Consider the following 57503-nt stretch of genomic DNA (forward strand, 5'->3'; position numbering starts at 1 on the left):
ACGGCCGCCAGCTATGGTTTGCCTATAATAAGTTGCTCTATCAAATAGATCTCCTAACAGGCAAGATAAAAAAAAATGAAATACCTAAAGATATTTATCAACAATTGGATGATATTTTCATCCTAAGAGATGGTTTGTTGCTACGGAATTATGGACTGGGCTATGTAACTTTCGATGGGAAAAAATTCAAAAAGGCAAATCCAAAAGCCTTGTCGTTAGGTGATATGTGTGATTGGGCACATTGGTCATTTACCGAAGATAATAAAGTTATTTTTCTTTTTCAGGATGGTCGATATTTTGAATATGATGCTAATTTGCAGTTGACACCGTTGTTTGCGGGGCAGCACTATATCAGCAAAGATCTGCTGAAAAGTAAATTGAATCAGCTTAGTTTTAAAAATGGAGAGGTACTGTGTGCTACCGAAAGAGGTTTATATAGTGTCCTCAAAACAAATTTTGCTATCGAATACTGGAATACGGGGACAGCAAGGGCTATTCTGAAACAAAAGGACATCTATTATATTGGCGGATATACTCCATTAAAATCTTTCCGGCTAAATTCTCCCCTTATTGAAGAAAAAGCTCCTCTGAATAATTACTATGCATTCTTGCCAGTGAATCAAGATACTACATTAATAGGCTTGGAAGGAGAATTTCTCGGCTTGCTGATAAAGGGCAGATTTAAGCGTGCTCCTTACAAAAAGAAAATTGAGGTTAAAGAAGAACTATCGACCTTGGTATTCAGCTTATGTCATTATAAAGACAGGCAGTATCTAGTAGGCACGTATAGCGGAATCTGGATATATGATCTGAAAACACATGATGTATTCCCTTTGAAAGATAATGGTGGACATATTGTCGGAGCAGGACAAAAAATAAACGCCTTAAAAATGAGAAATAAGGTGGCTACCTTTTCTTCTGAAAATGGTTATTATGAATTTGAAGCCGGAGCGGTCAAGAAAGTATATCCTTATAGCGCCGAGAAACTCAATGTCTTTACACACAATTTCCACCAAGGGAAAATTTTTCTGGCAACTAAAGGGAAGGGATTAATAGTGATTGATCTCGAGAGAAAGAAAGCGGTATCTTATACAACCAAGAATGGATTAGCAAGCAACGTCATCTTTACCATGGAGTGGGTCGATGACAACTTGTTCCTAGGTACTTTTAGTGGACTGACAGTCTGGGACACTAAAAACTTTTATAATGCTTATAGCTCCAATGGCCTTCCATTTGAAGAATTCAATCAGGCTTCTGTATATTATGATGTACAGTATGGGAAGATATTTTTAGGAGGAATACTGGGCTGTATTGCTATTGATCCAAAAAAAATTTTACAACGTCTTAAGGAGCAACATGTCCCGGCTCCGATAGTGGCTTCCATTGCTGTTGCAAATAGTGCTGGAAATGTACTCCGATACTACACTCCCTCCATTGATGCGGATACAATTTTGCTTAGCAAGCAAGCCTTTTCAATCAATCTTGACATTGCAAAAATTGACGCATATAAGTATAATTATAACACCTACTACCGGATATATCCATTATTCAAGGAATTTCAGGAACTTAAAACATCCGGAAAAATCAATCTGTCGAATTTAAAAACTGGGGAATATGAGATCGAAATAAAAACAGTCAGCAGCAATGGGTTGTCCGAAATGTCCAAAAAATGGCTGTTCTACAAAAGTCCTAGATTCTATGAAACCCAGCTTTTTTATGTCCTTTTGACGTTAGCTGTCGGCATACTTATTTACGTGATCACTATTTTGAAATCTTCACAGCGCAAGCGGGATAAGATTTTGCGGCAGGAACTGTCACGTGATCTACATGATGAGGTGGGTGGGTTATTGACGGGCATCAGTATGCAGGCAGAATTATTTCCCATGCAGGCGAAAAATAGTTTGATGACTGTGTCTCTCGATAAAATCACAGCATATAGCCGTGAGGCTGTGCAGACCATGGACGATATCATTTGGGCAATAGATTCCCGAAATAACAAACAGGGGAACTTGGAGGATCGGATGAAGTTTTTGGCCGCACAGATTTTTGCTGAACAGCAGATAAAAGTAAATTTCGAAATCGATATACCTGTTCCCCGAGATTTGCCGCAATATATCCGTCATAATGTTTACCTTATTTTCAAGGAGGCTTTGCATAATGTCTGTAAACATAACCGTTTCGCGGCTGTCAATATTGGACTAAAAATATACCATCATGTACTTGAACTCGAAATTGCAAATACCATGGACAGGATGAACGAAGTTGAGGTTGACTGGAAGAAGCTCAGAAAGGGGCAGGGCATCGGAAATATGGAGCGTCGCGCTGAAGCAATTGGGGCTAAACTGACAGTTGGGCAGGTTTTGAATGTCTATAAAGTTCACTTGGTTATAAAGTTTAGCTTTAAAGAGCGTATACTTAAATTTTTCTAATCAATATATGTACCTGAGTATACAATTTTGGATAAGCATTGGCTTTGCGATGATGGGAATGTTGCTATGCCTGTCGGGAATATTTATGCATGTATTTCTGTATGGAAAAAATAAAAATATCAGTCATCTTTTGCTAGGTATTGGCGTTGCGCCACTGATTTGGCATGTGCTTATATACAGTATGATCTACACGCGAGAAATCCAATATTATCCACAGATGTATAATAAAGGAATCCCTTTTTATTATCTAGTAGCGCCTTGTTTTTACTTTTACGTCAGGTTGAAAATAGACCCAGCCAGGCCAATTGGTAAGTACTGGATGGTGCATATAATACCTTTTTGTTTAGGTATGATTGATATTGTCCCTTATGCACTAGCTTCTTCAGAGGAAAAAAATAAATTGCTGCAACTGTTGGTGAAAGATATCCCCACCGGATTTAAGCATCGTTATGGTTATGTTGATCAGCAGTTTCACTATATTTTGCGTTTCTTACTGGCCGTATTTTACGTGATAGGGCAATGGCGTATACTTTATCTCGCTGAAGGGATCGGAAACAAGCTTAAAAATAGGGTTTTATTGTTTAATGTGATTTATACGACCTATCTGCTCTTGCAATGCAGTATGGTAGTGGCTATTGTTTTTAATAACCAACAGGAAGCTTATATACTTAAAAGTCTCGATAAATTAATCTGGGTTAGTTTTAGCTTTTTGTTATTTAGTGTATGGTTTTTTGCTGATGCCGTGAATAAAGTTAGATCAGCATGGAGGCATAACCTGTAAATTAATCTTTTGTTCTATATGCAGACTACAAAATATAAACTTGTTATTGTTGAAGATCGAGCTCCTGTCTTGGATTCATTGAAAAGCTACTTTGAGCAAGCTGCTGATTTTGAGCTTGTTGCTGTAGCTCAGGACTGGGCTGAACTGACCTCCTCGTCATGGTCGCCAGAATCTCTGGATTTATTACTCTGTGATATTGGTCTCCCCCAAAAAAATGGCATTGAGGTTACTTGGTATGTGAAACGCAAATTCCCCCAGATCCAGATTGTCATGTTTACGGTATTTGATGATAAAGAGCATGTTTTTCAGGCACTATGTGCCGGAGCATCCGGGTATTTACTTAAAAACACTCCTTTGTCGCAAATGGGTCAGCTACTTATTGATGTGATGAGCGGCGGCTCAGTCATGAGCCCGCAGGTGGCTAGACTGGTAATCGCGCATTTCAATCCGGTTATTAATGCTAAGCATGAACATCGTCTGATGGAAACGCTAACTCCCCGTGAAATTGAAGTTTTATCGCTTCTACAGCAAGGTTATAGTTATAAAAAAGTGGCAGAAAGTGCATTTATCAGTGTTGATACTGTCAAATTTCACATACGGAATATTTATGGTAAGCTACAGGTCAATAGCAGATCGGAACTGATCCTGAAATATAAGAATCCACTATAAACTCTCTTAAGTAGTACGTTCATTGAGCGCTGATCCGTCTGGCTAAGTTTTCAGCTTTACATGCAATCTCTGCATATTTTTATCAAAACCACCCTTTTGGGTGGGGGATACCTCTGTCCGTATTTTTAGCTTTGTTAAAGCTGTTTTTAAATCTATTTATCTATTCAATTAATAATATGCAGACGCACAGTCCTAAATCTGAGCATTCACAGGTATTTTCAATATTACATGCAGATGGTGATCTGCTTATGCGCAAAATAATAAAAAACCTCTTTTCCAATGCTGCCTTTCAGCTCGATTCTGCTGCGGATGGAAGGGAAGCCCTGGCTTTGTTGGAAGCGAAAGGGGAGCAATATGATTTTGTCATAACGGAAATGCATATGAAGTATGCAAATGGATACGAAATTGTCAGTAAGATCATCAGGGATTCACCCTGGACTAAAATGATCATCACTTCAAATATGAGCTATGCGCATATTCGCGAAGGGCTCGATATCCGTCATTTCGCCGATGGCATTAGTGTGAATCTGGATATGAGAAAATTTCTCTACGCGCGTGCAGCTCACTATGTGAACAAATACCTCTCTAGAGGATCCAGCAACAATTTGGCTGACGCTATATATCAGACAAATGCGTTGAAGGATTCTGCCCGAAAGACGGAATTGCTACAGCTGTTAAGATAACTGGTCTATTGATTGAAGAACCATCTTTAACAGATGTTTTGCATTCATTAATATTTTTTGTGGCTGATGCGCTACAATCTTTAATTTTTTGCTAAAAATAGGTGTTTTTTTTCTTACTTGAGTGTAATATATTCTATATTTGTTTTTAGCGCTGTTGTAACTTATTATCTTTGATAAAGAGCCTGTTATGAAGTTTGTATTTTACACCGATGTGTATAGCTGTATAAGTTGGTCTATTAATTTTTAATGATGTATAAAAGAAAAAGTTTTCACCTATTTTTAGTATCTATGGTAGGGGTCGCATTGCTTGATGCAAGTTGTGCAAAAAAAGACTTATATAATCCAGGCAATGTCGACAGTTCGTCCGTTTTGCTAACAGATGGAGGTGTGGTGCCTGAAGGGTTTAACTGGAATTCCGTGCGCACCGTCGATGTTCGTGTCGCTGTGGACGATAAATTTGATGGAAAGTATTTCTATCGTATAGAAATATTTGATCAAGATCCTTCGCTCTCTGCTGCGAAATTATTGGCTGCTGGTCAGGCAAAGCAAGGTCAGGATTTTGTAAATAGCTTGTCGGTGCCGACCTCGGTGAAATATTTATACCTGCGCGAAACATCTCCTTTAGGTACTCCGGCTTTGTCGATGATTGAAGTTGGTGAATCTTCCATCATCACGGTGGGAAGTGCAACCGCTTCTTCTACAGCTAAAGCTAGTATAATGCGTACTACTGCTGGCTCAGCTGCACTTGCAAGTGGTGCTCTGAAAGCTGAGGTTGTAACGAGTACCGTTGTCGCTGTTCCTAGTGATGCTGTGGAGATAAGCGGCAACGGCTCTGTATCTGTCGCTTCCGATAAGTCTTATGTCATTAAATCAGGAGTAATATTTACGGGGACAATTGATGCCAATAACGGGACAAGTAATGCGAAGATCTATGTGCAAGGTACATGGAAAAATGCAAACTATGAATTAAATATCGGAAGCAATAATGGGTTAACAGTTGTTCAAGGGGGGGCGATTGAGTTACGAAATGTTACCCAGAACACCACTGGTGGTTTTACTAATTACGGTACAGCATCTCTGTCAAATATGACAACAACAACTAATTCGCTTTATGCCAATCATGGCGTTATAAACGTTGATGTTGCTGATATCACCAATGGTAGTTTTGTCAATTTTGGGGTTGCAACTATTCGAAGTCTGACAAGTACAACAGGATCTACAACCATTCGAAACGAAGGAACTTTAGTAGTGACAACGGCTAAATTAACGAATGCGACATTAGAAGCTGTATGCCATACGACATTTGGATCATTGACAACAGGTGGGGCGAAAGTATCTGTAGCAAATGGGGCTTTATTGAGTGTTGATAATCTCGAATCGGGAGGTACTAGCTTTAATCTAGCCGCTTCGGCCATATTGAATGTGAGTACTTTGGCTAAATTCGGCAGCTGGGCAAATACAATGGCAGGTCCTGCCTCCGGTCAATCATTAGCACGCTTGAAAAAAGTGGATGTCAAAGATCAAAATATGGCAATTACCTATTCTGGTAATTTGGAAATAGCATGTTCGAATCACACAGCAAATGAGCAATATAATACATTCTATGTGGTAACAAGTCCAGCCAGGCTAGTCCCTTACGATAAATCGACCGTCGCTATTGCTTCGACAAATTGTAATGCAGGAGGTAATAGCAACGCAGGTGGTACCCCTGTTGATCAGACGGTTGCAGAAGTGATTCTCGGTACTTACTCTTATGCTTTTGAGGATGCTTGGCCTGCAAAAGCAGATTATGATATGAATGACTTTGTGGTTGATGTAGCTATCAGCAAATATCAAAACTCGGCAAATAAAGTAACAAAAGTTAAGTTAGCGGCTAAAATACGTTCGGTGGGTGCACTTGCGCGTTTGGCGGCGGCAATTCAGCTGGATGGTATATTGGCTAGTAATGTGAAGTCGGTGTCTTATTCTAAATCGGATTTAACGGGTGTAAATATTCCATTGGCTAGCAATAACGTTGAATCGGGGCAGCGGTACGCTGTAGTGCCAATTTGCGATGATGCTCATAAAGCATTCGGCTTATCGGACATCAAGTTTATATCAACGCAGGACGGATCATTCCAGCCGGTGGATGTCTTAATTACAGTCGAGTTTACTACGCCGTTAGATAATTTTACCTATACGAATTTGAATACTTTTATTATCCCAGGTGGCTCTAATAAAAACATGCGAAGTGAGGTGCATATGGCTGGATATAAGGCAACGGACAAAATTAACAAGGAGTTGATCAACTATCAGACGAATCAGATTAGCAACTTGTCACCAAATGATCCATTTAAAACGATTAATGGTGATCCTTGGGCACTGTGTGTACCAGTTTCTTTTAAATATCCAAATGAATGGAAAAATATCAATGGTGTATATCCGCTATTCCAGAGCTGGGCTGTAAGTGGCGGGACACAAAATACCAATTGGTATGTTAAATAAAAAACTGACTAAACACCCTCATCTACCTGGGTACCCCTAAAAAGGGGTGCTCATTTTGTTCAGGTATTTTGACCGTGTGAGATTCTAATGCTAATGTCGTTAAATTCTAAGAACTTCATGAAAAAAAAGATTATAATAATTGATGATAAACCCGCAATAGGGAAGTTAATTACGCTTTATTTAAATGCAGATTATGATTTTCGCTTCTTTAGCAATGCGATGGAAGCATATAACTGGCTTAAGGAGGGAAATGAGGTCGATTTAATTTTATCAGATTACAGCATGCCGGAAATGAACGGCTACGATTTGCTTATGATGATCAAACAAAATGAATTTTTTAAAGATATTCCTGTTATTATTCTCTCTGGTGAAGATAATATGAATACGAGAATTAGCCTTTTGGAAGCTGGTGCAGAAGATTTTATATTGAAACCATTTAACCCTCTTGAATTAAAATTACGCATAAAAAAGGCATTGAAATAGTGCAACGATACAGTGATTATATATACTTTGGCGGAAACCTCCAAACCTTTGATTACTTTCATCAGCAGGCCCAGGAAAAAATGGGAGTTGACCTGAAGTATTTTGATTCCTTTGAGTCCATGGATACATTTTTTCAGAGTCAGGCGGGACATTTCTTTTCCGTGATATTCTTCGAAAAAAGCAAAAGCCTAGGTAAAGACCTTGCACGGCTAACCAAGCTGGTTGGGTATGGAAAAGATACATTGTTGATCTTAGTTGGAAATGATCTTTCTCGTTTTGAAAAGCAGTCTTATTTTGAGGCTGGCATCACAAATACCATCAGCTCGCGCGCAAATGCTGAAGTCTTTCAATCGGTTCGAAAGTATATCGGTTTATATTTCGAGGCAACAGCGCAGACCGAAAAATTTGAAACGGCGAGCTCGACCTTTCGCAAAATTGATATTCCTATCGGGAAAAGGATGTTTGATATTGTCGTTTCATTCTTGCTGATTTTGCTATTATTGCCGCTGCTGGCTGTAGCATATTTTGCTATCAAGTTAGAAAGCAAAGGATCTGCTGTGTATAAGTCTAAACGTATCGGTGCAGGTTATTATATGTTCGATTTTTATAAATTTAGATCCATGTACCCTGATGCGGATAAGCGGTTAAAGGATTATATGATGCTCAATCAGTATGGGGGTTCTAAACAGGCCGAATCGAAAAAGCCGATCTCGGTAACTGCTCTCGATGAGAAAAATGTGCATTTTACGGATGATGAATTACGCGATTTGTTGATTGATGATGATCTTGTTATGAAAGGTGCTGATCTACTGCAAAAGCAAAAAAAAACTGCCTTTTTTAAACTTGTAAAAGACCCTCGCGTAACGAAAGTCGGCCGTATTATTCGAAAATATAGTATTGATGAGCTTCCTCAATTGTTTAATGTGCTCAAAGGTGATATGTCAATTGTCGGCAATAGGCCACTTCCTTTATATGAAGCCGAAGTATTAACAACGGATGATAGCGCTGAGCGCTTTATGGCACCGGCAGGAATTACTGGCCTGTGGCAGGTGGAAAAAAGAGGTGATAATGGAAGTATGTCCGATCAGGAACGAATTATGCTGGATATCGATTATGCAAAGAATTATTCTATATGGATGGATGTCAAAATATTATTTAAAACTCTCTTTGCGTTTATCCAAAGAGCGGATGTTTAGCGTAAAAATTTATACAATATCAAAATAAAATACTTATTTTAAGAATAATATATCATTGCTCTATGGTGCAAGTTGATTATTGGGAAATGAGCAAATGAATAAATATAATAGGGTAGCACCCCTAAAATTTTGTTGTCTGAAGATGAAGAGATTAATCATACTATTTTTATTCTTAACCTCAGCGGTGGCGTACAGCTATGCGCAAAAAGTATTACAGATTGCTGAGGGACTGGATTATTCTAAACTTTTGCTGCCGCCGCTGGAGGAGCTTTTTGAGAATGCAAAAAGAAGTCCGAGCGTGGAGATGTTTGAATCTAAGATGATGGAACAAGATAATCTCTTAAAATCTGAGAAGAGAAGCTGGATGAAATATTTTAAGGTTGGGGGATCATGGCAATATGGTAATATTGGTGTTAATTCCATGTTTACGGATCAATATACGCCATTATTTTACCAATATTCTGGAGCAAAGCAAAATGCGCTGTTTGCGAGTGCGACGGTAACTGTACCGATTGATGATGTGTTTGATCGATCCAACAGAGTCAAACGACAAAAGATGCAACGTCGCTCTACTGAACTGGAAATGGAAAAATGGTTTGATGAACAAAAGGTACGTATTATCGATTCTTACGTTAAATTAACCAATGCGATATCTATTCTGAAGAAGAAGACCGAGAACCTTACCTTAACAGAGGCGCAACTGAAATCAGTTGAAGAGGATTTTGCGAATGGGCATGCGGCGATCTCGGAACTGAATGCGGCGAAAAAGATGGAAGTCGAAGCTTATGAGGCTTTTAAGTTGACAGAAAGCACAATTACTGCTGAACTTTTGCATCTGGAAATTCTGAGTAGAACTAAAATAATCAGTAAGTAACGATGGGGATAATAGTTTACATTATAAAATCTTTATACAGATTTAAATGGTGGTTGATCATATTGCCGTTGATTGTGATGGGTATTGTTATCTATTTTACAAGAAATATGAATAGGCAATATGAGGCAGATATGACTATTTATACGGGTATTATTTCCGCCAATGGAACTGATCTAAGCCAAGATGGCAAACAGGATTGGAATATTCTAAAAAATTCTTTACAAAATGTGATCAATACTATAGGTTCGAAAGAAACAATGCGCGTGGTTTCTTTCAAGCTGTTTGCTAGGACGATGATAAATGGCGATTTGAAGGCGGATAATATTTATATCTCCAGCAAACATTTTCGTCAATTGTTGGATATTACCCCAGTCGCTGTCAGAAAGTTAATCGATAAAACATCTGAAGATCGTACAGTGGAAAATCTAAAACGGTATGAAAAGATGGATGCTAAAAATTTTGTCTACGGCCTATTTAATTGGAACCATCCTTATTTTAGTTATGGAGCATTGAGCAAAATTGACGTCAAGCAGGTTGATAATAGTGATATCCTGCATGTTTATTATGAAAATAATGATGCCGGTATTACCTATCAAACCCTCAATGTACTCAGTGAAGTCTTTGCGGATGAATACAAAAACCTGCAATATGGAAATACCAATAATGTGATCAGATATTTTGAAGCGGAACTTGCTCGTATTGGTAAGGATTTATTTATGAAGGAGGATTCTCTGACAAAGTTCAATGTGGCAAATCGCATTATTCACTATGATAAGCAAACCGAAGCCGTTACCATTATGGATAAAGATTATGAAACGAGGAAACAAGAAGCTTTAGCGGCTCGGGATAGAGCACAAGCAAGTATCAGTCAGCTAGAAGCAGGAATTGATGCTAATATAAAAAACATAAAAAATAATGCACAATTTCTGGCCAAATTGAGGCAGATTTCTGATTTAAATTATTCAATATCGCAAGTTGAATCTTATCAGGCGGATTCTCTAGGTACCCGTTCTATAAATTCTGACAAGACGCTACTGGATATGAAATCCAAACTGAAAACGCAAGAAAAAGATTTTCGAGATTTCATCAGTGATTATTCATCTCAAAAGTATACCAAAAATGGTTACCCGAATGCAAATTATGTTGCGCAATGGGTCGACGAACTACTTAAATTGGACCAAGCGCAGGCAGATATCAAAGTGGTCAATGATTTTAAGGGGGAGCTGGATAAAATGTATTCTCATTATTCGCCGATAGGTTCCTTACTTAAGCGTCAGGAACGTGGTATCAACTTTACTGAACAGAGCTACCTTTCTGTTTTGGGCGCCTTGAATGCTGCTCGTCTTCGTCTCAAAAGTTTGGAAATGAATTCGGCTACCCTAAAAGTTATTAATCCGGCTACTTATCCGCTTAACTCAAAGCCGACAAAACGCAGAACTTTGATTATCGGTTCTTATTTTGCTACAATGGCTTTTTTATTGGGCTGTATATTGCTAGTGGAGCTTCTTGACCGTACATTACGGGATAAACGTAGAGCAGACCGGGTTACGAAAGGTAACGTTGTGGGCGCGTTTCCGGATGAAAATATAGGTCGATATAAAGCGGATATCAAAAGGCTTGCTTCAAAAGCTTTGGCAAATCAATTGTTTGGATACCATAATAGCGAACAAAGCTATAATTTTGTCAATGTCTTGAAATTCGATGGTGTCATCGATATCGGGAATCTTATGCAACACGTAAAGCAGGAATGGGAATCCATGGGACTGCAGGTGGGCATATTAGAAGAAGGTGTAGATTTTCATGCCAAATCTAGGGGCTTTTTAATTGAAGGCGAGCTTTTGGACAGGATGAAAGATAAAGGTGAGGATTTTTGCCTTGTAGGTCATACAAATGCTTATAATATCCCTGTTCCGTCATTGTATCTCTCTAAGGCTGTAGTGAACTTGTTACTTTTAGACGCTAAATCTACCTGGAAGGAAGAAGATGAAGAATTGTTTAAGGAACTTGTGCAGCGAAGCGGGAAGGTACCTGTGTTAATAGGTTTGGTCAATGCCGATCGATTTGCTATCCAAACGTTTACAGGTATGTTGCCCCCTTATAATTTTTTCAGAAGATTGGAATATAGGTTTTCTCAATTGGGAATCACGGCTACAAAAGCTTAGCGGATCTTGGGCGTAAAAATGACGGAGGATATTTTAGTTCGAAACTTAGGCTTAAAGGTGCTGGCGGTAATCGGATGTGCACTGATCACTTTTTTGTCCGTATCTGGGGGCTTGCTACCAGGTGTTGGATTCGCGCTCCTTCCTTTTTTGATCTGTTTTTTAATCGTTTGTATCCGGAATCCGTTTATCAGTTTTCTTTTCTTATTTACAGTATGCTTCTTTGTCATGGGCATACTGCGATACACACGTATTCCTGTGCCGCCAAGTATTGTAGTCGATCTTGTTATTCTGTTCAATTTTATTGTCATTGGATTGAACCATCTGTATGGCAATTATAATTCTAAATTTAAAATTCCATTGTACTTCTTTGTTTCTTTAGCATGGGCAGTTTATTGTACGGTGGAAGTCTTCAATCCTCAGAATGTATTAAGTAACTGGTTTGCGGCTATTCGAAGTACGGCGCTTTACTTGTGCCTATTTCAATTTTTGGTTTATTATATTTTTAAAGATAAGGCCAAAGTCCGGTATTTTTTTATTTTTTGGGCCATTTTGGTCTTATTGGGGGCAATAAAGGCCATTGGACAAAAATTTATTGGGTTCGATACAGATGAAAGAATCTGGCTTTACACGCTTGGGGCACATACGCACCTGATCTATAGCGGTGTCCGCTACTTTTCTTTTTTTACCGATGCTGCAAATTTTGGTTGCCATATGGGGTTGGGAATGGTGGTGTTCTCGATATTATTTCTTTATGAAAAAAATAATGCGGTACGCATATTTTATATCTTTGTCGCTTTGCTGGCCATGTATGGCATGCTGATTTCTGGAACGAGGTCTGCCATGGCAATTCCCTTGGCCGGATATGCCTTTTATATTGTATTATTAAAACAATGGCGTTTGACACTTATGGGATCGACTCTGTTTGTCATTATTTTTTGTTTTTTATCGCTAACGAATATTGGCAATAATAATGCTGACATCAGAAGGATGCGTACTGCTTTTCAATTTAAGGATGATGCTTCTTTTAATTTGCGCAAAGAGAACCAAGCAAAAATGCAAACATTTATGCGCAACTATCCGATAGGGCTGGGGCTTGGAGCTGCAAAAAATGCTGGAGAGGGTGATTTGTTGAATGGGCTACCGACAGATACTTCTTTCGTTTTCGTTTGGGTAGAAACTGGGATAGTGGGTTTAATCGTATATTTGTTTGTTTGGCTCTCTTGCCTGGCGATTTGTTTTTATTTTGTATGGTTCAGGTTAAGGGATACTTGGCTTCGCGGGATATGCAGTGCCGCAGGTGCAGGTATTGCGGGAATGATGGCCGCTGGTTATGGAAATGAAGTGTTGCACCAGTTTCCAACAGGAGAAACAATTTACATTCTGATGGCGACCGCCATGTTATGTCCATATCTTCAACAAAATGAACAAAATAGAAAGCAGATCTTATCCTAAAGTTTCATTTATTACAGTTAATTATAATGGTGTTCAAGATACCATGAACCTTCTGGAAACGCTCTTTGCTAATATCAGGAGTTTTCGTTTTGAAGTTATTGTGATTGACAACGCTTCTGATACGGATGAATTTTTGTTGATTAAGAAGTACTATTCAGAAGTGATAGGGATACATTTGCCGAAGAATCTGGGTTTTGCAGGAGGAAATAATTTCGGTGTAGACATGGCGTCTGGTGAATATCTATATTTTATTAACAATGATACCCTGCTGCCCCAAGATGCAGATTCACAGATTCGGGCTATGATTTCTTTTTGTGAAGCCAATTCAAGTGTAGGTGGACTCTCTCCTAAAATACTTTATGATAAACCTAAAGATCTGATTCAGTTTGCTGGAAGTACGCCATTGTCATTGATAACTATTCGAAATAAGCAGATAGGATATAAGGAGCTGGATAAAGGTCAGTATAATAAGATCGTACGTATCCCTTATTTCCATGGTGCGGCTATGTTTGTTCCAAAAAGGGTAATTGATCTGGTTGGCAAAATGCCTACTTGCTACTTCTTGTATTATGAAGAATTGGATTGGTCGAATAGTATCACGGAATTTTTTGAAATTTTTTATTTTCCTTCAGCAGAGATTATTCATTTAGAAAGCGCATCGACAGGAATCAATAGTCCTCTAAAGACTTATTATATTACACGAAACAGAGTGATATTTGCGTATAGGCAAAGGAAGTATATTTGGCGATTATTTGCAGTTGGTTATTTGGTTTTGCTGGCATTTCCTGTGCATTTGTGCCTGCTTTTAATTAAATTGAAGTTTAGTCAAGCAGCTGCAATGATTAAAGGAATTTGGTCGGCTAGCTACTGGATAATGTTGTGGCACCGATAATATAAATATGTAAATATGAGATTGTTAATAACTATATTTTGGTACGTAGACCTTTTATTTTTTATCCTATGTACGCTTTGGGTAGCCTATGTGGCCTTGTTCGCTTTAGCATCCCGTTTGAAGGGAAACTTAATGGTCAAAGATGCGGAAACTCAGCGCAAATTTGCAGTATTATTTCCGGCCTACAAAGAAGATAACGTTATCAGGGAAAGCGTGCTGCGTTTCAAGGAGCAGGATTATCCCGCTGAGTGCTATGATATTGTGGTCATTTCGGATGAAATGGAAGTTAGGACGAATAATGATCTCCGGGAATGGGGTATTTTAGTCTTGCATCCCAATGAAATAGAGCGGTCTAAGGCCGAATCACTTAAAGTGGCCATGGCGCAGCTGGATGATAAATTGTATGATGTGGTTGTGATTATGGATGCAGACAATATTGTTTTTCCTGATTTTCTTTGCAAGCTGAACAATGCTTTCGCGGTTGGGGCTCAGGCTATTCAAGCCCATCGTACGGCCAAAAATAAATCAACAACAACCGCAATTCTAGACGGAGTAAGTGAGGAAATCAACAATTCTATTTTCCGTTTGGGGCATGTTCGTCTGGGTTTCCCCGCAGCTCTTATTGGTTCGGGAATGGCTTTTGACTTTAAGTGGTTTAAAAGGAGGATCGCAGAGATCACATCCATGGGCGAAGATAAATTTTTAGAGTATTACCTCCTATTAGATCGTATGCACACATTATATTTAGAAGATGTTTTCGTTTTGGATGAAAAAATCCAAAATAGTGGTGATTTTTCCAAACAACGTCGTCGCTGGATTGCCTCTCAGGTCGATATCTTTTTCATTGCTATTAAACAGACAGGAAAAGCTCTAGTTTCAAAAAATTGGGCTTTAGTTGATAAAATTTTTCAATGGTCTATGCCGCCGCGGATTATTATGCTCGGTGCCATTCCACTGTTTTTTCTGGGATCACTTTTTGTGGAAGGCAGTTCTTCACTAAAATGGTTTTTTTTATTTACATTGTATATAATTAGCTTATTGTTGGCGATTCCGAAAAAATTGTATACAAAGCAATTGCTTTTAGCGATATTTACTCTGCCAAGCATATTTTTTGCCATGTTGAGCAGCATGATAAATTTTCGCTCGGGTAGATCTTCGTTTATCCATACCAAGCATGGTGAAGTTGCTGATAAAGAGGATAAAAAATGAGACAATATTGTATTAGAACATTTACATTGAACTTCCTATGGGGCTAAAAGAAAAAGTCATGCACAGTCCTGGTCTGAAGAAGTGGCTACATGGTGTACTCATGCATCCTGTGCGAACGCGTCCAAGATGGTATGTGCGGCTGTTCCAATTTTTGTTTGTTAGCAAGGGATCTGGTGCAGTCATTTATCGAAGTGTTCGCAGAGATCTCGTGCCTTTCAGAAAGTGTCATATTGGCGCCCGAAGTGTGGTGGAATCTTTTTCGTTGATCAATAATGCTGTTGGAGATCTTATTGTGGGCAATAACTCCCGCATCGGTGTGGGGAATACGGTAATTGGACCGGTTCGGATTGGAGACAATGTGCAGGTAGGGCAACATGTGTTGATATCAGGGCTTAACCATCGTTATGAGGATGTCAGTACAGCAATTGCACAACAAGGGGTAGAAGTGGCGGAGGTACGAATCGATAATAATGTCTGGATAGGTGCCAATGCAGTGATTTTGGCGGGAGTTTCTATTGGGGAGCATTGTGTTGTCGGAGCTGGGGCGGTGGTGACAAAGAGTATACCCCCATTTTCGGTTTCCGTAGGGAATCCAGCTAAAGTAGTTAAAAAGTGGGATGCTAGGCAGAATAAATGGATCAGAAATCATGAATAATCACCCTGAAATAACTGTGGTGATGCCAGTTTTCAACACCGAACTTTATCTTGACCAGGCGATTGAAAGTGTACTGTGCCAGACGTTTGATCATTTTGAACTATTGGCAATAAATGATGGATCTACGGACGGTAGCCTTTCACGCTTGGAGTATTGGGCGTCAAAAGACCAAAGATTACGCGTTGTTTCACAACGGAACCTTGGTTTATCCGGTGCAAGGAATACAGGTATCAAACTTGCAAAAGGTGATTTTATTTACTTTATGGACAGTGATGACATGATTGCGAAAGATACATTAAGCTTATGTTATGCGTATTGTAAAAGAGACCAACTGGATTTCGCTTTTTTTGATGCAGAAACTTTCGGCCATGGTATCCAAAATACCGTATTAGTAAATAATTTCAATTATAAAAGAACTCATATTGGAAGTGAGATTATGTCGGGGAGCGTTACCTTAGAAAAACTATTGAAATTTGGGGAATTCTTTTCATCGGTCTGTCTCCTTTTTATTGATGGTAATTTTTTAAGGGAAAAAAGGTTGCTATTTGAAATGAATATTGTGCATGAAGATGAGCTTTTTACATCAATTTTATTTCTGGAAGCGAAAAGGATCCGCCATGTCCCAGTGTCCTTTTTTATGCGTCGCTTGCGGTCGGACTCTATAATGACAGTTACTTATTCCATGAAGAACATAAATAGTTATTTCGCTGTGGGAACTAAATTGCTGGAATATGCCGTACAAAATCCAATGCGAAAAAAAATCGTTGACTGTTACCTGGAAGGAATGTTGAATGCCGCTGTATGGAAGGCCCATGCTATGCCTTTAAAAAATCGGGTTTATATTTTTAATGTATGTATCAGGCGCTGGTGGAAGTATGTTAAAGTGAAAACGCTATTCGCTTTATTGTTGAAGAAATATAAACTTAGCTAATGGAAAGTGCTAAAAAACAGGTTATATCCGGAGTCTTTTTTACCGCAATAGCAAAATACGCCAACTTGATAATTTCTCTTGCGGTGACGGCAGTCCTCGCCAGGATGTTAGCTCCTGATCAATTTGGTGTTGTCGCCATTGCGATGGTTATTATCGCTTTTCTAAATCTAATTGCAGATATCGGCCTTTTTCCAGCGGTGATTCAGTATAAAAATCTGACGAAAAACGATTTGGGAAATTTATTCTCCATCTCTTGTTATTTAGGCTTCTCATTAGCCCTATTTCTTGTTTTAATAGCACCGTTGATAGCAGATTATTATCAACAATCCCTCCTTAGAAATATCATCAGGCTGTTGGCGATAGGTCTGTTTTTTACAGCAAGTTCAGTGGTGCCCAATGCTTTGTTCTACCGGGAGAGAATGTTTAGATTTATCGCAGTGCGCAGTTTTTTGATACAGATTATCTTAGGGGGGGTATCGATAACAGCTGCTTTCTATGGAGCAGGTATTTATGCGTTAATCATCAACCCTATCCTTTATAGCATATTGCTCTTTGTAGTCTCAATTATGCACTTTCCGTTGCCTTTTAAATTTAAAATCTCTATCAACGACCTCAGGCCCGTTTTGAGATATTCTTCTTTTCAATTTTTATTCAATATCGTTAATTACTTTGGAAAAAATTTAGATACATTGCTCATAGGACGTTTCCTAGGTATCCATACCTTGGGCTATTACGACAAAGCTTATCAATTAATGTCTTTGCCACTACAGAATATTACACAGGTTATTACACCTGTCATACACCCTATTCTGAGTCTAAAAAAAGAGGATAAAATGGAGCTAATTGCTGCAACGGAACAACTTATCACTGTGCTGGCTTTAATAGGATTTCCACTTGTTGCTTTCTTGTATTTTGCAGCGGAAGATCTCATCTATCTTTTTTTTGGATCGCAATGGGGGCCTGCAGTTCATGTATTTCAGCTATTGAGCCTTACTGTTGGGATTCAGCTGATCTTGTCTTCTTCAGGATCAATTTTTCAAACGACTGGCGATACGAAGTACATGTTTTTTTCGGGACTATTCTCGGCGATCTTGAATATATGCGGTATACTGTTGGGGGTGTTTCATTTTCAAGCTATTTCTGTTATAGCTGGATGCTTGGTGATAACAACCTGTATGACATTTTTTTTTACTTACATGCTATTGTATAGAAAGGTATTCAAAAGAAATATATTGATTTTTTTTGAGATTTTGCTTAGACCTGCTTTGGCGGGTGTATTATTGGCATTGCTGCTCAAGCTATGCAGTCAATTCCTTAATACGGATATTGTTTGGTATAAACTAGCTGTGAAAGCTTTCGTATTTGGCCTTTTTTTTATTGCTTTCGTTTGGTTTGGTGGTTATAGGTCATATTTAGAAATATATTTAAAGAAGAAAAATTAATTCATATCGTGAAACTTCACGCTATTTAATCGTTATCCTATGGAATTAAAAGTGTTATTTCTGGTCTTTCATGGATTTAGTGCTTACAACGGTATTAGTAAAAAGATATTTGGACAGGTAAAAGGCTTGCAAAACTGTGGTGCAAATGTCAAACTATGTTACTATGATGTATTGGCGGATGGTCAACGTGCGTGGCTCGTGAATGGGGAAATAATTGCTGCCTTAGGAAAGGGGATCTGGGCAAAATTTAGGAAAAGATGGAATTTTTCCGGATTAACGAAATATGTAGCAGAAGAAGATTTTGATTTAATCTATATACGTTCTTACCATAATGCAAGTCCATTTTTAACTGAGGCCATTAAGAAATTTAGAAAGGCTGGGGTGAAAGTTGTGATGGAAGTGCCTACTTACCCTTATGATCAAGAATACATCCGGTTGATAGATAAAATAGCACAGCTTCCTGACCGTGTATTCAGAAAAGGGATGGCTGCTGTATTGGATGGTATAGTAACGTTTACCGACGAAGATCAGATCTTTGGGGGAAGAACGATAAAGATCTCTAATGGTATTGATTTTGATGAATTACCGTTAAGGGTGGTGGAACCGAGGCGTGAAAATGAAATTCATTTGCTAGGTGTTGCAGAGATTCATTATTGGCATGGATTTGACCGTATTATCAAGGGACTAGGCGTATATTACAAGAGATTGCCCAAGTGTAAATTATTCTTCCATATTGTCGGAAACCTCAGCGGTGAAAGGGAACAAAGGGAAATAACGACGGCTATTGAAGAAGGGAAAGTTAAAGATTATGTATTTATGCATGGTGCATTATGGGGAAAGAAGCTAGATGCCATGTTTGATCTTGCGGATTTTGCGATTGGCAGTCTTGCAAGGCACCGCAGCGGAATAACATATATACGGACTTTGAAAACCAGAGAATATGCAGCTAGAGGGATTCCTTTTATGTATTCGGAAATAGATTCTGATTTTGAGAATAAACCGTATGTATTAAAAGCAATACCAGACGAATCCCCCATTGATATCGAGCAAATTGTTAATTTTTGTTCATCTACACAATGGGAGCCAAAAGATATTAGAAATGATATTTATACATTATCTTGGACCAATCAAATGAAAATTATTATAGATTGTTTAAATTTAAGCTGATGTCATCATTTCTAACTAAATTAAAAAGAAAGTTTCGTTATAATCTGATTACAGAATGGTATAATCTGCTAACGCTATTAAAATGGAGGAGACAAGAGCTGAAGCCTGAAGTGATGTCGATCGAAGAAACCATTGAGCAGATCATCTCCAGCAAGTGTTCGGTTAGCCGGTTCGGTGACGGTGAAATGCTCCTGATGGGAGGGAAAGGAATTCGTTTTCAGCATGATCACATAGCATTGACTCAAAGATTGATAGAAGTATTCGCTAGTGACCTTCCGAACCATCTAGTATGTATTTCGGATTCATTCGTCGATTTAAATAGATATAATAGAAGGGCGCGTAGGTTTTGGCGAACACACTTTTATTTATACGGTTATTTATGGGGTGCATACCTTCAGACAGATAAGAAGTATGGCAATACCTTCATAACTAGGCCGTATATCGATTTTCTAGATCAGCGGAAATCAATGGATTGGTTTAAAATGTTAAAAAGGATTTGGGAAATGCGTGATATAGTATTCATAGAAGGGGAAAAAAGCCGGCTGGGGATGGGGAATGATCTGTTTGATAATGTTGCAAGTGTAGGACGTATCGTATGCAAATCAAAAGATGCATTTGGGCAGTATGACGAAATTCTCGATGAGGCAATGAAAGTAGATAAAAATGCGCTGATCTTAATTGCTTTGGGACCAACGGCGACTGTGCTGGCTTATGATCTTTGTAAGTTGGGCTATCAGGCGATAGATGTAGGGCATATTGATATCGAATATGAATGGCTAATGATGGGAGCTAAGCATAAGGTTAACATAAAGTCTAAATATGTGAATGAGGTGATTGGGGGCGATCAGATCGTGGTTCAGTATGAAGATCTTTATCAACGTCAGATTTTAAAGAAGCTGGTTTAAAAAGATGAAAATTTTATTTTATTTGCCATCGCTGTATGCTTCTGGCGGATTGGAACGGATTATAGTTTTTAAGGCAAATTATTTTGCTGATAATCTGCCCGATGCGGATGTTGTTTTATTGACATCCGAACAGCGAGGTAAGTCTCCTTTTTTTTCGATTTCGGAAAATGTAAAACATATCGATATCGGTGTTTGTATGGATTATCCTTTTGATCAATCGGTTTTCCTCAAATTTATCCGTTTTCCATTTCTTTATCGCCGATTTAAAAGCAGATTTCTGGCTATTCTTAAACAAGAGAAGCCAGACATTGTCATCTCGACGATTCGGCGTGAAATTAATTTTTTGCCACATTTGGATGATGGAAGTGTCAAGCTTGCAGAATTGCACGTCACAAAAGGGTTTTATCATTTTGGTGGAGCAAAAGGACTGAATAGATTGTTGCGACAGAGTAAAGATAGAATCCGTACCGAGAAACTGAAGTTAATGAATGCGGTGGTTTTTCTAACAAAACAGGAGCAAAGCTTTTGGCCGGAGCTTTCCAATACATATGTGATTCCCAATCCGCTTGTTTTTAAACCTAGAGGTCGCTCAGATTGTGAAGCCAAGCAGGTCATTGCCGTGGGTAGATATGTGCCGCAGAAAGGTTTCGATTTACTAATTCAAGCGTGGAGTTTTGTGCACGCAGATCATCCCGATTGGGTCTTAAAAATCTATGGTGACGGTAATCCCGTTGAACTACAAGATCAGATAGATCGTCTTAACTTAACCGAGAGTTGCAAATTAAAGCCCAGTACCACGGTGATTGAAGAGAAATATTGTGATAGCTCTATTTTTGTGCTATCTTCACGGTATGAGGGCTTTGGTATGGTATTGGTTGAGGCTATGGCATGTGGATTACCTAGTATTGCATTTGATTGCCCATCAGGACCAAGTGAAATAATTCGGGATGGTATAGACGGATTTTTAGTGGAAAATGGAAATGTTAAGGAAATGGCCAAAAGAATATGTAGCTTGATAAAAGACGATCTGCTGAGAAAGGAAATGGGAGAAAGAGCACAGCTAAATAGTGCTCGATTTCATATGGAAAATATCGCAGCGCAATGGAAAGACCTATTTGAATCTTTTGGGAAAAATACTAAAGGTGATTAAACAATATGAAAAGGAAACTTAAGCTTGCTTACATTATTCCAGGCCTGTTTTACCCTAGTGGCATGGAAAGGGTGCTCACAGCGAAGGTAAACTATTTCGTCAAAAAATTTGATTATGAAATTCATATTTTTGTCACTGACGGAAAAGGATCAGAGCCCTATTATCCTTTAGATGAGAAAATAAAATTGCATCACCTCGATATCAACTTTGACGGTATATTTTCTCTACCCTTATTGAAGCGAACCTTAAGCTATTGGAAAAAGCAACGACTGTTTAAAGCGAGACTTGAAGAACAATTATGTCTTATTAAGCCTGATATTACCGTATCGTTATTGAGGCGGGACGTCAATTTTATCAATGATTTAAAAGACGGCAGTTTGAAAGTTGGCGAATTACATTTTAATAGGTTAGTCTATCGTCAGTTTACAGATAAAAGATTTCCGGGCTTTATGCAGAGAGGAATATCAAAATTGTGGCAGGGACAACTCATCAAGAATCTGCGAAAGCTATCGGCTTTTGTCGTGCTAACGAATGAGGATGCAGGTTATTGGCATGAACTTAACAATATTTCGGTTATTTCCAATCCCTTATCTTTCTATCCTGATAAAGCTGCTCTACTCTATAATAAACAAGTAATTGCAGTTGGAAGAATGACTTATCAAAAGGGATTTGATTTACTGATTAGTGCTTGGGAAATGGTGGCGAAAAAGCATCCGGAATGGATATTAAAAATCTATGGGGGAGGTGATAAGGCGATGTATTTATCGATGGTAAAAGAGTTGGGGTTGTCAGGAAGTTGCTTTTTGGAAAATGGAACTGCTTCAATAGCTGAAAAATATGATGATAGTTCAATCTTTGTTTTATCATCAAGATATGAGGGATTCCCACTGGTTTTGGGAGAAACAATGGCTTATGGTGTTCCGCCTGTGTCTTTTATGTGTCCATGTGGTCCCCGTGATATTATCGTTGATGGGCAGAATGGATTACTGGTAGAAAATGGTAATATTAATCAGTTGGCAGACGGAATTTGTCTACTTATTGAAGACGATGCACGGAGAAAAGAAATGGGAAAAAATGCTAGAAATGATGTTAGAAAGTTTGATTTGGAAAATATAGCAAAACAGTGGCAGCAACTTTTCGAATCTATACGACCAGTAGAATGATTAGCTATGAATAACGAATGGTATAGGAAGTATTTATCAGCTTATCAGGTGCAGCCGGATCAAGTATCTCAGTCTACAATCAATACGATTGTGGAACAGCTCAAAAGATTTGAAACGAATGAGCCTTTAGTAACTGTAGCTGTTATCGCTTATAATGAAGATAAGAACTTATGGGCTTGCTTATGGTCATTAAGTGATCTTAAATCACGGTATCCTATTGAAATTATCGGTATAAATAATAATTCAATTGATAAAACCGAGGAAATTTTTAAGAAAGCAGGAATTCGATATTATAATGAGAAACAAAGCGGTTGTGGGTTTGCGAGGCAATGTGGATTGAATCATGCCAAAGGGAAGTATCATCTTAATATCGATGCCGACACACTTTATCCAAGCGGATATGTGGATGTAATGGTAAGCGCATTAGAACGACAAGGTGTAGTGGCAGCAAGCGCTTCCTGGGGTTATATTCCAGATAAGGCTCATAGCCGATTTTCACTATGGATTTATGAGCGCGCACGAGACATTTTTCTGTTCATCCAATCGATAAATAGGCCAGAACTTAGTGTTCGGGGTTTGGTGTTTGCTTATCATACAGCATTAGCTAAAAAGGTTGGAATACGGACTGATATCATACGGGGAGAAGACGGATCCCTAGCCTTGGGACTAAAAAAATTTGGTCGGATTGTTTTTGTCCATAATAGAAAAGCGAAAGCAATAACGGGCTATGGAACACTTGCGGCAGACGGGTCTTTATTCAAAAGTTTTAAAGTTCGTTGTAAAAAAGCATTTAAGAATTTAATGTTAGTTTTTTCCAAGTCGGATAGCTATAGGGATGAAGATTCGAATTTGATTAACAAGGATAAAAGAAAATAGGTTATCTATTTAGTACAAATGAGTTTGCATATTATCTTTTGGAGCGCCCTCTTGTTGGTGCTATATACGTATATCGGTTATGCTATCGTAATTTTTATATTGGCAAGGTTATTTCCATACCGTATTAGAATGAAGGAAGCGTATCAACATAGTGACGAAAATAATCTTCCCTCATTGACTTTGTTTATTACAGCTTACAATGAGTCTGCAGTCATCCCAGAGAAAATGCTGAATTGCCTCGAACTCGATTATCCTGCAGATAAATTAAAAATTCTGTGGGTTATTGATGGAAGTACCGACCATAGTCATGAGTTGTTAAAACAGTATCCCATGGTCGAAATTATTAATTCGCCCTTAAGGAAAGGTAAGACAGCCGCCGTTAATCATGGTATGGAATATGTGAAAACTCCAATTGTGGTCTTTAGTGATGCGAATTGTTTACTTAATGCAGAGGCGTTGAAGATCATTGCAGGCCAATTTTATGAACCGTCGATCGGTTGTGTTTCTGGAGAGAAAAGGGTTGCTTTTAATGATGATGATACAGTTTCGTCGAAAGGGGAGGGAGCGTATTGGAAATATGAATCGCTACTAAAGAAATTAGACTACAAATTTTATTCTGCTGTAGGTGCTGCTGGAGAATTATTTGCTTTACGTACGGATTTATTTGCTCCGATGGAAGCGGATACCCTATTGGATGATTTTATGCTGTCAATGCGCATTGCGCAAAAGGGATATCGCATTGCCTATACGCCAGATGCTTTTGCTGTCGAGTATGGTTCGCTGAATATGGAGGAGGAAGGAAAAAGAAAAAGACGTATTGCTGCAGGGGGGTGGCAGTCGATTGGAAGACTGTTGCCTTTACTAAACGGATTTAAATTTGGGAAGCTGAGTTTTCAATACATATCACATCGCGTGTTACGATGGTCCATTACACCTTTTGCCCTATTCGCACTTTTACCTTTGTCAGCAGTTCTTGGATATTGGAGTTCATCATTGCTAAATGTGTTTAATGTCATTTTCTGGCTTCAATGCCTTTTCTATATTTGTGCTGTTTTGGGTTATGCAACGAAGGATGATCCGAATAGTTATAAAGTATTTTATATCCCATACTACTTTCTGTTTATGAATATGAATGTGATTCGGGGTATCTACTACTTATTTAATAGAGGCTTTATCGGTGGATGGGAGAAATCTCAAAGGAAATAGTTTTAAAAATATGACGGAGAAAAAAATATTACATGATTTAGGATACTTGGAGAAAGTATTGAATATAACCTGCGATACATTGTTATTGATCAATAATGATAATATCTGTGTGGACGCGATTATGAAAACAAATAATCCAATTCTAAATCCTAATATTGATGTAATCGGTCAACATATTTTGTCGCTATTTCCCCAGCCAACATCTACTCTTATTAAGCGGGAACTTGCCTTTTGCCGTCATACAGGAGAGACTTCGAATCTAAACTATGACCTACCCACAGATGAACAAATGTACTATTTTAAGTTCGTCATTCATAAATTTGACGAGGAACATCTGCTTTGCCAATATCGGGATATTACGCAACGCAGTAACATGAAGTACCGCCTTAAATCGGCATTGACTGCTCAACTTGAGGTAGGAAAGGTTGCTAGGATCGGGCATTGGAGTTATGATTTACAACAGCAGGAATTTACGCACAATGGCTATTCGAATCTACGAAAAAGGAATCTGGAAGATCCTGAGAGGATATCTTTGCAAGAGCTACTCGCACATGTTCACCCAGATGATAGAAAGAAGATGGAGGCTTTTCTGCATAACGACGCTATTGAGTATAGCACATTTGAGTACCGAATAAAACAACCCGATACACCCATCACGTATGTACGGGCAACAAAATATGCCAAACGCCTTGAAAACAATATTCGTATCATAGATGGCTTTTCACAGAATGTAAGCGACTTCATTAAGAATCGAAATGAACTTGAAATGGTGCTTGCTGTTGTTGATAATGCACCATACAGTATTTTCGCATGTCATAAAAATGGGACGATGGCTTTTGCGAATAAGGCATGCCGACAACAAAATGGTCTGAAAGAAGAAGAGGTCATTGCAGACTTAAAAGTTTTTGAATGCCTGCGGGAGTTCACAACAGAAAAAGCTTGGGACTTATCTGTGCAAAAAATAATTTCTGCTTCGGGTTATTATCAATATCGTTGCGATACGGTGTATCCAGAACTGGATATTATTGGCTCAGAATGCAGTTCGCTGATGATCAAAAATGGTAACGGTGAAGATATCATCTGGACTATCAAGCGGGATATCTCGGATCAGCTTCGTTATGAGGAGCAGCTATTGCGCTCAAAAGAAGCTGCTGAGGAATCTGAGCGTTTAAAATCTGCATTTATCTCCAATATGAATCATGAAATCCGGACGCCGCTTAGCGCCATTATGGGTTTTGGAAGTATTATTGCCGATACGCCGGATCCTGAGCTGCGCAAAGAGTATGGTGAACTCCTCAATGCAAATAGCAGCCAGCTACTACGGCTGATAACGGATGTGTTGGAAATGTCGCAGATGGATGCAGGGAAAGTGAGGCTAAAGAATTCAGATGTTTCTCTCAAAGGAATACTGAATGAATTATCATTGAGTTTTCTACCAAATGATGAGCAGCCAGCGATAATTTTTGACATTCCCGAAAGGGATTTAGTGGCTTGGCTGGATCGTGGGCGGGTTATTCAGGTTCTTGTCAATTTAATTAATAATAGCTTAAAATTTACACCACCTGATGGTGTTATACATGTTGGTTATAGGCTAAAAGAAGATCATATAGAGTTTTATGTGAAAGACAACGGCATCGGTATTGCTAAAGAAAAGCAGGATTCTATTTTTAAGCGGTTTTATAAGATCAATGCCCTCGATAAGGGCACGGGCCTAGGGTTGGCCATTTGTAAAGGAATTATGGAGCAGATGAATGGAGAGATAACTGTAGAGTCGGAATTAGGACAAGGCACTACTTTTATTATAATTTTGCCTATTGGCAAGCAAGTTTAAATTTTGCTATATGGCAGAAGAACTAGCGTATAAACCAATCAAGATCTCGGTATTATTGATGAGATGCATTGTTGTATTGGTCGCACTCGTCACTTCATTTTCGTTTTTGGCCTTGTATATCCCGCCACAGACGACCGTTTTCTTTCAATGGGTCGGTGTGTTATTGCCTGCCCTTCTATGCTGTAATCTCATATTTTTAATTATTGGATTGTATAAACATAGTTGGTATAGTATTTGCCCGTTAATAGCAATATTGGCCAACTTTCATTATTTTACAAAAATCGTTCAAAACAATCCGGAGCAATGGGAGGAAACAACAGATATACGTGTAGCGACTTATAATGTTCGTGAGTTTAAAATGATTTATAATCTATCATCTATGGAGCAGATCGCAGCTTATATCGATTCACAACATATAAATACACTCTGTTTACAAGAAGTTCCAGCTAGTTGTACCATGTCGGAATTGAAGCATACGTTTGGTCAGTTTCAGTATTTCATCATGACAGGAAATAAGTCAGGGCAGAATCAACTTGCTATTTTAAGTAGATTTCCGTTAGACTCGGTACAGACCATTTCATTTGATGAACGCCCTAACTGTGCGATCTTTGCAGATCTATCTTATAAGAAACATAAAATTCGGATCGGCAACTGCCACCTGCAGACAACAAACTGGAATCAGGTAAAAGGAGATCTAATTCCAGCTGAAAACAGAAGTGCAAATTGGCTGGGTGCTCTCAATACCTTATCGAGAAATTTTAGATTAAGAGGCCCTCAGGCGGATCATCTAAAAAGCGTGATGGATAAATCCCCTTTTCCGATGCTTATGTGCGGAGATTTCAACAATAGCCCCAATTCATATAGTTATCATAAGATTAAAGGAAATTTGAAGGATGCGTTTCGCGAAGCAGGTAATGGGTATGGATATACTTACAGTAATTTAATGAAGCTCTTTCGCATTGATTTCGTATTCTTTTCTGGAGACGAATTTCGGGCTATAAATTACAGAACAGGAAATGTTGACTATAGTGATCATCTTCCTGTATTGGTTAATTTTAAAATAAATTGATGTTAGATAACATTTTTGCTACACAAATTATCGAAGCAATTATTCCTGTAATATTGATTTATAAATTTTATAAAAGGTTAGTATCTACACAAGCTAATAATGATCTATGGAAATCGATTTTTCAATGTATAATATTCTCATAGTAGAGGATTCTGAGCTTAATCTTTTTGTATTAAAAGAGATCTTAGAACGCGAGGATTTCAACGTATTCTCAGCTTCCGGAGCCGGAGGGGCTTTTGAAAATTTACAAGAGCAGAGAGTAGATCTTATTTTAATGGACGTGATGATGGGCGAGACGAACGGGTTTGATCTAACTAAGGAATTAAAAGCCATGGATTTATATAAGCATATTCCTGTGCTGTTTATTACCAACTTAAAATCTCCAGACGATGTGGTACGTGGTTTTGATAGTGGTGGTGTAGATTATATTTCAAAACCTTTCAATAAAAAGGAATTGCTTCAACGCATCAAACATCAGATCAAGCTTATTGAATCGGGGAATACAATTGCCAAACAGACGGCGCAACTGCAGGAAGCAATATTAAATCGAGATAGAATGTATGCTATTCTGGCACACGATCTACGAAGTCCGATTTCTTCACTAAAAATGATCTTAAATATATTGACCATGACTGCTGAAGAAAGTAATACCGGATATGGAAATATGGTCAATACAGGTAATGATATCGCCGAACAGCTTTTTAGTGTCTTGGACAATTTGCTCAAATGGACTAAAAATAGCCTGGGCGTGTTAAGCTATATGCCACAGGAAATTGAGTTTGATGAAATGATTAAAGGTGTGGTGGAGACACTTCAACCAACAGCTAAATTGAAAAATATCGAAATACAATTAACATTACAACCAGGTTTGCAGATCTTTTTTGATGCAGATATCATGAAAAGTATATTAAGAAATCTTTTGATCAATGCTGTGAAGTTTAGTCACGAAGATTCCCTGATTAAGCTCAATTTATCTCGCGATGGGGATGATGCTATTGTCGAATTTATCGATACGGGGGTAGGAATGAGTGTGGATGCACAGCGTCAGCTATTGGATCAAATGAAGGAGGAGGGTAAGATTACCCCAATGCGTGAGAAAGGTAAAGGCTTAGGTTTGTGGGTAGTTTATCATTTTATCCAGCGCGGTGGTGGAACATTCTTTTTTGAGTCGGAAGAACATCGCGGATCCCGTTTTGGCTTTCGTGTACCGCTCGGGGATACCATAGATAATCACTAAAAATTCGATATTATAGATTGTAAATTTATGTATAACCTAAAAAAAAGAATACTAGTCTCAGGTGGAGCTGGATTTATAGGTTCTCATCTATGTGAACGTTTACTTAAAGATGGGAATGAAGTCATCTGTATGGACAATTTCTTTACAGGGGATAAATCGAATATTGTTCATCTGTTGCAGAATCCCTATTTCGAGCTTGTACGGCATGACGTAACGGAACCTTTTTTGGCTGAGATTGACGAAATATATAATTTGGCCTGTCCAGCAAGTCCCGTTCATTATCAATATAATCCGATTAAAACCATCAAAACATCGGTTATGGGGGCTATAAACATGTTGGGCTTAGCGAAACGTGTTAATGCACGAATTCTTCAAGCTTCCACAAGTGAAGTCTACGGCGATCCAAAGCAGCATCCACAAAATGAGTTCTATTGGGGGAATGTTAATCCTATTGGTGTCCGTTCATGTTATGATGAAGGAAAACGATGTGCAGAGACTCTTTTCATGGATTATCACCGACAACATCATGTGGCGATAAAGATCGTTCGGATATTTAACACCTATGGCCCACGCATGCATCCCCAGGATGGACGGGTAGTATCTAACTTTATTATGCAAGCTTTACAAAATAAAGATATTACTATTTATGGTGAAGGAAATCAGACCCGCAGTTTCCAGTACGTAGATGACTTGGTGGAAGGAATGATTCGAATGATGGGATCTGATCCTTCTTTAATAGGACCAGTCAATATTGGGAATCCGCAGGAATTCACGATAGTCCAGTTAGCGAAACAGGTGATTGCACAAACGGAATCAAAATCACAAATTAAATTTCTGCCCTTACCTCAAGACGATCCTCGACAAAGAAAACCTGACATTTCCCTAGCGGAACAAAAACTTGATTGGAGTCCGGAAGTACCTTTGCAAGATGGTCTCTCTAAAACAATAGCCTATTTTAGATCTATTTTATAGCTTTAGCAAAATCTGAATGTTTATAACACCTTAATAATTTATTGATTTTTTAAATTTTAAATGTCTGAGTTCAAAAGAATCTATCAAATCGATCTTTTTCGCTTTATCGCGGCAACCGCAGTCGTATTATATCATTATCTGTATCGAGGGTATACAGCTGGGAATATGTCCCTGCTAAGTTTTGATGGAATTGGTGAATACTTTAAGTATGGCTATCTGGGGGTTGATCTATTTTTTATCATCAGTGGTTTTGTGATCGCATTTTCCATCAAGCATCTTTCGCTGCGCAAGTTCTGTTACTCCCGCTTCAAGCGTCTGTACCCGATGTATTGGATCTGTCTGATGTTGACTTTTATCGTTTCTTATTTTTGGGGAGCTCCACGTTATCATGTTACATTTACACAGCTATTGGCCAATCTGACTATGGTGCAAAAGCTATGGGGACAAGGGGATATTGATGGCGCCTATTGGTCGCTCTATGTGGAGCTGAAATTCTATCTGATCATTGCTTTGTTCTTGATTCTGAACCGATTTAAAAAAATCAGCTTGGATTATCTTGTTTATTTTTGGATAGCCTTGCCGACGATAAAACTATTGCTTGGTCGATCTGTAATATATGCCGTAATATATGAGTTTTTTTTACTTGATTGGAGTGCCTACTTTATTGCGGGAATTATATTTTGCCAGATTTTTTTGAATGGCCCGCACATCAAATATTTCCTGCTCTTGCCCCTATGTTTATATCGCTCTATCAATGGTGCCGTAGGCCGTATTCATTGGCTGGAGCGTACTTTTCACAGTGACTTTTCTCCTTATATTATTGGGGCTGCCATCGTGGTATTTTACTTGCTTATCTTGCTGGTTTCCTGTAAAAAACTCCAGGCGATCAATTCACCTAGATTTGTAAAAATTGGTATGCTGACCTATCCACTGTATTTAGTCCACCAGCATATAGGTTTTATTATTTTTAATCACCTGCAACCATATCTAAACAAATACCTGTTGCTTTCGGCTGTTATTGGTCTTATGCTCGCGATAGCTTATATCCTGAGCGATCGGATTGAACCACGGATCATGAAGTTGTTTAAATCATAAAAGGCCCGAGGGTAATGATTACCCCGAACCTTTTCGTTTTTCATAGGAGATGTTTTTTGCTTAACTGGGTTGTTTTTGACAACCAGGATGAAATCCTGAAAGAAGCCTGTTTTTGTTGCGGTTACATTGCCATCTCCATCGTACTCAAAACCCGTTTCTAGTAGCACATTTTTCAAGGTGTAGCTCTTCTTCCCTTGATAACCGCTTAAAAGTTCTTGATGAACCGTTCCCCATGAAGTTCGTTAAATAGGAGTTCTTCGCGTCCTGCAGTCTATTCTTTGCGGAATCCATCCAGACCAATAACTGGCGCCCAAATTTTTGAATTTCGTTTATTCATAGTAGCTCATATCAATTCGAAAATACGAAATACCCCTGAGTATTCGGTAACAAGCAGCCAAGTTCACCGGTATCCCCAAAGGTTGATCAACACGAAGGGTTAGATCTCCTGAGATTGTAGCAAAAAGGGCCATGAGTTAAAATCTGGAGAATATAGGCTAAAATAAACCTATGTATAATGCGCTATTGTCATTAATTTTATAAATGTCAATTTAACAAGAATAAGAATGCGCTTGCCATTTTTGAATGTGGATTAGAGATGGAAAAACCCTCGGGGAGAGATGATGGGGACACAACATTTTGGCAAACTAAAAGATCGTGATATGAAAAGATACAAAATATATGTTGCAGCACTTTTTACACTTTTTATCAAAACGATAGATGTGGCTGTGGCTCAGGGGGGAGACCAAATATTGGATGGTATTGGAGAAACAGGTATGGTGGCACGTTATCTCTTTAATGGTGATTTAAAGGACTGGTCGAGGAATGGACTGCATGGCAAGTTTCAGGGCGAAAAAGTTTCGTTTGTTGCAGATAAGCAATTCACCAAGGTACTGTCTCTTGCTGGCGGAAAGGATGATTTTATCGTATTGCCAGCGCAGGCGCTCTCCGATTTAGAATCGATCAGCATAACGGGCTGGCTCTACTTACGTGCAGCTCAGCCGGAGCAGTATCTCTTCGATTTCGGACAGGATATAGCCCGGCATTTTGCTGCGACAGCAACAGGAATGGATCTGAAAAAGGGATACCAGGGGATCATCTCCCAGAAGAAGGGCGAATCGAAAAATGCAGTTTCGCCGGCTGTCCCGTTAAACAGGTGGGTGCATCTGGCTATTGTGGTTGATATAGCTGCGGGCTCTATGCAAACGTATTTAGATGCGGTGCCAGTTGGAGAAACTACGGGTATTCCGCAGGAACTGAGCGCAGTTTTCGGACAGACGGGGAACAAAAGGAGGTTGTATATCGGAAAATCTTTGGTAGGTGGCAATTCGAGTTTAAATGCATTGCTTCATGATTTTCGGATCTATCGTGTGCCGCTGAACCGGAGCCAGATCAGCACGGTATACGGAAATGCGCTGAAAGGTGTGCATGAAGATCGTAGTGCCAAAGGTAAAGCCGAGGACGATCTGCCTAGATTTCCAATGAGTAAAGCGCAGCTTTATAATGCCTATCTGACCAGTGTCGGTGATGTCAACGTAGAAACTGAAGTGGGAGAATTGCCCCGATTGCCTAGCTATGTCGTAGGGACTTATAAAGATGGCATGGTAGGCCCCAAAGTACGTGTGCTATGGCCCGCACCTACAGACAATAGTACTGTCTTGCAGCAAACAGCCTACACCATTACCGGACGCGTTCCAGGGACTGATCTGAAACCCAAAGCAATCATCACTGTAAAAGGAAAGACCAAAGCTAAGCTGCCTAGCCTGCAGCTGGAACCCTTTCACCTGGATCAAGTTGCTCTGAATACGGACGTAAAACATCAGCAGACCAAATTTATTGAAAACCGCAATAAATTCATCGATACATTGGCCAAATCGGATCCCAATTCATTTCTCTATATGTTCCGTCATGCTTTTGGACAGCGGCAGCCGCAGGGGGCGCAGCCTCTGGAAGTGTGGGATAGCCAGGATATCAAGCTGAGAGGCCATGCGACGGGACATTATTTGACCGCCATCGCACAAGCTTATGCCAGCACAGGATACGACAAAGCTCTTCAGGCAAAATTTTTGGGAAAAATGGACACCATGGTCAACGTTCTTTATACCTTGTCGAAGTTATCAGGTAGTCCGAAACAGGCAGGGGAAGCGTCTATTGCCGATCCTGCTGCCGTACCTTTTGGTCCCGGAAAATCAGCTTACGATTCTGACCTGAGCGATGAAGGAATCCGGACAGATTATTGGAACTGGGGGACCGGATTTATCAGTGCCTACCCGCCGGATCAATTTATCATGCTTGAAAATGGCGCAAAGTATGGCGGCCAGAAAAATCAGATCTGGGCTCCTTATTATACCCTGCACAAGATATTGGCTGGCTTGATGGATGTTTATGAAGTGAGTGGTAATAAAAAGGCATTGGAGATCGCACAGGGAATGGGCAATTGGGTATACGCACGTTTGGATAAAGTTCCGACAGAGACACTGATTAAAATGTGGAATACGTATATCGCCGGTGAATTTGGCGGGATGAACGAAGTGATGGCGAGGTTATATCGGGTGACCGGTAAGCAGAACTATTTAAAAACAGCCCGTTTATTTGACAATATCGATATGTTCTACGGTAATGCTGCGCATGCACATGGGCTGGCCAAAAATGTGGATACTTTTAGAGGACTGCATGCCAATCAGCATATCCCTCAAATTGTGGGAAGCATGGAGCTATATCGCGTGTCCAATGAACCGCAATATTATAAAGTAGCGGACAACTTTTGGTATAAGGCCACCAACGACTACATGTATAGCATTGGCGGTGTTGCCGGAGCGAGAAATCCCGCCAATGCTGAATGTTTTATTAGTCAGCCGGCAACCTTATATGAAAATGGATTTTCTGCAGGTGGGCAGAATGAAACCTGTGCGACTTATAACATGCTGAAACTGACGAGTGACTTATTTATGTTCGATCAGCGTGCGGAGCTGATGGATTACTATGAACGTGGATTATACAATCATATCTTAGCTTCGGTTGCAGAAAATAGTCCAGCAAATACCTATCATGTGCCTTTGCGGGCTGGATCCCTGAAGCAGTTTGGAAATGCGGATATGAAAGGTTTTACCTGTTGTAACGGTACGGCGATCGAAAGCAGTACGAAATTGCAGAATACCATCTACTTTAAAAGTAAGGACAATCAGTCGCTGTATGTCAATTTATATATTCCTTCAACCTTGCACTGGACGGAGCGGGGAATCAGCGTCGAGCAAAAAACAAGTTTTCCCAAAGCGGATCATACATCGCTCACAATACAAGGGAATGGCAAATTTGATCTCCATGTTCGGGTACCAAGCTGGGCAACAAAAGGTTTTTTTGTGACGATAAATGGCATAGCGCAAAAAATTATGGCTAAGCCGGGAACTTACCTGACTTTAAGCCGCGACTGGAAAAACGGTGACGTGATCAACTTAAAAATGCCCTTCCAATTTCATCTAGATCCGGTCATGGACCAGCCTAATATTGCAAGTCTATTTTACGGACCGATTTTATTGGCTGCCCAGGAGCCTGCAGCAAGAAAAGACTGGCGTAAAGTCACTTTAGATGCAAAGGATCTTGGTAAGTCGATTAAGGGGAATCCTCAAACTTTGGAGTTTTATATCGATGATGTGCTTTTTAAACCCTTTTATGATACCTATGGACGGCATTCTGTCTATCTGGATGTCAGCTTAAAATAGGATGTCGACATGCATTCCTAATTCTTTCTTAAATTCAGATTACCTTTGTTATAAACAATTGTATGTATGGATTGGCTAAATTTAAAATTGATCGCAAAGGATGTGGACAAATTCTTATGAATAAGAAATAAGATGAAGGTAGTGGTAATTGATGATGCAAAAAAGATTACCGCTGAACAAAAAGTGAGTTACGTGTTTGAAGTGAAAAGCCCAAAAGAGGAATGGAAGCTGGTACTTGATCAACGGGGAAATGTGCTGTCGAAAGTAAGGGATTAAGCTGAATTGCCTGAATATTGATAAACCTTCATGATTTCATCGCTACTGGAGCCTGTGAAATCACGAAGGTTTTTTCTTGCCGATATACTCAGCAAAGTGCGCTAATTAGTCTTCGCCCACTTCGGCGTGAAGTTCGAAAGATAGTTTAATCTGATCCTGACCAGCGAACTTAGTCGCGTAATCCGACAGGTTCCAGTCTGCACGTGTAACTTTAGCTTTAGTTGTGGCATCATTAAATTTACGAAGGATATAGCTGACATTCTTCTCCCCCTCGTTGTCTTTTCCAACGGTAAAATAAGTGATGATTCCTGTGGTCTCTATTGCTCCATTGACAGCAGAACCATCCCCGTAGGTAGTTTCTTTCGTTTGAAAGATGGCACCAGTTCCTGTACTGCTATTGGTATTTAAAACAAACGAACCTCCTGTAAGGAATGCTTTGTAATAATCCGCTGTTGCTTTATTGCTGATGTACTGGCCCTGTACCTCATTCGAAGAAGTATCAAATTGTTTGAATTCAATTTTATAGATACTTTCTGGGTTGATATGGGCATGGCCGCCGGCCAAAGCTGTTCCCTTTTCGTCAAAGCTGATCGAGATGGGCTCGACCTTGTCTTTATCAGTCAGATCATGGAAATGGTCTCCATGGGCTTCTCCGGCCACTTCCGTAAACACAAGTTTGTAAGCAACTTTGGCATCTGAACCTTCTATGGTCAATGGTGATTCAACGGTCGTTGCATTTCCTGTTTTATCGGTGACTGTAAAATGAAAATGATATGCTCCAGCTGGAGCATCCGCAGGAACATCAAGGTGTTCATGGAATGTCGCATTTTTTACGCCGATATATTTCCCCTCGGTATAGGCTTTTGTAAACTTGTACTGACCGCCACCTTCTTGATGAATCTCAATTTCAATTTTAGCAATCAGTGCTTCGGCGACAATGTCTCCTTCGAGATGAAGATCTGCCCCCGCTTTGACCGTTTTGTTGTTGCCGCTGCCGATTTCAAGTGTGCCTATCTGGGGTTTTGCAAGTGCTGGGATTTCTTCGTTATCTTTCTTACAGGAGGATAGGAAGCCTAAAAGAATAGTAGTTAACAGGAAGAGGAAGCGAATATTTCTAGTTTTCATGTAAAATGGATTTAAAAATTTAGTTGATAAATATGTATGGTATTACTCGAGTATACGGATGCTGATTCCTTTTTGAGTGCTCCAGCCAGCTAGATCGGTAACCTGGATCATAAAATGATAATTGCCGGGATCGATGTCTGCCGGTACATCGATCTTTAATTCGGCATTATACTGCTGTGGCTGACCGGGAATATTGACTGTTTTGACCAAAACAAATGGTTTGACGGGCTTTTTGATCGGCTCGGTCGTGCACTCGCCAATTTCCGTGCTATGCGAATGATGGTCAAAATTGTGGTGTACATCGATGCTATAGCTCCCTAGGGTTACGTTGTCGGCTAATGTGCTGCGGAAAGTAAAGCTTGTGCCCCGCTTAATCGTGCTGCATTGTTTGGGAAAAGCAGTGTCGGAATCAATGGAAATGGTCGGTTTTTCAGTATCAATGCTTTCCTTATCTTTTTTACAGGCAGCAGCAATGACTAATGACACCGCAATGAGTGTATATTTTTGAAGTGCTTTCATATTAAATAGTTTCATTTTTAAATTGTTATTCATTTGTGTCTGTATCAATCGGTATTCATGAGCTCGCCCTATTTATTGGTCAGTGCTATTCATTGGATCAAAAGGGTAATTTTGGAGCTATCTATTCTTTTCGCCATTGTTATTTTATATTTCATTATTTGTAGATAATCTTATGATCTTGGTTGATAACCAACAGGCACGCCGATCGATAGGATAAAGTTCCGGCCTTGTTCTGGCAATGCGATCAGCCGATAAAAGCTGGTATGATCCATATATTTCCTATCCAAGAGATTTTGAACCTGCAAGCGTAGCTGAAGGACAGATTTTGCAAAGCTCACCTGTGTTCCGGTTCGAAAGTTAAAGACTTGATAAGCAGGCGTGAATTCTTCTGGAGGAACGACATGGTGCTGTGCTGTCGTCCATTTGCAGTCGATGGACAGATAGGTATCCTTAAAGTGTCTGCTATTTTTTGCCGTCCAGCTGAGATCCATTAAAACGGAGGGCGCGGGAGAAAAGGGAAGCGTGTAGCCCTTCTTGGCACCAGAGAGCTGTTCCGAACGGGCATATTCACCCAATAATTCCACTTTCCATCGTTTCAAAGGCTGGTAGCTGACTTTCAGTTCCGCCCCATAACGGCGTACCCTGCTCTCTGTATATTCAAAGATTTGATTGCCGGCCCCGTAGTACTGATCATAGTGCGACGTGGGATTGAGATAGATATAGTTTGAAAAATAATTAAAAAATGGCGTGAACGCCGCAGAGGCTTTTTTAGCACTCCATGTCAATGATAAATCCAGCTGATAGGACTGTTCGGGTGATAATGATCCATTCCCCTTTTCATAACTGAAATAATGATAATTGACACCATTGGCACCAAGCTCCTGTGCGATAGGAGCACGGAAGCTCTTGCCTAGATTGATTTTTGCTTCCAGAGAACCAAATTGACGCCCCGCCCCGATAGACCAGACGAGGCTATTGAAACTGCGGCTGAGTTCGGATGCCCTGACAATTCTTGCCGTTTGGTTGCCTTCCAGCTGTGAATCGAACCAATCTTGATACGATGAAGTATGAATATGGCTGTAATCGTAGCGGAGTGCACCATAGAGCGTTGTATGATCATCTAGTAAATATTGATCATACGCGAATAAGCCCATTGCTTTTTGTTTATAGGATGGGATGAGGAAGCTCCATCCGTCAATGCGGTTGTCTTGATAATCGCCATTTGCACCAACGGTCAGGCGGTGTTTTGCTAATGAAAATTGGTCTTTAACAGTCATACTGTAGATCTGTTTGTCGTATAGTCGCTCCAGATAGATCGGCACGGTCATATCTTGTGGATAGACGGGCGGCATATAGCCATGTGCAGTGTAATTGTTGTATTCCTGCCGGTAGTTTTTTTGATATCCGAGATCAATCCATAGCTTATGTTTATCCCAGTCGATAAAGCTGCGGTTAATCAGCTTCAGATGATTGACGCCCTGACTTGGAAAACCGATATCGCGGCTGGATTTGTCATATAAAGCGGTGTCTACACCCCGTGGTTCCAAACCATGTGCATTGGCAAAAAAACCAAGTTTTGTGTGATAATTGCTTAGGTATAGGATTGAAGAAAAACGGTCAGCCATATAGCCGCCCCGCAGTTGAAAATGCGTTTCCCGTCCCGCAGTATTGCGTACATGACGGTCTTTCAGACGTACGGCATAATTGTAAACATAGACCGTGTCTGTAGGCACTTTGTAATCTGCGTAGTCCAAATGTGTAAAGCCCCCGCCAAAGACCCAGTGCCCCTTTCTGCCCTGTGCCTGAAAAGATCCGCCATAGGTGGCATTGTTGGATTTTGTCAGTACATTAAAATTGCCTTTAAAGCCATCTTCCTGGAGTTCAGTAGGCGGCAATAGCCGGATGACGCCACCTATCGCATCTGATCCATACAGGAATGAGCTTGCTCCCTTGAGTACCTCGGCACTGCCAACGCTGAATTGATCGATTTCTAATCCGTGATCCAATCCCCATTGTTGACCTTCGTGTTTAATGCCATTTTCTACGGTAGCTACACGGTTAAAGCCAAGTCCTCTGATCTGCGGTTTGGACTGGTTGGGACCAATGCCAATAGCATTTACGCCCGGAAGCCGACTCAGGGTCTGCATTAAACTTCCGGCCTGAAATTTTTGTATAGAATCGGCATTTAAGATATCAATGGATAAGATCCCTTCTGCCGCGCGCTGATAGCGTCTTCCGCCGACTTTTACTTCCTCGAGCTGGATGCTCTTTTCCTGGCCGTGACAAGGAGAAAACATGTGTTGTGCTGCGATAAGTGAAAACATGATATACCTATTCATCTGCTGCGGATTCGATTCGTTAAGTGTTATTTTTGCAATTAAGTTGCAACAAATATAGATAAAAAGATTTTAAAAGCAATAAAGTTGCGTTATTATAAATGAAATCAAATTCCATTACCTGATACAGTGGCAAAGTTTTTGTTGCTTTTTGGCGCCTAAAGAGTATAAAAAGCATGTTTTACAAGTAGTACATACGATGATATATGAAGTTAAGTGAAGAATATTCTATTAGAGTTTCCGCATTGCAATCGGCTGAACATCAATTGACAGTTGACCTTTCGAAGCGCATTACGCCCGATATATGGCTTGATGTCCTGATTTATTTTGAGCACAACTTGGAGAAATCCAGTGCGGCTGCACTTTATGATGCATTATTTGAAAAAGGAACTGATTTTGCCGCAAACGTATATCTGAACGAAGAGGATTATACCTTTTTTATCGATAAAATACGAACAATATTAGAGCGCTATGCTGCGATCAATCCTCATGCATGGGTGGAGCTTGGCTTACAGCATATTTTATGTCGCCGACATGTGGTAGAGAAAGAAAAGGCTTCCCTTTATTTGAAGAGAGGCATCGATGCTGGGGTTGAATGGGCAAGACCCCTTTATCTATACTACAATTATTTAGGTTTGCTGGCCGATATCGACCGCGATATCGCCAAGGCCGAACTGGATGAGCTCGCGTTGGGCGGAGATCGCTGGGGAATAGCTTATGCTGCCCATATCGATGTCTGGACCGATAAATATGAAGAAGTCTTTGACCGTATTCAGCTGCTCAAGCAATCTCCGGAAAGGAAAATACTGCGTCATTATTATGAGGCGCTCCAATTTTACTATGCGCGTAAAGAGGATAAGAGCAAACGCTTGGAAGCCCTGGAAGAGGGTATCACGATGGCTGAATCTCGTTATTGCAGATTTGTGCTGAATGAAATAAAACGTTCGGAGGCGGCTTCCATAGGTGAACAGGAGCTTCTTGTACCAGAATATCGAGAACTGTTTGAATACGGAATGATGGACGCCGCGGTGCAAATTGCACTTATCAAACTTCAGGCACTGGGCAACAACAATCAGGAACAACAGGATTTCGAAGAACCGCTGTGGTATCTCCAGAAAGCATACGACTATAATAATAATTATGCGGGTTATCGTCTCGCCTGTCTGTATCTCTATCAGGAGGCTGTGCAGGACATCGAAAAGGGACTATCTTTATTGCGTCTGCTCGACGAGAAAGACGGGTATGTGGAAGCTCAGGTTGAACTCGCTGAAATTCTCCTCGAAGGTAGGTTCCTCCCAAGGGATGAAAAATTAGCCTTTCGGCGCTTCAGCGCAATGGCGGAAAAAAACATTGCTTACGCCAAGTTGCGCATGGGTAATATGGTCGAATCTGGCTATGATGGAGTTGCTCCGGATTACAAAACCGCCTTTGCTTACTATCAGGATGCAGCAACAGATAAACTGCCACAAGCTTTATATCAGGTTGGTAGGTACCTAAAATATGGTATCCATGGAGAGGAACCAGATTTGGCCGCTGCATTGCCTTATTTTGAAGAAGCGGCAGGATATAATAACGCTACTGCGCTAACGGAAATGGGTTTAGCTGCTGAATTAAAGTCCGAACCGAATTATAAATTGGCCTTTGATTATTTCTCGCGTGCGGCAGAGCTTGGTTATCCATATGCGTATTATTTAAAAGGTATTTATTTGGAAAATGATTATCACCAGTCCGGAGCTCCCCAACCGAAAGCAGCTTTTACCGCCTTTGAAACCGGAGCCGGGATGCAGGAGCTAAATAGTATATATGAACTGGCGCGATGTTACCGGGGGGGCATAGGTACGGAGATAAATCTGGACCGGATGATTGCTTTATACCAACAGGCTGCTGAACGAAATCATGTACAGGCTTTGACAGATCTGGGTCTCTGTTATGAGTATGGTTATGGATTGAACCAAGATACATTTAAAGCACAGGAAAACATTAAGAAAGCTGCCGATCTGGGGTTCCCTTATGCAATTTACGTATTGGGACGATATTATTTGACCGGTTTGGTGCAACAGAATGTAGCACATGGTCTTCAGCTTTTGGAAGAGGCAGCACAAAAAAATGTAGCTGAGGCACTCGTGCTGCTTGGCGACTACTTTTTCTTCGACTATGATCAGCGGGAAGAATACGACAAAGGTTTTGATTACTACATGCGTGCCGAAAAACTTCGCTATCTGACGGAGGGAATTGGCATGTGCTATGAGTTTGGTATCGGCGTGGAAGCACAGCCGACAAAAGCATTTGGATATTATACTCAAGCTGCGGAGCGAGGAAATCAGCAGGCGAGCTACCGATTGGCCCGTTGTTATTATTTTGGAATAGGTACCGAGATCGATAAAGCAGCCGCCTATGGGTATTTTATGGAAGTAGCGCAGCAAGGGAATGTGTATGCCACTTACTTTGTTGCGGTGCAACTGCTGGAAGGAGATGGCGTACCGATGGACCTTCAAGACGGTGTCGAATGGCTTATGAAGGCCGCCGAAGCCGATCATGCTGACGCACAATATAAACTGGCCAACTGTTATCTCATGGGGGATGGGGTAGAAGAAAATGAAGATCTTGCCCTGGAGTGGTTTGAACGGGCGGCAGCCAATGGACATGAAGATGCTATTCGATTGACAAAGAAAACGAGAAAGTAAGAAAAACATGCAAGAAGAAAAATCCTATTCCTTTCAGGTCAATCTGAAAGGAATGATCGCACTGCTCTCAGAACACCTGTATAGCGATCCCAATACATTTATTCGGGAACTGCTTCAAAATGGTGTGGATGCAATTACAGCATTGAAACACTTGGATGAACAGCATCAGGGAAAAATAACGATTGAGCTGCCAGGCACTGAACAACCGAAGTTTCTGTTCAGCGATAATGGAATAGGCCTAAAAGAGGCCGATATTCATCAATTTTTGTCGGTTATCGGGGAGAGTTCAAAGAGTAAGGACATCAAGGATGCTCAGGACTTTATCGGTAAGTTTGGTATTGGACTGCTTTCTTGTTTTGTGGTCAGCGATGAGATTATTGTTGAAACAAAATCCGCTCTTGAACAACTGCCTCTACGTTGGACGGCTAGAGCTGAAGGGGACTATAAAATCGAGCGTCTGACAGAAGATATTCCTGTCGGAACACGGGTTGTCCTAAGTCCTAAAAAGCAATTCAACTATATTTTTGAAGGGGATTATTTTGAGAAAAAAATTAAGTTTTATGGAGATGCGCTGCGAGAAACCATTTCTATCGTGGTGGGAGGTGCCGAAAAGATCATCCATAAAGAAGAACCCAAATGGCTTGCTCCATCGATTTCGAAGGCGGAATTGCTTGCTATAGGCAAAGAACTCTTTCATGTCAACTTTTTGGATGCAATTCCATTTGAAACGACGGCGGGTAAGGCAAAGGGTGTGTTGTATATTTTACCTTTCCGTACGCAGTTTAGCAGCAAGCAGCGTCACCGTATCTACTTGAAACGCATGTTTCTTGCCGAAGAAGATCAGTCTATTTTGCCAAATTGGGCATTTTTTGTCCGGATGCTTGTCAATACAGAGGAACTTAGTGCTACTGCCTCACGAGAGTCTCTGATGAAAAATGATCTATTGCGGCAGGCGCGAAAAGAAATTGCAGCTGTGCTCAAAACGTACCTGCAACAAGTGAAGAAGATAGACTTCGATATTTATATACGTATTATCCAGACACATTATCTCCATTTAAAAGCTTTTGCGCTCGAAGATCCCGACTTCCTGGCTATTTTTTTAGCTGATATCCCGTTTGAAACCAATCGCGGACAGCGGAGTTTCCAAAATATCATCGATCAGCAACAGCAGCTCTATTACTGTGCTGATTTTGAGGATTTCAAACAGATTGACCGTATGGCCGATACACAGGGAATGATTCTTGTGAATGCTTCTTATACCTTTGATACGGAGTTGCTCCGCAAGATCAAACAACGATACCCCGACTATAAGATAACAGAGATGTCGCCAAATCAGCTCCTGGAAACATTTCAGCCGATTCATGAGGATGAGCAAAATCAATATGTTTCTTTTCAGAAAGAAGCGCAGCGCATTTTGGACGATTACAGCTGTATCCTGGAAATTAGGCGGTTTAAACCGATTGATACACCAGCTATTTTTACAAAAATGGACCAAAATAGTGTAGAGAGTACGATTAGCCAATTAAAGGAAAATGCAAATCCTTTTGCGCAGGTCCTCAAGACATCCAGGCCGAATAAGATCCAGAATACCTTATGTTTAAATGCGGATAATCAGCTGATCAGCACCCTAATGGATATTAAAGATGCTTACATGCTGCGTTCAGTCATTGAAGTACTTTACGTGCAGGCACTCATTTTGGGCAAGTACCCTGTCCAGGAACGGGAAATGAAGGTCATGAACGAAGCCCTAAAGAGCCTCATTGTAATGGGGCTGGATAATTTTGTGAATCTTTAAAGCGGTTGAGTATACTCCACCGCGTAAGGATTTCCTTTTATCGCATAGAAAATATTAAAAGTAAATATACGCAAAAAAGAAGGAATAAATAGATGTATACACTTAAAATTCAGAAACTTCGCAATCAGGTCGCACGAGTAGACAATACCTTGGAAAAGGTTAATCTGTTGACACAGGCTATTCGGATTGCAGATGAAAATCAAGATATTGAATGGGGATATGACCTTCGTTTAGATTTAATTAGTGAAGAGATAGACCTCGCTTTTTCAACGGAATCTTTACCTGCATTTGCATGGATATTACAGGCTTACGATGAAAATCCTGAACTCTTTAATGAAGAAGACTTCTTATGGCAATACAAATGGATGATGTCCGAATTATACGATAATCCTGCTGTCAGCCGTGAGCAGATTGAAGCGGCTTTGCGCGACTTTGAACAACGGTTAATCCGCAACGGTTATGGTAAGCGTGCCATATACAATGAGGAGCTGAGTGATGCGCTTGCGCAAAAAGATATAACCGCTATCGAGCGCGCATTGAAGAACGTAAATGCTATGCAAAGAGATGACATGAGCGACTGTGAAGCCTGTGAAATGGATGCAGAAGTATCAGCAACACTATTACAGTATGGCTATAGCCCAGCAGTCGATAAAGCCTTACCTTTAATTGAAGGCCAGTTTACCTGTTCACATGTACCTTTGCGTACAGCCGTGAACCTGGCTTATGAAGGTCTTAAGCAAGGTGATATTGAACAGGCCAATAAAATGGCGCTGCTGGCAGAAAAGGAGGTGTTTAAGAAAGAAAAGGACTCCGCAATTTTGATTTCGGCTATTAAACTAGCAACCTATTTTTCCTATACCGATATTGGCAAAGCCAAGGATTGGATCGAACGATTTTTGCCATGGGCCGATGGTCCCGACAATAGATCCATGTTTCAATTGGCCTGCTATATCTGTGAAGCCATGAAGAACTTTGGGCCTGATGAATCTTTTATGCTTGAGCTCGGCAATCAGCATAATCTTTTTCAAGGGAAAAATACCTACACCGCAAGCGAACTGGCTAATCATTATGGGAAACTAGCGGATCAACTCGCCGACCGCTTTGACCAACGTAATGGCAATCACAACTTTCGCAATCAATTAATGTCCCTTTAGCTTGAATGACCCTAGAAATCCCTGATTTCCGTGATGAAATCCCGATGTTCTGAAGGCTATCTTTGTGTAAATGAGTATTAAATGCTGAAAATGACGATAAAATAGATCAATTGAAAAGATGAGTAAATGGGGGCAATCAAGCATCCGCAGCATTTGAAAGTAAATATAAAAGTTAACCTTTTTGCATAAGCAATCAGTTAAGCCACATCAGCAAAAAATGATGTGGCTTTGTTTTTTGCCGTGTAGCTGTTGTTGGTCGAGAAACACGGCTGTAGTGGCTTGTATTGGTAGGGATCATTTTTAGGGGTTCTGAAATGTCCATCATGGTGTAAGAAAGTGCTGCTTTAGAGCAAAATGCTAACAAATGTTAAAACCCCGTGTGATAGTTTTGAATTTCATATTTTTATGTAGTTTTACCTGAAGCTTGGACGGAGAGTACCAAGTATATCATTAATACAATCAAAATAGGTTAACGGTTCATTAGCTATTGACAAATACAGACTCCAATGAAAGCCATATCAATTTTAACCGCTGTGATTTTGTCTTCCTGTGTAGGGATTTCGATCACAGCTCACGCACAGGAAGTCGCCAAAAATTTAGACTACTTAGTACTTATGAATGCAGATACCCTTTATGGGAAAATCTCCTCTGTAAAAGATCAAAAACTCAAATTTGAGAATCAGCAAAAAGAAAAGTTAACGTTTGAACCAGGAGATATCTATCGTGTATATTGGCAATCCAAAAAGAAAGTTTATGCACCCTCTTATGTAGAAGATGGACTAGAAGTGGTGCCTGGAACATCTCCAAAGATGTATCGAATTCAGAGAGGGCTCAATCAAAATCCCACTTTTGCAGAAGTACTTGCTGATGGAGAAATTATGGCCTATTATGTTTCGGAAACGAAGGTCAGTGGTGGGGCCGGCATAGCGATTGGTGGTGGTGCAGGTACGATGGGAAATATCATGGTCAATAAATATAAACATGCTTATGCATTGAAAAAATCAACTGGCGAGGTGGTTGAAATCAATAGCAACCATAATGGGTGGTTTAGTGATGTCAAAAAGAAAAGGCCAATTATTTTCGCCAAGTTGATCAATGACGAACCGGAGTTATTTGCAGCGTTTGAAAATGAAAAAAAGTATGATTATGATCTTTTTATTAAATACATCATGCGATATAACGAATTACAAAAAGGGAAGAGCGCTCCAGAATCAACAGAGCGATTTTTTATTTATTAAAACAAATTTATGATACTTACCATCTTTATTGTATTGACTATAGTCGCAGCCTATGGCTTTTGGTTGCTATTTGAAAAGGCAGGACGCAAAGGCTGGGAGGGAGTTGTTCCTGTCTATAGTCAGTTTATCCAATCGCGGATACTCGGCAAGAAGACCTGGCAGCTTATCCTGTTGATTGTTCCGATCGTCAATGTTTTTGTCTTTTATAACCTCTATCTTGATTTTATTCATTGTTTTGGGAAACGAAGGTTTTGGGAAAACTGCGCTGCAGTGCTGGTTCCGTTTATCGTGCTACCACTTTGGGGCAAGGATAAAAATGTGCAATTTTTGAATGGACTATATGCCAAAAATCTGAAAGCAGCACATGCCGAAGGTCGCCTGGCGACAAAGGATTCTGAGCTGCAAATTGCGCATCAATCGTATATAGACTATAAGAAGAAATATCCCTATAAAAAATCGATGGTACGAGAATGGGCGGATGCGATTGTTTTTGCGACTGTCGCTGCAACCTTGATTCGTGGTTTTTTATTGGAGGCATTTATGATTCCTTCGGGGTCTATGCAACAGTCTCTCCTCATTGGAGATTATCTTTTTGTCAGTAAACTAAATTACGGCCCCCGTATTCCAAATACACCTATAGCCTTTCCTTTTGCACATCATACGATGCCATTAGTAGGAGGAAAAGCATTCTCCGAACTCATTAAAATTCCTTACAAACGATTGCCCGGATTTCAAGAAATAAAACGGAATGATGTGATCGTTTTTAATGCACCTGCCGGTGATACCGTTGCTGTCGAAAATCAAGACTCGCCCTATTATGACTTGGTGCGTAGCATGGGACGTGAAGCAGTACATCAACAATTTACAATTCAAACCCGTCCAGTGGATAAACGCGAACATTTAATTAAACGCTGTGTGGGAATGCCTGGGGATAAAATCAGCATGACAGAAGGAGTATTGTTTGTGAACGACCAACCAGGTTTTGTAGCCCCGGAAAGCCAGATGGATTATACCGTGATCACAGATGAGGCAGGTCTGGACGAACAGCGCCTAAGAGATATGGGAATAGAAGTCTCTGCTATTCAGCCCGGAGTTTATGTAATCTTTTTAACGAAAGATCAGGCAGCCATGGTGAAATCCTGGTCCAATGTCAAATCCATGCAAATGAACTTGCGTAAACCTGGGGAAGCCGAAGCAAATACCTTTCCGAACGACCCACAATACAAATGGAATTATGATAATTTCGGCCCCTTTGTTATTCCTCGAAAGGGGATGACTATTCCACTGAATGCACAGACCTTGCCACTCTATGAGCGAGCCATACGAGTGTATGAAAATAACCTGTTGGAAAAGAAAACGGATGGGCTTTATATCAATGGAAATCGAACAGATTCCTACACCTTTAAAATGGATTATTATTGGATGATGGGAGATAATAGGCACAACTCGCTCGATGCTAGGGATTGGGGATTTGTTCCTGAGGATCATATTGTCGGAAAAGCATTATTTACCTGGATGAGCTGGAACGCAAATGGCAATGGGCTTTCCAAAATACGATGGAATAGAATTTTTAAAGGTATCCATTAAAAAAGAATGTTAGTAATGAAAGGGGAAATGAGGACTACACTCATTTCCGTTCTGGGGCAACGACAACGGATGACCAGGGTAATAGCGCTTACGATAGTATGGCGCTATTTTTAGTTTAATAGGCTTTGTCTTCTTTTGTGGATGTTTCTTTGATAACGAAATGGGCTAAACGGAAGATCAAATCCTAATTTAATCTCTTAAACGATAAACATGCTGTTTTATAATAGTTGATTAATTAAGTCATCGAAAAGTTCGTAGATATTTTGGCTTATATGGGTTAATCTTTAAAAAGAATGAGTATTTAAAGTAATTGTTTGTATTAACTAATAGGATATATTGGTGTAACCGGGAATTGTGTGCTGTTTGTTAATATTTGTGAAGCATTTTTACGGCGTTCATCTTGAAATGACGTTTGAATAGGTCTAACCTGATCTTTTTGATACAAATTCGGCTTTTTGTAAAATTTACTCAAACGATTGCGTAAAAATTGCGCAATCGTTTGACTGTATTATTTAGAAACTTAATATTCTAATAGTTATTTATTTGTATTTACTTTTTTGTGCCGTCAAGATTTTTGATCTACCTTCACTCCACTAACACTAAATTAATATGAAGAGAATTCTACCTATTATTATTCTCGTGGTGATGTCCTATTTTCATGTTTTCGGTCAAACAATTCCCGTGGAAGGGACTGTTCGAGATGCAAATGGGCAGCCGTTGGCGGGCATGACCGTCACAGAGCGAGGAACAACGAATCAAGCGTCTACAAATCAGCAAGGTTCATTCACTTTGGCCGTAAAAAGCCTTCCCGTCACATTAGTTTTTTCTGGTGTCGGCTTTAAAAAGCTGGAGGTCCAGGTGACAACAAAACAGGCTCCTGCCGTAGTCCTTCAAAAAGATGACTCTTTCTTAGGAGAAGTTGTGGTTGTTGGATATCAAAAACAGTCTGTTAAAAAGACGACTAGTGCTGTCCAGGTTATTTCAGGCCGGACGATTGAAGATTTGCCTGCACCAAGTTTCGAGAGCTTGTTGCAGGGAAGGGTTGCAGGTGTCAATATCCAAAACTTTACAGGAGAGCCTGGAGCTAGGAATACATTTACTGTAAGGGGTAATACCACAATTTCCCCCGATCTGAATAGTGAGGTCGACTTGGCAAATACAATGAGCTCTCCGCTATATATTATTGATGGGATGCCGCTATCGGTCTCTGACTTAGGGGGATCATCGGCTACAGGAACTAATTATATTGCGGGTATCAATATCAATGATATTGAAAGTATTGTTGTACAGAAAGATGCTGCTGCGACAGCTGTATGGGGTTCTCGTGGTGCGAATGGGGTGATTGTGATCAAAACAAAACAGGGCCGGGTGGGAAAGCCATCAATTAGAGCATCCTATTACAGGGGAATTACAGAAAGACCTCAGTTGCAAAGAACATTAGGGGGAGCTACAGAAAGAAGGACAAAGATGGATATCTTAAGTCAATACGCTTCATGGGCTCAGATGGGTGGATTTACACAGCCTTTAACAGACAGTTTGAATAGTAGCTACAATAATGCAACGGATTGGCAAGATTTGTTTTATACAACGGGCAATATTGATAATGCAGACGCGAGTATTGCAGGTGGAAGCGAGTCTGTTAATTACAGATTATCTGCGGGTTATTATAATGAGGATGGTGTTGTGCGTAACACTGGATTTAAGCGGTACTCGATAAGAGGTAATTTTGGGTTTACACTTTCACCAATTATCAAATCGGATTTTATGGTGTCGGCAGCGAGAATAAACCGCAAACGTGGACTTGGTAGAGGGATTGACCAGGTCGTTCCGGTGAATCAAGGGGAGATGCCTTCTTCTTTTGTCGGACTTGGTCAGGCAGATTATGATTTTTACTTAGGGCAATATGATAAATTAACGGATGATAATCAGACCGATAATATCAATATTTTTTCAAAAACATATGTCGATATCATAAAGGGGTTGCAATATTCATTGGAGGGGTCTGTACAGGCAAATATGGATAGTCGAAATCAATTTCAACCTCGTGAACTTAATCAAGGGATCAACTATGCTGCATCAACGGGGAGAAATGCCTATACCTATAATATTGCCAACGTATTGAATTATGTAAAAATATTTAATAAAAAACATACGATTAATGTAACGGCGTTACAATCGTTTCAATATGATAAGCAGTTGTCCCATAAAACAGAGGGATATAATCTGCCTACAGACGATATTCATGTAATCCAAGGCGTTGCAACAAAAGATCTAATAGCAAGTACAAACAAGGTAGAGTCTGGGCTTCTATCTTATATGGGGCAGTTTTCCTATGATTTTAAATCAAAGTACATCTTTAATGCCTCTTGGCGTTCAGATGCTTCTTCCAGATTTGGTGTTAATACCAAATGGGGGTCCTTTCCTGCATTGTCAGCTGCTTGGGTTATTTCCGATGAGAATTTTATGAAAAAATTTGATTGGGTTAATATGCTTAAATTGAGAGGAAGCTGGGGTAAATCAGGTGTCCTTCCGGAAGATTTTTATGCACCTTATAACGTTTGGGCCTTGTCATCGGATACATACAATGGAACTACATTCGCGGTGCCATCTTTTAAAAAACCGCTGACATTAAAAAATCTGACCTGGAATAAATCTGAGCAAACAAATATTGGATTTGACTTGGGGCTCTTCAATGATCGTTTAACAGTGACGTTCGATGCTTATCGAAAAATTCTGAAAGATCCAATTATGGGATTCTCATTCCCATATTACACAGGTTACACAAAGTTGTCGTTTAACGTGCCAATGACCGTTTATAATGAGGGTATTGACCTGACTATTATGACAAGAAATCTGTCTAAAACGAGTGCATTGCAATGGAATACGAATCTAAATATGACTTTTAACAAAAATAGAATTGGTTCATTGCCATTTGGGAACCGTAGTTTCTATGCTGATTCCAGAGGTTATAATCAACAATTGTTGTATACGGTAGGAAGTCCTATATATAGATGGGCTCAAATGATCTATCAGGGCGTCTATTCGCATCAAGATCAAATACCTGTCAATCCAGTGACGGGCAAACCTATCACGGTTTTTAAAGGAAATTATCCTGTTAAACCCGGATTTCCAAATTGGGCGGATGTAAATCAGGATTGGGATACCTGGAGTGACGAAGATAAAGGAGCAGCTGATGGTGACTTGATGTTAACAGGTAACCCGAATCCGCGCATAACGGGTGGTTTGTATAATGAATTTATCTATAAGGGTTTTTCAATCAGTATGTTAAATACATTTACTATCGGTCGTGATATCATCAATAATTTAAAAAGTAATCAGTTCAACGCGATAGGTGGAAGCATAAATAAATTTACAAACAACAGATTACCTGATTTAGAAGGTTTAGATTATTGGACACCTGAAAAGGCAAAGGATCCTAATTATCAGGCGAGTTTCCCTTCGATATCTCCTTATGGAAGTTATTTTTATCAATATCTTCCGTTTAGTACGATGTTTAATGAAAATGGTACTTATTTCAAAATTAAGACAATTTCTGTCGGGTATATTTTACCTAAAAATGTCGTGGAACGGTTAAAGATAGGGGCTAGAAATATTAGATTCTATGGTATGGTGGATAATCTTCATACTTTTCAGAAAGCTTCAGTCCCTGATGCTGAATTGGTGACACCGCAAGGGGAATATAGCGGCGGAGCTTATCCGTTGCCTCGGAAATATACAATCGGTCTAGAAGTCAACTTTTAAAAACGATCAAAATGAAATTTAAATATATATTATCATTAATCGGAATAACAGGAACTTTATTATTCAATTCCTCTTGTTCGAAATATCTGGACTTAAAGCCAGAAAATAGCACTTATGATGAGGTGTTTTGGAAAGATGGCGAAAATGTAAATAGGGCATCTCTTGGAGCTTATGCGCTACTTCGCAATTCGCTTCGGGCAGATCGATCTTATTTTATATTTGGTGACATTGCGTCTGGGGTAGTGCATCAGGCGGGGGAAGATTGGAATATGAATGACTTGGCAAGGTCAGGAGGATATAAATTTAGTTATGCGCCTTACCTGGAAGGAAGTTTGTGGAATTGGACACGCTTCTATGGTGTCATTAATCAGTGCAATTTGATTGTGGAGCAAGCTGAGGCCATGGATAGCAAATTGTTCGATGGAGGTGAGGATGAAAAGAAAAATGCGATTGCTGGTGCTCGTTTTCTGAGAGCATTCACCTATTTCTATATGCAGCGCGTTTGGGGAGATGTATTATTGGTCAAAGAGACTTTTAAAGATCCTCAAAATATTCCTGATATGACAAGGACGGCAGAAAAGGAAACTTTAGCATTCTGTAAGGAAGATTTATTGTTTGCGATCGCTAATCTTCAACAAAACTCGACAAAGAGTTTTGCATCTAAGGGAGCTGCTAATGCACTGATGGCGGAGGTTTGTGCTTGGGAACATGACTATGTTAATGCGGAGAAGTATACGAATGAGACATTAAAACTCGGATATGCCCTAGAAGATGTCAAAGACTATCGGAAGATATGGTTGGGTAACTCTAAAGAATCGATCTTTGAATTGAATATGCTCTATAGCGAGAGCGGAAATGAATTCTCAGAGGATTTCTTTAGTAAATTTCTGACAAGTGCCACTATTCCAGGTAAAGGTAGCAACTCTGCTTGGTATATTGAACCTGAATTTCTTGAGAGTGAATTTGATAAACCTGAAGCAAGGTTAGATTCAATGTCCCTTCCTTTTCCTGATAATGGTCAACAACGAACTATTCGCAAGTACGATAATAAAATTGAATACAGGGAAGGTAAATATGCCATCAGTAATAATTTGGTGCTGATTCGTTTAGCAGATATTATTTTGCTACGCGCCGAGGCTTATTATAAGAACGGCAAGACTGCATTGGCATTAAATGACCTGAATACAATTAGAAAAAGAGCTGGTCTCGAGGAAATACAAGTTTCTGGAGAGGAATTGTTTAAAGAGATATTTAGAGAACGGAGAAGAGAGCTGATTGGAGAAGGAATTATTCAATTTGATTTGATTCGGATGAATATGTTTGAACAATTTGATGAATACTCGGGTGCGTATTCGCAAGATAGAATAGCCAACAAAGGCTATTATTGGCCGCTGGATATGCGGAATTTATTGCCGCAAAACGAATTGCTGACTCAAAACCCTTGGTGGAGAAATCATTAATAAGGAAATTATGAAAAAGATTATTTTAAATATAGCTTGTTTGCTTGGAATTATAGTAGCTATTAGCTCATGCAAAAAGAATGACTATTTTGTGGGTGGAGAGTTGCATAATCCAAAGATCAATATGACAACGTATGATTGGATGAAAAGTAATAAGTATGGTGTGTTTGATACTGTTTTGATGTTGATTGATAAAGCAGGGGTGAAGGATAAAATCAACGCACCAGGTGTTACTTTTTTTGCTCCGACAGACTACGATGTTTATAACTATGTACAGGCTCGTACAAGACAGGTCCAAAAAGTTGATCCTAAAAAAATGTGGACAGTAGATTCAATTATGAAGTATGAATTGGGACGATTTGCAGATTCAATTGATATTTATATTGCAAAAGAACAATTGACGAATGATAAACTCACCACGTCGGGCAAAAAATATAAAAATAACAAAGGGGGCAATTTTATCATTTCTTATGAGGAAACACGAGATCCTGCTTTAGGCTATAATGAAAATTCTACTGTTTTGCCGAAGGTCGTCATGTTCACTTACCTTTATCAGTCTATAGGAGATGTTTTCGATGTTAAGACTATAATCCCGCCTGTCGGTAGCAGAACATTGGTTCAAACTTCTAATGCGCAAACGACTACAGGTGTAGTGCATGTATTACATAACTCCCATGTTTTATTCTATTATCGTTAAGGGCTATGAAAAGTAAATTATTATATAGTATTGGACTCGCAGCAATTTCGCTTGTGGGCTGTAAAAAAATACCTGAAGGCAACTTGAGCGATATTATTCGTTATGAACAATTGCCTGTCGAAATTAGGATGGGAAGATCCGAAGTTTCAACTGCAATAAACCCAGCTGGATCCAGTAAACCAATTGAGGTTAAATTGCTTAAAGTGTATCAAAAGGAAACTGGAAAAGATGTTACCGATATTTTTATGCAAACATTTCCGATTAAGATCTGGAAAAAATTGTATGATTCTAAAGTCGATACCACGTTGGATCTGATTGCTGCAAAACAAAAAGATACCGTAATGACGGCATTAAGTATCAACAAATTTTCCGGAGCGATTGAGTCGACACCAAATACTTTAAAACTTCCGCAGGGTCATTATGTTTATGATTTAGAAATAAAGAATGCCGTTGGTACGAAAATTTATCCAGCTATCGGTGAGTTTAAATTGGTTGAGGCACCATACTTTGATGTTCCTGCTGTAAGATCGACAGTCGCGATGAAAGTTGGCGCTGAAACGACGACAAAATCTATTCCAAGCAATGCTAGTCATATTAAAGTAACCTATTTGGGGCTTGGAGACAATAAAGTTGTTGTAAAAATAGTGGATAAAAATGGTGTTCCATTTAACCCTAAAAAGGGTGAAATAGCCAGACGTCCTAACTCAGGTACTGCAGGTGGTTATTTACAAACTATGCAGGATTACTCTATTTCCACAACGTTATTTGATGATAGGATGGAGTTTGTTTATGGGGTTTTGCCTTTTCCATTAGTTTCTTTAGGGAATGGATTTAATTATTATTATCGTATCCCTGCTCCTTATGTCAATTTTGATGATAGCTTGGGGTTACCCTATAATACTTATTCTTGTAACGCAAGATTTTCATTTCAGGCATTTGTGCCAGGTACTTATCAGGTGGACGTTATTGTGCCGCAAGTGACAAGAGTAAACTAGCGGAATCTATATTATTAATAAGAAGAGGAGGTGCGCGTTTGTGTGCCTCCTCTTCCTATTAATTTCAATAATGTACCGATACGCTAAAACTATATGCATTGACTAAAATGCACAGAAATTAATAACAAGTTGTAAACCAAATTCCATTTATTATAATTATGATGAAAAGAAAATTTATCGCTTTCGGGTTAGGTCTTATGCTAAGCGCCAATCTGAAAGCTCAAACAGCTCAGGATTTCAAACAAACCTATGCCGATCTTGCTGTATTCGAAGATCCCATGGCGTTAACACTAAAAAAGGGGATTAAGAAAAAACAGCTCAATCAGATTGCTGATACAACCTTGCGCCGGGTCGCGCAGGCTATACTTGATGGCAACTATAACAAGGATTATAAATATGCAACTTATTATGCCCTGTTGAATCCGACAACATTAGGGCATCAATTAAGTATTGGGGACGGTTACAGTAAATATGAAAATATGACCGGTGTGTATCTTCCCAAAGGGAAGCATATTGTTATTGTGGACGGTATTGCAGCTGGTAAAGAGGTAAACCTTGTTGTACCTAACTGGTTGCGAAAAGCCCCTAATCCGCAGGAGCCTACAAAGGATCCGAAAGGTTGGGGACTGGAAAAACAGGAATTCAGATTGCAGAATGGTGTTAATATTATCCAGCTCGATGATTACGGAAGTTTAGCCTATATCGATTATTTCTCGGAAGAACCTGAAAAGGAAAACCCGATTAGGGTTCATTTTCCGACAGGGCAGGTAAATGGTTACTTTGATCTTAAAAAACAGGGGAATAAGGAGTGGGATAGTCTGATCGATCACGCTGTATTCCCGATTATTGATGCAAAAGGCGAGCATATTCAGACCGCTTATCCAATAGAAGCATTGAAACAGTATGCTTATGGAAAAGGCGTCGAGCTAATTCGTAATTACGATTCACTGGTGTATAGGCAACATCGATTGATGGGGCTGGAGAAGTATAATAAAATACCTAAAAATCGTATTCTAGCACGGGTGAACTATAATTATTACATGTTCCGTGATGGAGATGGTGTTGCCTATATGGGCGATAAAGTTGGTTACGCGATGAAGATGGTGGTAACGCCGGAATCGGTGATTAAAGGGGATCCTTGTTGGGGTTTCAGTCATGAAGTGGGTCACGTACACCAGACACGTCCAATGTTTAATTGGGGTGGGTTGGGTGAAGTGAGCAACAACCTGTTCTCCTTATACGTAACACGTTCTTTTGGTAATAAAACTCGGGTTTCAGAACAAAACAATTTTGAGAAAGCGAAGACCAATATTATTGAAAAGCGAATTTCTTATTTGTCCGATCCGGATGTATTCGATCGTTTGATTCCTTTTTGGCAGTTACAGCTCTATTTTGAGGGTGAGGGAAAACGCCCCGATTTTTATGCCGATCTATTTGAGGCGTTCCGTCAGCAGAATATGAATAAACCAAGAAGACAGCGTTCAGATTGGAGTTCAGATCGCATGATGGGTGAGCGTAATCCTGCCGTTCACCAGCTGAATTTTGTTAAAACAGCTTGCGAAGTGGCCAAATTGGATTTGACGGATTTCTTTGATAAATACGGATTCTTTTTCGTTGGTACCTTGGAATACGACGATTATGGAAAGTATACCTATGCCATGACGCAGGAAATGGTTGATGCCTGTCGTCTGGCAATTAAAAAAATGAACCTACCCAAGCCTAAGGTTGATCTTACAGCATTAAGAGATTAGAATAGGTTAACTGGCGCAAATGAAGCTCCGAATCGCAGTGAATGATTCGGAGCTTTTGTGTTTAGTGGGTATAGCTTGTGGATCTCGTCATTGTCTTGACGTTTTGAAAACTGAATGAACTTCCTGTAAGAAATCGTTCTATCCTCTTTTAAATTGAATAAGATGTTTTTAGCTGTGATTCAATTATACCTTGATATCTGACTTCTAACAGGACATAATAATAGGATATGAGCTTTTAAGGGAGGGGCGAGTTCTAAGTGTGTATTTCTCCGCTGCTGAGCCCTAGTATTCTTTTGTGCTTTTATAGCGTGTTTTCCTGAGATATTCACATGTTTCAGCGTTGCTGCGGAATTTTTCGGCTGCGGTTCGGATTGGCGTTGGCCTTTTTTAGGGGCATCCAGGGAATATGGTCGCGTTCGGAGCGTCATTTGCCCGTGTTGGCAGCGGGGTGAGTGCGGGCTTAGACTCGGACTCAACACGGACTCAACACGGACAGAACACGGTTGCAGGGCAAATCTGCCCCGACCATGGTACGAAGCAGGGCTGGGAGGGTAGTCGGAGGTTCCTGCAGACCTTTGTCAGCAGCCGGAGCCCTGTCCACGAGGCGGAACCCTAGTTTGCCCTAAATGAGCCATGCTTCCCCAGTAAATAAAGAAAAGTTGAGGGCTTCTTATTCCTTAGGTTAGCTTTTGTTTATATTTAGCTTAGCAATAAGTTAGGGTTTGTTTAGATATAACCTATACTATACCTAAACAAACCCTAACTAAACCCTAAACTAAACCTAAGTAAACAGATAAGAAAGTACGGTATCCGTCCGTCCCCTGTTATATCCTGCATTGCGGTTTCTTTCCGCTGCGATCTTTCTGGCTTTATCAATAGCCGGCACACCGTTTTCAATTGGGCAAAAGCAGAGCGAAGAATGCCCTTTGCATCTTTCAGGCCTAACAATACCACCTTTACTGTTCACGATACCGTTTCTCTTTCCCCGGGAAGTGGGAACACAGCAGGGTTCGCCCGGTTTCCGCGGTACGATCCAATTTCCAGCACCATTCCTTTTTCCCCAGGGAAGCCTGTGCCAAAGCCCGGTTCCCGGTATGTACGCAGCGCGCCGCGGTTCCCCGCGATGTCCAGGTTAGATCCCGGTTCCCGTCCCCATTCTTTCCCGGAACCGGCCTTCCCAGCCTTCCGATCACCTGTTTTACAAAAAGAATCTCGCACCGTTACAGGTAGTTAAGGTGAAAATGAAATAAATAAGAACAAAAGGCTTGGAAGTTTGTCTGTAAACTCCCTATCTTTGCACCACTCCGCAAGGGAGGGACGGTTACCGCGAGAGCAGGGAACCATGAAAAAAGAAGGGTTTAACGAGAGTTGAGCGCGGAAATCGGAAAAAGAGAA

At 39.9% G+C, this 57503-nt stretch carries 43 protein-coding genes (1 of these 43 only partly in view); 38 read left to right on the plus strand and 5 right to left on the minus strand.

Translation table 11 applies throughout. From position 1 onward, the window contains the following. The 28 genes from B3297_RS09670 to B3297_RS09805 form a co-directional block, all read left to right on the plus strand. Nucleotides 1-2429, plus strand: the 3' portion of a protein-coding gene (locus B3297_RS09670; protein ID WP_286778837.1) for a sensor histidine kinase. Its footprint begins 526 nt before the window's first position; the window shows 2429 of its 2955 coding nt (coding positions 527-2955); its start codon lies beyond the left edge, outside the window; the stop codon is at nucleotides 2427-2429. Between the two features lie 7 nt (nucleotides 2430-2436). Further along, the gene (locus B3297_RS09675) at nucleotides 2437-3210 is read left to right on the plus strand and encodes a hypothetical protein (RefSeq protein ID WP_286778838.1); all 774 of its coding nucleotides are present in this window, start codon (nucleotides 2437-2439) and stop codon (nucleotides 3208-3210) included. 18 nt (nucleotides 3211-3228) lie between these two features. Then, nucleotides 3229-3879: a response regulator gene (locus tag B3297_RS09680; RefSeq protein ID WP_286778839.1), complete on the plus strand. Its 651-nt coding sequence runs from the start codon at nucleotides 3229-3231 to the stop codon at nucleotides 3877-3879. 176 nt (nucleotides 3880-4055) lie between these two features. Further along, a complete protein-coding gene (locus B3297_RS09685) occupies nucleotides 4056-4562 on the plus strand; it encodes a response regulator (protein ID WP_286778840.1) in 507 nt (168 codons plus the stop codon). A 246-nt stretch (nucleotides 4563-4808) separates the two neighbouring features. Continuing rightward, the gene (locus B3297_RS09690; RefSeq protein ID WP_286778841.1) at nucleotides 4809-7046 is read left to right on the plus strand and encodes an LruC domain-containing protein; all 2238 of its coding nucleotides are present in this window, start codon (nucleotides 4809-4811) and stop codon (nucleotides 7044-7046) included. A 117-nt stretch (nucleotides 7047-7163) separates the two neighbouring features. Further along, on the plus strand, nucleotides 7164-7529 hold the full coding sequence (locus B3297_RS09695; protein WP_286778842.1) for a response regulator: 366 nt from the start codon (nucleotides 7164-7166) through the stop codon (nucleotides 7527-7529). Further along, nucleotides 7529-8725: a sugar transferase gene (locus B3297_RS09700; protein WP_286778843.1), complete on the plus strand. Its 1197-nt coding sequence runs from the start codon at nucleotides 7529-7531 to the stop codon at nucleotides 8723-8725. The genes B3297_RS09695 and B3297_RS09700 overlap by 1 nt, the downstream gene beginning before the upstream one ends. Before the next feature lie 142 nt (nucleotides 8726-8867). Then, nucleotides 8868-9599 carry a TolC family protein gene (locus tag B3297_RS09705; RefSeq protein WP_286778844.1) on the plus strand — a complete coding sequence of 244 codons (732 nt, stop codon included), beginning with the start codon at nucleotides 8868-8870 and terminating at the stop codon, nucleotides 9597-9599. 2 nt (nucleotides 9600-9601) lie between these two features. Then, nucleotides 9602-11761: a GumC family protein gene (locus tag B3297_RS09710; RefSeq protein ID WP_286778845.1), complete on the plus strand. Its 2160-nt coding sequence runs from the start codon at nucleotides 9602-9604 to the stop codon at nucleotides 11759-11761. A gap of 18 nt (nucleotides 11762-11779) precedes the next feature. Then, nucleotides 11780-13213 carry an O-antigen ligase family protein gene (locus B3297_RS09715; protein ID WP_286778846.1) on the plus strand — a complete coding sequence of 478 codons (1434 nt, stop codon included), beginning with the start codon at nucleotides 11780-11782 and terminating at the stop codon, nucleotides 13211-13213. Next, nucleotides 13182-14105, plus strand: coding sequence for a glycosyltransferase family 2 protein (locus B3297_RS09720; RefSeq protein ID WP_286778847.1), 924 nt, complete (start codon nucleotides 13182-13184; stop codon nucleotides 14103-14105). The genes B3297_RS09715 and B3297_RS09720 overlap by 32 nt, the downstream gene beginning before the upstream one ends. 15 nt (nucleotides 14106-14120) lie before the next feature. Beyond that, nucleotides 14121-15314, plus strand: a complete 1194-nt coding sequence (locus B3297_RS09725) for a glycosyltransferase (RefSeq protein ID WP_286778848.1) — start codon at nucleotides 14121-14123, stop codon at nucleotides 15312-15314. 37 nt (nucleotides 15315-15351) lie between these two features. Next, a complete protein-coding gene (locus tag B3297_RS09730) occupies nucleotides 15352-15969 on the plus strand; it encodes an acyltransferase (RefSeq protein WP_286778849.1) in 618 nt (205 codons plus the stop codon). Further along, nucleotides 15932-16900, plus strand: coding sequence for a glycosyltransferase family 2 protein (locus B3297_RS09735; RefSeq protein ID WP_286778850.1), 969 nt, complete (start codon nucleotides 15932-15934; stop codon nucleotides 16898-16900). The genes B3297_RS09730 and B3297_RS09735 overlap by 38 nt, the downstream gene beginning before the upstream one ends. After that, nucleotides 16900-18342 (plus strand): lipopolysaccharide biosynthesis protein, encoded by a 1443-nt coding sequence (locus B3297_RS09740; protein WP_286778851.1) that lies wholly within the window; start codon nucleotides 16900-16902, stop codon nucleotides 18340-18342. The genes B3297_RS09735 and B3297_RS09740 overlap by 1 nt, the downstream gene beginning before the upstream one ends. Nucleotides 18343-18381: 39 nt before the next feature. Next, nucleotides 18382-19509, plus strand: a complete 1128-nt coding sequence (locus B3297_RS09745) for a hypothetical protein (protein ID WP_286778852.1) — start codon at nucleotides 18382-18384, stop codon at nucleotides 19507-19509. Continuing rightward, the gene (locus B3297_RS09750) at nucleotides 19509-20414 is read left to right on the plus strand and encodes an SP_1767 family glycosyltransferase (RefSeq protein WP_286778853.1); all 906 of its coding nucleotides are present in this window, start codon (nucleotides 19509-19511) and stop codon (nucleotides 20412-20414) included. The genes B3297_RS09745 and B3297_RS09750 overlap by 1 nt, the downstream gene beginning before the upstream one ends. A gap of 4 nt (nucleotides 20415-20418) precedes the next feature. Then, nucleotides 20419-21564: a glycosyltransferase family 4 protein gene (locus tag B3297_RS09755; protein WP_286778854.1), complete on the plus strand. Its 1146-nt coding sequence runs from the start codon at nucleotides 20419-20421 to the stop codon at nucleotides 21562-21564. 5 nt (nucleotides 21565-21569) lie between these two features. Continuing rightward, entirely contained in the window at nucleotides 21570-22727 is a 1158-nt protein-coding gene (locus B3297_RS09760; RefSeq protein ID WP_286778855.1) for a glycosyltransferase family 4 protein, read from the plus strand. 6 nt (nucleotides 22728-22733) lie between these two features. Beyond that, nucleotides 22734-23603, plus strand: a complete 870-nt coding sequence (locus tag B3297_RS09765) for a glycosyltransferase family 2 protein (protein ID WP_286778856.1) — start codon at nucleotides 22734-22736, stop codon at nucleotides 23601-23603. An 18-nt stretch (nucleotides 23604-23621) separates the two neighbouring features. After that, on the plus strand, nucleotides 23622-24809 hold the full coding sequence (locus B3297_RS09770) for a glycosyltransferase family 2 protein (RefSeq protein WP_286778857.1): 1188 nt from the start codon (nucleotides 23622-23624) through the stop codon (nucleotides 24807-24809). Between the two features lie 10 nt (nucleotides 24810-24819). Further along, the gene (locus B3297_RS09775) at nucleotides 24820-26640 is read left to right on the plus strand and encodes a PAS domain-containing sensor histidine kinase (protein ID WP_286778858.1); all 1821 of its coding nucleotides are present in this window, start codon (nucleotides 24820-24822) and stop codon (nucleotides 26638-26640) included. Nucleotides 26641-26650: 10 nt separating this feature from the next. Beyond that, the gene (locus tag B3297_RS09780; RefSeq protein WP_286778859.1) at nucleotides 26651-27709 is read left to right on the plus strand and encodes an endonuclease/exonuclease/phosphatase family protein; all 1059 of its coding nucleotides are present in this window, start codon (nucleotides 26651-26653) and stop codon (nucleotides 27707-27709) included. A 124-nt stretch (nucleotides 27710-27833) separates the two neighbouring features. Beyond that, nucleotides 27834-28946, plus strand: coding sequence for a hybrid sensor histidine kinase/response regulator (locus B3297_RS09785; RefSeq protein WP_286778860.1), 1113 nt, complete (start codon nucleotides 27834-27836; stop codon nucleotides 28944-28946). A 27-nt stretch (nucleotides 28947-28973) separates the two neighbouring features. Beyond that, nucleotides 28974-29918 carry a UDP-glucuronic acid decarboxylase family protein gene (locus B3297_RS09790; RefSeq protein ID WP_286778861.1) on the plus strand — a complete coding sequence of 315 codons (945 nt, stop codon included), beginning with the start codon at nucleotides 28974-28976 and terminating at the stop codon, nucleotides 29916-29918. A 60-nt stretch (nucleotides 29919-29978) separates the two neighbouring features. Continuing rightward, on the plus strand, nucleotides 29979-31013 hold the full coding sequence (locus B3297_RS09795; RefSeq protein ID WP_286778862.1) for an acyltransferase family protein: 1035 nt from the start codon (nucleotides 29979-29981) through the stop codon (nucleotides 31011-31013). Nucleotides 31014-31672: 659 nt separating this feature from the next. Then, nucleotides 31673-34729 carry a beta-L-arabinofuranosidase domain-containing protein gene (locus B3297_RS09800; protein WP_286778863.1) on the plus strand — a complete coding sequence of 1019 codons (3057 nt, stop codon included), beginning with the start codon at nucleotides 31673-31675 and terminating at the stop codon, nucleotides 34727-34729. Between the two features lie 132 nt (nucleotides 34730-34861). Further along, nucleotides 34862-35005, plus strand: a complete 144-nt coding sequence (locus tag B3297_RS09805) for a hypothetical protein (RefSeq protein WP_286778864.1) — start codon at nucleotides 34862-34864, stop codon at nucleotides 35003-35005. A gap of 105 nt (nucleotides 35006-35110) precedes the next feature. Here B3297_RS09805 and B3297_RS09810 read toward each other — a convergent pair whose 3' ends face one another. From B3297_RS09810 to B3297_RS09820, 3 genes are all read right to left on the minus strand, one after another. After that, nucleotides 35111-36130: a DUF4625 domain-containing protein gene (locus B3297_RS09810; RefSeq protein WP_286778865.1), complete on the minus strand. Its 1020-nt coding sequence runs from the start codon at nucleotides 36128-36130 to the stop codon at nucleotides 35111-35113. A 42-nt stretch (nucleotides 36131-36172) separates the two neighbouring features. After that, nucleotides 36173-36664: a DUF4625 domain-containing protein gene (locus B3297_RS09815; protein WP_286778866.1), complete on the minus strand. Its 492-nt coding sequence runs from the start codon at nucleotides 36662-36664 to the stop codon at nucleotides 36173-36175. Between the two features lie 155 nt (nucleotides 36665-36819). Beyond that, nucleotides 36820-38988, minus strand: a complete 2169-nt coding sequence (locus B3297_RS09820; protein WP_286778867.1) for a TonB-dependent receptor — start codon at nucleotides 38986-38988, stop codon at nucleotides 36820-36822. 203 nt (nucleotides 38989-39191) lie between these two features. Here B3297_RS09820 and B3297_RS09825 point away from each other — a divergent pair, with 203 nt between their 5' ends. The 10 genes from B3297_RS09825 (at nucleotide 39192) to B3297_RS09870 (ending at nucleotide 56108) form a co-directional block, all read left to right on the plus strand. Beyond that, complete coding sequence (locus B3297_RS09825) at nucleotides 39192-41669, plus strand: tetratricopeptide repeat protein (protein ID WP_286778868.1); 2478 nt, start codon at nucleotides 39192-39194, stop codon at nucleotides 41667-41669. Between the two features lie 7 nt (nucleotides 41670-41676). Then, nucleotides 41677-43464, plus strand: coding sequence for an HSP90 family protein (locus B3297_RS09830; protein WP_286778869.1), 1788 nt, complete (start codon nucleotides 41677-41679; stop codon nucleotides 43462-43464). Nucleotides 43465-43556: 92 nt separating this feature from the next. Beyond that, nucleotides 43557-44618 carry a hypothetical protein gene (locus B3297_RS09835; protein WP_286778870.1) on the plus strand — a complete coding sequence of 354 codons (1062 nt, stop codon included), beginning with the start codon at nucleotides 43557-43559 and terminating at the stop codon, nucleotides 44616-44618. Nucleotides 44619-45124: 506 nt separating this feature from the next. Then, a complete protein-coding gene (locus B3297_RS09840) occupies nucleotides 45125-45856 on the plus strand; it encodes a hypothetical protein (RefSeq protein ID WP_286778871.1) in 732 nt (243 codons plus the stop codon). A 9-nt stretch (nucleotides 45857-45865) separates the two neighbouring features. Further along, nucleotides 45866-47443, plus strand: a complete 1578-nt coding sequence (gene lepB / locus B3297_RS09845; protein WP_286778872.1) for a signal peptidase I — start codon at nucleotides 45866-45868, stop codon at nucleotides 47441-47443. 609 nt (nucleotides 47444-48052) lie between these two features. Next, nucleotides 48053-51205 carry a SusC/RagA family TonB-linked outer membrane protein gene (locus B3297_RS09850; RefSeq protein ID WP_286778873.1) on the plus strand — a complete coding sequence of 1051 codons (3153 nt, stop codon included), beginning with the start codon at nucleotides 48053-48055 and terminating at the stop codon, nucleotides 51203-51205. 11 nt (nucleotides 51206-51216) lie between these two features. After that, entirely contained in the window at nucleotides 51217-52665 is a 1449-nt protein-coding gene (locus tag B3297_RS09855) for a RagB/SusD family nutrient uptake outer membrane protein (protein WP_286778874.1), read from the plus strand. A 10-nt stretch (nucleotides 52666-52675) separates the two neighbouring features. Continuing rightward, nucleotides 52676-53362 (plus strand): hypothetical protein, encoded by a 687-nt coding sequence (locus B3297_RS09860; protein WP_286778875.1) that lies wholly within the window; start codon nucleotides 52676-52678, stop codon nucleotides 53360-53362. Between the two features lie 5 nt (nucleotides 53363-53367). Next, a complete protein-coding gene (locus B3297_RS09865; RefSeq protein WP_286778876.1) occupies nucleotides 53368-54357 on the plus strand; it encodes a DUF5007 domain-containing protein in 990 nt (329 codons plus the stop codon). A 158-nt stretch (nucleotides 54358-54515) separates the two neighbouring features. Further along, the gene (locus B3297_RS09870; RefSeq protein WP_286778877.1) at nucleotides 54516-56108 is read left to right on the plus strand and encodes a M60 family metallopeptidase; all 1593 of its coding nucleotides are present in this window, start codon (nucleotides 54516-54518) and stop codon (nucleotides 56106-56108) included. 781 nt (nucleotides 56109-56889) lie between these two features. On the opposite strand, the gene B3297_RS09875 is transcribed toward B3297_RS09870, so the two are convergent. After that, on the minus strand, nucleotides 56890-57075 hold the full coding sequence (locus B3297_RS09875) for a hypothetical protein (RefSeq protein ID WP_286709961.1): 186 nt from the start codon (nucleotides 57073-57075) through the stop codon (nucleotides 56890-56892). After that, nucleotides 57072-57326: a hypothetical protein gene (locus B3297_RS09880; protein WP_286778878.1), complete on the minus strand. Its 255-nt coding sequence runs from the start codon at nucleotides 57324-57326 to the stop codon at nucleotides 57072-57074. The genes B3297_RS09875 and B3297_RS09880 overlap by 4 nt, the downstream gene beginning before the upstream one ends. Between the last annotated feature and the right edge of the window lie 177 nt (nucleotides 57327-57503).

Source organism: Sphingobacterium sp. UBA3519 (assembly GCF_002377215.1).
GTDB lineage: Bacteria > Bacteroidota > Bacteroidia > Sphingobacteriales > Sphingobacteriaceae > Sphingobacterium > Sphingobacterium multivorum.

Coding starts and splice junctions, on each gene's coding strand:
- B3297_RS09860 (WP_286778875.1), top strand. CDS start 52,676: ATGAAAAAGATTATTTTAAATATAGCTTGTTTGCTTGGAATTATAGTA.
- B3297_RS09825 (WP_286778868.1), top strand. CDS start 39,192: ATGAAGTTAAGTGAAGAATATTCTATTAGAGTTTCCGCATTGCAATCG.
- B3297_RS09770 (WP_286778857.1), top strand. CDS start 23,622: ATGAGTTTGCATATTATCTTTTGGAGCGCCCTCTTGTTGGTGCTATAT.
- B3297_RS09780 (WP_286778859.1), top strand. CDS start 26,651: ATGGCAGAAGAACTAGCGTATAAACCAATCAAGATCTCGGTATTATTG.
- B3297_RS09735 (WP_286778850.1), top strand. CDS start 15,932: ATGCTAGGCAGAATAAATGGATCAGAAATCATGAATAATCACCCTGAA.
- B3297_RS09745 (WP_286778852.1), top strand. CDS start 18,382: ATGGAATTAAAAGTGTTATTTCTGGTCTTTCATGGATTTAGTGCTTAC.
- B3297_RS09720 (WP_286778847.1), top strand. CDS start 13,182: ATGAACAAAATAGAAAGCAGATCTTATCCTAAAGTTTCATTTATTACA.
- B3297_RS09840 (WP_286778871.1), top strand. CDS start 45,125: ATGAAAGCCATATCAATTTTAACCGCTGTGATTTTGTCTTCCTGTGTA.
- B3297_RS09805 (WP_286778864.1), top strand. CDS start 34,862: ATGAAGGTAGTGGTAATTGATGATGCAAAAAAGATTACCGCTGAACAA.
- B3297_RS09710 (WP_286778845.1), top strand. CDS start 9,602: ATGGGGATAATAGTTTACATTATAAAATCTTTATACAGATTTAAATGG.
- B3297_RS09675 (WP_286778838.1), top strand. CDS start 2,437: ATGTACCTGAGTATACAATTTTGGATAAGCATTGGCTTTGCGATGATG.
- B3297_RS09765 (WP_286778856.1), top strand. CDS start 22,734: ATGAATAACGAATGGTATAGGAAGTATTTATCAGCTTATCAGGTGCAG.
- B3297_RS09830 (WP_286778869.1), top strand. CDS start 41,677: ATGCAAGAAGAAAAATCCTATTCCTTTCAGGTCAATCTGAAAGGAATG.
- B3297_RS09685 (WP_286778840.1), top strand. CDS start 4,056: ATGCAGACGCACAGTCCTAAATCTGAGCATTCACAGGTATTTTCAATA.
- B3297_RS09820 (WP_286778867.1), bottom strand. CDS start 38,988: ATGAATAGGTATATCATGTTTTCACTTATCGCAGCACAACACATGTTT.
- B3297_RS09690 (WP_286778841.1), top strand. CDS start 4,809: ATGATGTATAAAAGAAAAAGTTTTCACCTATTTTTAGTATCTATGGTA.
- B3297_RS09755 (WP_286778854.1), top strand. CDS start 20,419: ATGAAAATTTTATTTTATTTGCCATCGCTGTATGCTTCTGGCGGATTG.
- lepB (WP_286778872.1), top strand. CDS start 45,866: ATGATACTTACCATCTTTATTGTATTGACTATAGTCGCAGCCTATGGC.
- B3297_RS09750 (WP_286778853.1), top strand. CDS start 19,509: ATGTCATCATTTCTAACTAAATTAAAAAGAAAGTTTCGTTATAATCTG.
- B3297_RS09740 (WP_286778851.1), top strand. CDS start 16,900: ATGGAAAGTGCTAAAAAACAGGTTATATCCGGAGTCTTTTTTACCGCA.
- B3297_RS09850 (WP_286778873.1), top strand. CDS start 48,053: ATGAAGAGAATTCTACCTATTATTATTCTCGTGGTGATGTCCTATTTT.
- B3297_RS09695 (WP_286778842.1), top strand. CDS start 7,164: ATGAAAAAAAAGATTATAATAATTGATGATAAACCCGCAATAGGGAAG.
- B3297_RS09790 (WP_286778861.1), top strand. CDS start 28,974: ATGTATAACCTAAAAAAAAGAATACTAGTCTCAGGTGGAGCTGGATTT.
- B3297_RS09775 (WP_286778858.1), top strand. CDS start 24,820: ATGACGGAGAAAAAAATATTACATGATTTAGGATACTTGGAGAAAGTA.
- B3297_RS09785 (WP_286778860.1), top strand. CDS start 27,834: ATGTATAATATTCTCATAGTAGAGGATTCTGAGCTTAATCTTTTTGTA.
- B3297_RS09815 (WP_286778866.1), bottom strand. CDS start 36,664: ATGAAACTATTTAATATGAAAGCACTTCAAAAATATACACTCATTGCG.
- B3297_RS09705 (WP_286778844.1), top strand. CDS start 8,868: ATGAAGAGATTAATCATACTATTTTTATTCTTAACCTCAGCGGTGGCG.
- B3297_RS09800 (WP_286778863.1), top strand. CDS start 31,673: ATGAAAAGATACAAAATATATGTTGCAGCACTTTTTACACTTTTTATC.
- B3297_RS09855 (WP_286778874.1), top strand. CDS start 51,217: ATGAAATTTAAATATATATTATCATTAATCGGAATAACAGGAACTTTA.
- B3297_RS09730 (WP_286778849.1), top strand. CDS start 15,352: ATGGGGCTAAAAGAAAAAGTCATGCACAGTCCTGGTCTGAAGAAGTGG.
- B3297_RS09680 (WP_286778839.1), top strand. CDS start 3,229: ATGCAGACTACAAAATATAAACTTGTTATTGTTGAAGATCGAGCTCCT.
- B3297_RS09810 (WP_286778865.1), bottom strand. CDS start 36,130: ATGAAAACTAGAAATATTCGCTTCCTCTTCCTGTTAACTACTATTCTT.
- B3297_RS09865 (WP_286778876.1), top strand. CDS start 53,368: ATGAAAAGTAAATTATTATATAGTATTGGACTCGCAGCAATTTCGCTT.
- B3297_RS09870 (WP_286778877.1), top strand. CDS start 54,516: ATGATGAAAAGAAAATTTATCGCTTTCGGGTTAGGTCTTATGCTAAGC.
- B3297_RS09760 (WP_286778855.1), top strand. CDS start 21,570: ATGAAAAGGAAACTTAAGCTTGCTTACATTATTCCAGGCCTGTTTTAC.
- B3297_RS09725 (WP_286778848.1), top strand. CDS start 14,121: ATGAGATTGTTAATAACTATATTTTGGTACGTAGACCTTTTATTTTTT.
- B3297_RS09795 (WP_286778862.1), top strand. CDS start 29,979: ATGTCTGAGTTCAAAAGAATCTATCAAATCGATCTTTTTCGCTTTATC.
- B3297_RS09835 (WP_286778870.1), top strand. CDS start 43,557: ATGTATACACTTAAAATTCAGAAACTTCGCAATCAGGTCGCACGAGTA.
- B3297_RS09715 (WP_286778846.1), top strand. CDS start 11,780: ATGACGGAGGATATTTTAGTTCGAAACTTAGGCTTAAAGGTGCTGGCG.